Raw genomic sequence first — 56,406 nt, forward strand, 5'->3', positions numbered from 1 at the left:
ACAACCACTTGAGCCCAAGCCGCTTGGATAGCGCCACATCGGCGACATGGAGTCGATCACGCCCGAGTCGCGCCCTCGACGACCCTGGGTGAGCCCAAGGAGACGATCCAGCCCACCCTCCAGGGGCAAATAGGGCAAATCCCTCTGCGGCAGTCCAGTGCCGAGCGACCCCAACACTGAACAAGGCCACCGGGAGGCCTGATCGGGTTGCCGCATGGGGCGCGGAGGATGTGCGGCCGCGCGGCGGGTTCGGGCTGGCGGAGTCAGGCGGGGGTGGTGGTCCAGCGACGCAGTTCGCGCTTCGCGAGGGAGTTGCGGTGGACTTCGTCGGGACCGTCGGCCAGGCGGAGGGTGCGGGTCTGCGCCCAGAGGGCGGCCAGGGGGGTGTCCTGGCTGACGCCGGCGCCGCCGTACCCCTGGATGGCCTTGTCGATCACCCACTCCGCCATCGCCGGGGTGCCGATCTTGATGGCCTGGATCTCGGTGTGTGCGCCCTTGTTGCCGACGGTGTCCATCAGCCAGGCCGTCTTGAGCACCAGCAGTCGGGCCTGCTCGATTCGCACCCGGGACTCGGCGATCCACTCCCGGACCACGCCCTGCTTGGCCAGGGGTCGGCCGAACGCAATCCGCTCGTTGGCACGGCGGCAGAGCAGCTCCAGTGCTCGTTCGGCCATCCCGATCAGCCGCATGCAGTGGTGGATCCGGCCCGGACCCAGCCGGGCCTGGGCGATGGCGAAGCCGGTGCCCTCGGCGCCGATCAGATTCTCCGCGGGCACCCGGACGTCGGTGAAGTCGATCTCGGCGTGCCCGCCGTGTGAACCGTCGGTGTAGCCGAAGACGGTCATGCCCCGGCGGACGTTCACCCCGGGGGTGTCCCGGGGGACCAGCACCATGCTCTGCTGGCGGTGCCGGTCGGCGGAGGGGTCGGTCTTGCCCATCACGATGAAGATCTCGCAGCGCGGGTCCATCGCACCGGACGACCACCACTTACGCCCGTTGATGACGTACTCGTCGCCGTCCCGGGTGATCCGGGTGGCGATGTTGGTGGCGTCGGAGGACGCGACGTCCGGTTCGGTCATGCAGAACGCGGAGCGGATCTCGCCCTCCAGCAGCGGCATGAGCCAGCGTTGCCGCTGCGCGTCCGAGCCGAACTCGGCCAGCAACTCCATGTTGCCGGTGTCCGGTGCCGCACAGTTGACCGCCTCCGGCGCGAGGTGCGGGCTGCGCCCGGTCAGCTCGGCGAGCGGCGCGTACTGCAGGTTGGTCAGGCCGGCGCCGTAGCGCGGGTCGGGCAGGAACAGGTTCCACAGGCCGCGCTTGCGGGCCTCGGCCTTCAGTTCGGCCAGCACCGGGGTACGTGACCACGGGTCGCCGGCGGCGACCTGCTCGGCGTGTACGGCTTCGGCCGGGTAGACGTGCTCGGTCAGGAACCGGGTCAGCTCGTCGCGCAGCTCCTCGGTCCGGCTGTCGAATGAGAAGTCCATCACCGCTCCCTGGCGGCGGTCAGCCCGTGCGCGACCAGCGGTGCCACCATCTCGCCGATCCGGTCGAAGCCCTCGCCGAGCGTCTGCCCGAGCGTGTGGCGGTAGTGGATGCCCTCGCAGATGACCGCCAGCTTGAAACAGCCAAGCGCCACGTGCCAGTGCAGCGGCCCGACGTTGACGTCGCTGCGCCGGGCGTACCGGTCGATCAGCTCGCCGCCGGTGGGGAAGCCGGCGCGCGGGCCGAGCCCGTCGGCGACCGGGTTGCCCGCAGCGGTGTCGCTGCCGCCCAAAACGTCCCAGTACGTCAGCAGCAGCCCCAGGTCGGCGAGGGGGTCGCCGAGGGTGGCCATCTCCCAGTCGAGCACCGCGTGCACGGCCACCGGGTCGGCCGAGGCGAGGAGGTTGTCCAACCGGTAGTCGCCGTGCACGATCCGGCCGGCGTTCGCGCCCTCCGGGGCGGTCGCCGCGAGCACGTCACGCAGCTCGTCGATGCCGGGCAGCGGGCGGCTGCGCGAGCGGTCGAGCTGCCCGCCCCAGCGCCGGACCTGCCGCGCCAGGTAGCCCTCCGGGCGGCCGAAGTCGCTCAGCCCGACCGTGGACGGCTCGACGCTGTGCAGCGCGGCGAGCGTGTCCATCATCGCGAGGGCGAGGGCGCGGCGTCGCTCGTCACCCAGCGGGTCGGTCTGCGCGCGGGTGCGGAACACCTCGCCGGGCATCCGCTCCATCAGGTAGAACGGCGCACCGATCACCTCCGGATCGGTGCAGAGCAGCAGCGCGCCTGGGACCGGCACGTCGGTCGGCGCCAACGCCGAGATGACCCGGAACTCGCGGGCCATGTCGTGCGCGGTGGCCAGCACGTGCCCGAGCGGAGGGCGGCGCAGCACGACCTCCCGGTCGCCGAGGTGCAGCAGGTAGGTGAGGTTGGACTTGCCACCCGCGATCAGGTTGGCGCGTAGCGGCCCCACCGCCAGCTCGGGTCGGTGCTCGGCCAGATAGCCGGCGAGCCGGTCCAGGGAGAGCCCGGCGGGAGAGGGTGGAACGGCACCCGGCCGCAGCGCATCGACGGCCGGATCACTCATCGGACTAGTTGATGGCAGCTCGCGCACGTTGTCAAGGTCAGATTTTCCTCTCGGGACATGGCACTGCAACAGGGACGAAATGGTCAACAGCCAGGCTGGGACGCAGCCTGCCGGTCGCTCTTCGCCGGCCCCGCCAAGCGGAGGGACAGACATGTTGCTGCGAGTTCGGGTCACCCTGCCGGACCGTCCGGGCACGCTCGGCCAGGTCGCCCGCACGCTGGGCGTCTCCGGGGCGGACATCGTCCAAGTGGTGGTCCTCGAACGTCTCGGCGGGCGCGCGGTGGACGACTTCACGGTCGTCTGGCCGGGCGCGGCGCGGGTGGAGCGGCTGCTGGCTGGCCTCGCGGCGATCCCGGGCGTACGGGTGGACGGTGTGTGGCGGGCGATCGGCGCGCCCACCACCACCGGCCAGGACGCGGAGCTGTTGGCCCAGGTCGCCGCCAACCCGGCCGACGGGCTGGCCACCCTGGTCGACGCGGTGCCCGGGCTGCTGGCCGCGGACTGGGCCGTCGCCGCAGTGGTGCCGGTCGACTGGGCCTCCCGGACCGGGGGCGGCGGGGCGACCGTGGGGTACGCGAGCTGGCGTGCCCCCGTACCCCTGCGGTTGCCGGAGGTGACACCGCTGCGCGGTCGGTCGATGACCACGCCCGACGACACCCACCACGCGATCGTGCCGTTCGGCCGGGCGGGCCTGGTGTTGGTGGTGGCCCGCGAGCACAGCGAGACCCTCTCCGCCGCGGCCTTCCACAGCACCGAGGTGGACCGGCTCACCCAGCTCGTCCGGGCCAGCGCGGTGATCCTCGGTGACCGGCTCGACCTCGTCGGGACGCCCCCGGTGGTCGCCGGCCCGTGAGCGGTCCGAGGAGTTCCCGGGCCGACACCGCTGAGCAACCGGGCGGCAACAGGCGGGGGTGAGGCTCTTGGGTGGGGAAGGGAGCCAACCATGACGTTGTGGCGGATTCGAGCCACCGTGGACGACCGACCGGGTTACCTGTCGGTGCTCACGGCGAGCCTCGCGCTGCGCGGGGTCAACATCCTCACCGTGCAGGTCCAACCCACCGAGCAGGGCGCGGTGGACGACTTCCTGGTGGACGCCCCGGACACGCTCGACGAGGCGGGGCTGGTCGCCGCCGTCGAGCGTGGTCGGGGGCGGGACTGCTGGGTTGCCCGCAGCGAGGCGCGCGGCCTGGTCGACCAGCCCACCCGGGTACTCGGGCTGGCCAACCGGCTGGTGCGTGACCCGGACGCGACGGGTGAAGCGTTGCGGACCCTGCTCGGGGCCGACTCGGTCAGTTGGCGGCCCGCGTCGACCGGCGTCGAACGGGGGATCAGCGGCGTCAGCATGCTGCTGGCCGACCCGGCGGGCGGTTCGTTCTCGCTGCGCCGGGCCGCGCCGGCCTTCACCCCGGCGGAGTACGCCCGGGCGCAGGCCCTGGTCGAGTTGGCCGCCACCGTGGCGCATCGGGCCGCGGAACAGGTCACCCTGGTGCTGCCCGACGGCGCGGAGGTGGCCGTCCGGCCGTCCAGCGCGCATGACCTGTCCGGCGTTGTCGAACTGCACGAGACGTGCTCACCGCGCAGCCGGCAGCGGCGTTACCTGGGCGGGCCGGCGCTTCCGCAACCGGCCCGACTGCGTCGGCTGTTGGAGCCGAGCCGAGGGCTGACGCTGATCGCCAGCACCACCGGTGCCGACGGCACGGCGGAGTCGGTGGTCGCCATGGCGAACCTGTTCGGCGAGGGCGACGAGGCCGAGGTGGCCCTGCTGGTGCGGGACGACTGGCAGCGGCGCGGGCTCGGGTCGGCGTTGCTGCGCCGGCTGGTCCAGCACGCCGACCGGTCCGGGTACGCGGCGCTGGTGCTGCACGCCCAGGCTGAGAACGACCCGATGCTGCGTACGCTGCGCCGACTGGGCCGGCCCAGCGTCGCGGATCGCGACGGCGCGTTCCTCACCGTGACGGTCCCGCTCGCCGTCGCCGCCCTGGCGGAGCGGAAGGGCACCGCCGTGTAGCTGGCACCCTTTCGCGTACTGCGCTCCGGTGGTTCGGTAGCTCACTCACACGAGCAGAGCGACGTTGCCGCCGGCGTGTCCCGACGCCACGAGGTTCAGCGCGTCGGGAGCTTCCGCGAAGGGGAAGGTCTTCGCCATGGGCACCGTGAGGCGTCCCGCGCCGGCCAGCTCGATCAGGTGGGACCGAACCTGGTCCCGGTAGGCGGCGCTGTCGGTCTCGTGGCCGGCGATCCAGAAGCCGTCGGATTTCGCACGATAGGACGCCGCACTGGAAGCGATGCGTCGGCGGTCAGCGACCAGGGCGAGTGAGACGTCGACGGCCTCGGCCGTGCCGACCGCGTCCAGGGCGACGTCGACGCGATCGGTCAGTTCGCGTACGCGTTGCTCCAGGCCCGGTCCGTAGGCCACCGGCTCGGCGCCGAATCGTCGGAGCAGATCCCAGTTCTTCCGGCTCGCCGTACCCAGTACGCGCGCTCCGCGCAGTTTCGACTGCTGAACGGCACTGATGCCGACGGCGCCGGATGCGCCGTGGACGAGAACGACGTCGCCCGCCGCGATCTCGGTTCGGTGGACCATCTCGGCGGCGGTGGTGCCGGTGAGCAGGAGGTTGGCCGCCTCGGCCCAGCCGAGGCCCGGTGGTTTTCCGAAGACGTCCCGGGTCGCGACGGTGACCGCGGTCGCGTAGCCGCCCTTTACCCGGAACGACAGGACCTCGTCGCCGACGTCGTGACCGCCGGTATCCGGCCCGAGCGCTGCGACAGTTCCGGACACCTCGTAACCGATGTCGGGCGCTCCACCGGCCAGGTTGATCGCGTCGATACGGTTCATGCCGACGGCGCGAACGGCGATCACGACCTCTCCGGCGCCCGGGTCGGGCACCTCCAGTTGGTGCAGTGTGAGCCGCTCGGCACCGGGGCCCTCGGGTGCCCACTTCTGCGTCCTGATGCTCATGCGACTCCCGCCTCCCATCGGCGCCCCCCGTCCCGTAGCGCCTGGTGGTGACGCTAGTCGTGGCCGTGGCGACGGGGTGGCGATAGCGCGGGGTCCGGTGCCCCTTCACAAAGCGGTGACCGGCACATTACATTGTCGGTTATCCATGGGAGCGCTTCCACAGCGCTGACCCTGGTCACGCCGCCACCCCACAGTCGCCGGCGGTCGTACCGTTTCGACGCCGTCCCGCGTCGGTGCGGCCGCCGGCGGCGCCTCCGACAGGAGCCCGCCATGCGCCACCCCACCCGGTCGGTCTCCGGCCGCCCCGGTCGGTCTCCGGCCGACCAACCCTGGCCGCGGCGCTTGCTGACCGCCGGCATCGCCCTGCTCACCGGCCTGTCCCTCGTGGTCGCCGGGCCGGCGTCGTCGCCGGCGTCCGCCGCCCCGGCGACGTACAACTACGCCGAGGCGTTGCAGAAGTCGCTGTTCTTCTACGAGGCACAGCAGTCCGGCCGGCTGCCCGACTGGAACCGGGTCTCCTGGCGCGGCGACAGCGCGCTCACCGACGGCGCGGACGTCGGGTTGGACCTCACCGGCGGCTGGTACGACGCTGGCGACCACGTCAAGTTCGGCTTCCCGATGGCGTTCAGCGCCACGATGCTCGCCTGGGGCGCGGTGGAGTACCGCAGCGGCTACACCGCCTCCGGGCAACTGCCACACCTGCTCAACAACCTGCGCTTCGTCAACGACTACTTCATCAAGGCACACCCGTCGGCCAACGTCCTCTACGGCCAGGTCGGCAAGGGCGACGACGACCACAAGTGGTGGGGCCCGGCCGAGGTGATGACGATGGCGCGGCCCGCGTACAAGATCGATGCGAGCTGTGGCGGCGCGGACCTGGCGGGGGAGACGGCGGCTGCGATGGCCGCCTCCTCGATGGTGTTCCGGCCCACCGACGCGGCCTACGCGGACAAGCTGCTGGGCCACGCCCGGCAGCTCTACACATTCGCCGACACGGTGCGGAAGTCCTACCACGAGTGCATCACCGACGCGACCAGCTTCTACCGCTCCTGGAGTGGCTGGCAGGACGAGCTGGTCTGGGCCGCGATCTGGCTGCACCGGGCCACCGGCGAGGCCAGCTACCTGGCCAAGGCCGAGAGCGAGTACGACAAGCTCGGCACCGAGAACCAGTCCACCACCCGCTCCTACAAATGGACCATCGCCTGGGACAACAAGCAGTTCGGGGCGTACGTGCTGTTGGCGAACCTGACCGGCAAGCAGAAGTACGTCGACGACGCCAACCGTTGGCTGGACTACTGGACCGTCGGGGTGAACGGCCAGCGGGTGCCGTATTCACCAGGTGGCATGGCGGTGCTCGACTCCTGGGGCGCGCTGCGCTACGCCGCCAACACCTCCTTCGCCGCGCTGGTCTACAGCGACAAGACCACCGACACGACCCGTAAGGCGCGCTACCACGACTTCGCCGTCCGGCAGATCAACTACGCGCTCGGCGACAACCCGCGCAGCTCCAGCTACCTGATCGGGTTCGGGGCCAACGCGCCGAAGAACCCCCACCACCGCACCGCGCACGGCTCCTGGTGGGACAGCCAGACCGTGCCCGTCCAGACCCGGCACACCCTCTACGGCGCACTGGTCGGCGGCCCGTCCTCGGCCAACGACGCGTACAGCGACAGCCGATCGGACTACGTGATGAACGAGGTGGCCACCGACTACAACGCCGGCTTCACGTCCGCGCTGGTCCGGCTGGCCTCCGAGTACGGCGGCAGCCCACTCGCCGGCTTCCCGGTCGCCGAGACGCCGGACATCGACGAGCTGACCGTGGAGACCACGGTGATGCAGGCCGAACCCCGGGCCACCGGGCTCAAGGCGATCATCTACAACAAGTCGGCGTTCCCGGCCCGCGCGCTGACCGACGGTCGATTCCGGTACTACTTCCGGCCCGACGGCACCGGCGGAGTCCAGGTCACCGCCGGCTACACCCAGGGCTGCCCGTCCCCGACCACCGCCAAGCAGTTCAGCGGCGACATCTGGTACGTCGAGGTGGACTGCACCGGGCACACCATCGCGCCGGCCGGGCAGTCGCAGCACCGGATGGAGGTCCAGTTCAAGATCGGAGTGCCGGAGGGCGGCACCTGGGACCCCACCAACGACCCGTCGTACCAGGCCACCGCCGGGCCGAACCGGAAGGTGCCGCTCTACTCGGGCACCACCCGCGTCTGGGGCGACGAGCCGGGGCCGGCCGTACCGGACACCACCGCGCCGACCGTGCCGGGTAAGCCGGTCGCGTCCGGTCTCACGCCCCGTTCGGTCACCCTGACCTGGCCGGCCTCCACCGACAGTGGCGGCAGCGGTCTGGCCGGCTACGACGTCCGCGAGTTTCTGGTCGGTGGCGACACGGTGGCGATCCGACCGGCCACCGGCAACACGCTGACCCTCTCGACGCTGCTGCCGGAGCGGACGTACGAGTTCAGCGTCGCGGCCCGTGACGGTGCCGGCAACCTGTCGGCGGCGTCACAGGTGCTCACCGTGACCACGCCGCCGACCGGCAGCGCCGACACGACCGTGCCGAGCGTGCCCGGCACCCCGACCGCCTCGGCGGTCACCGCCACCGGTCTCAGCCTGAGCTGGGCGGCGTCCACCGACAACGTCGGCGTCACCGGTTACCGCGTCTACCGAGAGGCCGGCGCCACCGACCCGCTGGTCGGCTCGCCGACCGGCACCACCCTCGCCGTGGCCGGGCTGACCGCCTCGACGACGTACCAGTTCTACGTGGTCGCCGTCGACGCGGCCGGCAACACCTCCGCGGCGTCCGCGCCGGTCGCGGTGACCACCGCGCCTGCGCCGGTCGGCGGCACCTGCACGGTGGGGTACGCCACCACCGACTGGAGCACCGGCTTCACCGCCACGGTGACGATCACCAACACCGGCACCAGCGCGCTCAACGGCTGGACGTTGCGGTTCAGCTTCCCGGGCGGGCAGACCGTCAGCCAGGGCTGGTCGGCGACGGTCAGCCAGAGCGGCGCGGCGGTCACCGCCACGAACCTCTCCTACAACGGCACGATCGCGCCAGGATCGTCGGTGAGCTTCGGCTTCAACGGCGCCCACACCGGCACCAACCCGAAGCCAACCGCCTACACCGTCAACAACACCACCTGCACCGTCGCCTGAACCGCACCGCAATGAGATCTTGGACAGTTATCGTTCGCGCGGAACGGTAACTGTCCAAGATTCACCTCCGTTGACGAGAGTGGGGTGGTGACGGGACCCAGCCGGCCGCGGTGAGGGCTCGACGGACGGTCTCGGCGACCTCGTCGGGGCGGGCGCGGATCAGCCAGGCAGGGAAGCGCAGAATCCGGTCGCCGCTGGTCCAGACGTCGTTCTGCCGGCGCATATCGGCGGCCCACTGCCGGGCATCCATGTGGTGTGCACCGTCGATCTCCACCTGCACCCGCCACTCCCGCCAGTACGCGTCCAGCCAGCGGGTTCGGCCGGCCGCGTCGACCCGATGCTCCTGCAGGTCGGGAGTGGGCAACCGATGGCGGCGACAGAGCCGCAAGAAGTCGATCTCGGAGAGCGCCTGGGCACCACCCGCGATGTCGTTGAGAGTCTGCCGGATCAGCCGCCGCCGAGGTGCCCGGGGCAGGACGTCGAGCACCGTCCGCAACTCCTCGGGCAGCGCCCGACGCTGCTGGCAACCGGCGGCCAGCAACGCCTGCGCTTCGTCCACGCCCACCGCCCAGCCCGCCGCGTCCACCAGGGCCCGTGCGGTAATGGTTCGCGGCGGACGGGCAAGCTGGAGATGGGCCGGCGGCAGGATCGACGTACGGTGTACCACCACGGAGGGCATGTCGATCGGCAGCCGACCCAGGGAACTGCGCGCCGCGCGGCGGGCGGCCGGCACCAGGACGTGCAGTGGCTCGCGCCGCAGTCCGCGTACCCCGGCCTCGGTCGCGGCGGTGACACCGGCCAGCACCGCGCCCGGCCCGGCGGCCAGCACCGCGACCCACAGTTGCTGGTCCCGGGTGAGCCGACCGTTGCCGGTCAGCAGAATCCCTCGGCAGATCGACCGCCAGCGCCCGGAGCGGATCCGACCGCGTACCGTTCCCGGGCTCAGCAAACGGGTCGTCTGCGCGGTGGTGAGAACGCCCGCCTGCTCGAAGGCGAGCCAGTCGAGCGCGTCGGCGTCGTCGGCGGGCAGCATTCCCGGAAGTCTCGCCGCGACCCAGGTCACGGGCTAACAGATCTTGGACAGTTGTTGCTCCGCGAGAACGGCAACTGTCCAAGATCTGCGAGTGGACGTCAGCCGGTCAGGTCGTCGGCGAGCAGGTCCATCAGAAGGCCGTCGTGCCAGCGCCCGTCCGCGCCGCGCTCGTAGCGGCGCAGCACGCCCACCGGGCGGAAACCCACCTTCGCGTACGCCCGGATCGCGGCGCTGTTCGCCGCGGCCGGGTCGATGGTGAAGCGGTGGTGACCGTACTCGTCGATCAGGTGTCGGGCCAGGGTGCGGATGGCGTCACCGCCGAGGCCGGCGCCACGCACCGCCGGGTCGAGGAAGATGTCCAGGCTGGCGTGCCGGTAGTCCGGGTCCGGCTCGGCGTACCACTGGATCGCGCCGACCACCCGGCCGTCGTGCTCGATCGCGTAGACGTGCAGGTCGTCGTCGCCGAGGTCGGCGCGGACGGCCTCGGTCAGGTCGTCGCCGCCCCGCCACCACCGGTGGACCTCCGGGTCGGCCCGGATCTGCGCGAGGACCGGTACGTCCGCGGCCGTCGCCGGTCGCAGTGTCACCGCCCGCCCGCGTAGCACCGGCTCAGCCTCGCATCTCGCCGTGTTCTACGCAGAGCGCCGACCAGCCGACCGGCAGCACCTGCACCTTCATCCGGCGACGGCATTGTGGGCAGAACCGGGGCGGCTCCAACTGGCGGGCCGCCGCGCAACCCGGATGGGCGGCGCTCGCCGGCTCACCGCACCGGTCGCACCACAGCTCGGTCGTCGTCATGGTCGTCACAGTGTGGCGGAGAGCGCCTTGACCGGCATCTTCAACTCGTGCAGCAGGTCCAGGTCGGCGGTGGCCGGTCGACCCAGCGTGGTCAGGTAGTTGCCGACGATGACCGCGTTGATGCCGCCGAGCAGACCCTCGCGGGTGCCCAGGTCACCGAGGGTGATCTCCCGGCCACCCGCGTACCGCAGAATGGTGCGCGGCATGGCCAGCCGGAACGCGGCGATGGCCCGCAGCGCGTCCTTGCCCTCCACCACCGGGCGGTCGCCGAGCGGGGTGCCGGGGCGCGGGTTGAGGAAGTTGAGCGGCACCTCGTGTGGGGCCAGTTCGGCGAGCTGCGCGGCGAACTCGGCCCGCTGTTCGACGGTCTCCCCGAGGCCGAGGATGCCACCGCAGCACACCTCCATGCCGGAGTCGCGGACCATCCGCAGCGTCTCCCAGCGCTCCTCCCAGGAATGCGTGGTGACCACGTTGGGGAAGTACGACCGGCAGGTCTCCAGGTTGTGGTTGTAGCGGTGCACGCCCATGTCGACCAGGTCGTCGACCTGCTCCTGGTTGAGCATGCCCAGCGACGCGGCGACCTGGATGTCGACCTCGGCCTTGATGGCGGCGACGCCCTCGCGCATCTGCTTCATCAGGCGGGCGTCGGGGCCGCGCACGGCGGCGACGATGCAGAACTCGGTCGCACCGGTCTTGGCGGTCTGCTTCGCCGCCTCGACCAGCGACGGGATGTCCAGCCAGACCGAGCGCACCGGGGAGGTGAACAGGCCGGACTGGGAGCAGAAGTGGCAGTCCTCCGGGCAGCCGCCGGTCTTCAGCGAGACGATCCCCTCGACCTCGACCTCCGGGCCGCACCAGCGCATCCGCACGTCGTGGGCGAGCTGCAGGGCGGCGGGCAGGTGCTCGTCGGGCAGGTTGAGCACCGCGAGGATGCCGGCCTGGTCGAGGCCGACACCGTCACCCAGGACCTGGGTCCGGGCCTGGTCGAGGATCTCTGGCATGGCTCGTACCCTACAAGGCCCCCCGGACAACCGGAATGACCTGGCAGCCCGTCGACCCCTCGCACCGAGTGGATTCGTCGGGCCGATGACGACGGGTGGTAATTTCGCCCGGCAGGTGTCGGGCTGACCGGCGCGGACGGCGGTGAAGGGGTGACGGTGGCGGACTGGCTGGCGGCGCTCGACCGCCGCGCGGACCTGCGGGCGAAGGCTGGGCTGACGCGGCGACTGCAGCCGCGTCCCGCCGACGATCAGATGACCGATCTGGCCGGCAACGACTACCTCGGCCTGGCCACCCACCCGGAGGTCACCGCCGCGGCCACGGCGGCTCTGTCGGCGTACGGGCTGGGGGCGACCGGGTCGCGCCTGGTGCGCGGCTCCACCGACGCCCACCAGGCGCTGGAGGACGAGCTGGCGCAGTGGCTGGGCACCGACCGGGCCCTCGTCTTCTCCTCCGGTTACCTGGCCAATCTCGGTGCGCTGCGGGCGCTCGTCCAACCTCGGACGCTGCTCGTCTCCGACGCGCACAACCACGCGTCCCTGATCGACGGCTGCCGGATCTCCGGTGCGGAGACGGTGGTCACCCCACACGCCGACGTGTTGGCGGTCGCCGCGGCGCTGGAGGCCGCTCCGGGCCGCCCGGCGGTGGTGGTCACCGAGTCGATCTTCTCGGTCGACGGTGACCTCGCCCCGCTGACCCAACTACACGCGGTGGCGCGACGGCACGGGGCGCTCCTGCTTGTCGACGACGCGCATGCCCTCGGGGTGACCGGTCCGGCCGGCGCGGGCGCGGTCGCCGCCGCCGGGCTGGCCGGTGAACCGGACGTGGTGATCACCGCCACCCTGTCCAAGGCGCTCGGTGGAGCGGGTGGGGTCGTCGCCGGCCCGGCCGAGTTCATCCGGCACCTGGTCGAGACCGGACGCACGTTCATCTTCGACACGGCACTGCCCCCGGCGGTCGCCGCTGGTGTGCACGCCGCGCTGCGGCTGGCGCGGGTCGGCGACGACCTGCGCCTGGAGCTGTCCGACCGGGTGGGGTTGGCGGTCGGTCGACTGCGTGCGGCCGGGCTGACCGTCTCCGCACCGGACGCGGCGGTGATCTCGGTGACCGCCCCTGGGCCGGAAGCGGCGAGCGCCTGGGCCGCCGACTGCCGGGACCGGGGCGTCGCGGTGGGCTGTTTCCGGCCGCCGTCGACCCCGGACAGCCGCTCCCGTCTGCGCCTCACGGTCAGCGCCGGGGTACCCCGGGCGAATTTCGAGCGGGCCCTGGAGGTCATCGTGGACTGTGCCCCGTGAGCGGGTGGGAGGGGCCGGTTCTGGTTACCGGGACCGACACCGAGGTCGGCAAGACCGTGGCGACCGCGGCGATCGCGGCGGCCGCGCAGGCGGCGGGGCTGCGGGTGGCCGTGGTGAAACCGGGCCAGACCGGTACGGCCGGCGGTGAGCCCGGTGACGTGGACGCGGTCAATCGGCTGGCTGCCCCGCTGACCGGGCGGACCCTGGCCAGTTACCCGGACCCGCTCGCCCCGCTGGCCGCCGCCCGGGTCGCCGACCTGCCGCCGTTGGAGTTGTACGCGGCGGTGGACGCCGTCCGTGACGAAGCCGACAAGCATGACCTGGTGTTGATCGAGGGTGCGGGCGGGCTGCTGGTTCCGATGGGGCTGCGTCCGTCGGGTGAGCCGTGGACGATGGCTGACCTGGCGGTGTCGCTCGGTGCGCCGGCGGTGGTGGTCGCCCGGGCCGGGTTGGGCACGCTCAACCACACCGCGTTGACGTTGGAGGCGCTGGACCGGCGTGCGGTGCCGGCGGGTGTGGTGATCGGGGCCTGGCCGACCAGGCCGGAGTTGGTGCACTGGACCAACCTCACCGACCTGGTGCCGAATTTGCTCGGCGCGCTGCCGGACGGCGCCGGCGCGATGGACCCGGGTGTGTTCCGGCGTTCCGCGCCGGGTTGGCTCACCCCGGCCCTGCACGGCGTGCTCGACGACTGGCGGGTCTGGGCCGAGGAGAGCGGCTGAACACCTGACTTTCGTCGGTGTCCGCCCAGGTCGTGCGTGGGTAGCCTGACGGCCGTGCGGATCCCCGACTCCCCGCCGCCGGCTTGGCTGTACCGGCGGCGTCGCCTGCTGCTGGACGTGCTGCTCTTTGCGGTGGTGGCCGCCCCGGTCGGCTACGCCGAGGTCAGCCCGCCCTACACGCGGTACACGCTGCCGCTGTTGGTCGGCAAGCTGCTGCTGCTCGGTGTCGCGGTGGTGACGACTCGACGTCAGCCGTTGGTCGCCCTGGTGCTGGCGGTGCTCGGGTCGGTCGTCGATGGCAACTTCGTGTTCGCCATTCCGGTCTTCAGTTATCTCGCCGGGCGGCGCAGCGCCACGGTGGGTCCGGCGATCATGGTCTTCATGCTGATCACGGCCGGTGGCACGGCGCTCAACCTGGGGTTGCTCGGCACCGGCGCGGCCACCTGGTTCCTGCTCGCCTCGGTGCTGCTCTTCGCCGCGGTGTTCCCCTGGTTGGTGGGCCGGTACCGGCGTCAGCAGCAGGAGTTGGCCGACGCGGGTCGTCGCCACGTCGAGGCGCTGACCCGGGTGGAGCGTGGCGCCGCCGAGCGGATCCGGTTGCGGGAACGGGCTCGGATAGCCGGGGAGATGCACGACTCGCTCGGTCATGACCTCAGCCTGATCGCGTTGCGCGCCGCCGCTCTTGAGGTCGCCGCCGATCTCGACGACCGGCACCGGGCCGCGGCGGGGGAGTTGCGGGCCAGCGTCTCCGCCGCGACCGAGCGGTTACACGAGATCATCGGGGTGCTCCGCGAGGAGGGCGGCGCGTCGGTGCGTCCGAGCGGGGAGACCGTCGCCGACCTGGTCGAGGGTGCCCGGGAGGCCGGCATGGCGGTACGGCTGGACGCCGCACCGGGGGTCGCGGACCTGCCGGCGATGACCGGCCACGCCGCCCACCGGGTGGTCCGTGAGGCGCTGACCAACGCCGCCCGGTACGCGCCGGGTGCCTCGGTCGACGTGCGCCTCGCCCGGGCCGGTGACCGGGTCGAGGTGAGTGTCGTCAACGGCGCACCGCCGGCTGGGCCGTTGCCCGCGCCGACGTCGCAGGGCAGCGGGTTGCTCGCCCTCGCCGAGCGGGTCCGCCTCGCCGGTGGGAGGCTCGACGCCGGCCCGGGCGACGACGCCGGATTCGCCGTACGGGCGGAGTTGCCGGTGAGCGGTCCGCCGTTGGAGGCGGTCGACCTGGTGGGCTGTGAGCTGGGTCTGGCAGTACGACCCGGCGAGGGCCGGCCCGGTCCGGTGGAGCGGCCGGTGGATGCGGAACGGCGGCTGCACGACGCCCGCCGACGAGTCCGGCGCAGTCTCCTCGTGGCGCTCGTGGCGCCGGTCGGCTTCGCCCTGGTGCTCTCCTTCGTCTACTACCCGGTGGCGACTGCCGGGACGGTGCTGGACCGGGCCACCTTCGACCAGATGCGCGTCGGCACGGCCCGGTCGGAGTTGACCGGGCTGCCCCGGCGGCAGTTGGAACGCCCCACTGAGGCCGACCCGGCCGACTGCGAGTACTACACCGACGGCAACTTTCCCCTGGCGGAGCCGACCTGGCGGCTCTGTTTCACCGACGGCCGGCTGGTCAGCAAGGAGTGGATCGCGTAGTGAACACCGACATGGCCGGGGCGTCGCCGGTCCGGGTGGTCCTGGCCGACGACGAAGCGATGATCCGGGCGGGTGTCCGGGCCATCCTCGCCACCGATCCCGGCATCGAGGTGGTCGCCGAGGCCGGCGACGGGCACGCGGCGGTGGAGTTGGTGCGCGCGCACCGACCTCGGGTCGCGTTGCTGGACATTCGGATGCCGCGGCTGGACGGGTTGGCCGCCGCCGCCGAGATCCGCCGGGTCGTGCCGGAGACCGCGACGATCATGCTGACCACGTTCGGCGAGGACGACCATGTGGCCCGGGCGCTCGGGCACGGCGCCAACGGGTTCCTGCTCAAGGCCGGCGACCCGCGGGAGCTGATCGCGGGTGTGCACGCCGTCGCCGACGGTGGCGCGTACCTGTCACCGAAGGTGGCCCGCCGGGTGATCGAGCTGGGGGCCGGGAGGCTGGCCCGCCGGCCGGTCGCACGGGACCGTACGGCCGGGCTGACCGAGCGGGAACGGGAGGTGCTGGCCCTGGTCGGGGCGGGGCTGTCCAACGCCGAGATCGCCCGTCGGCTGCATCTCGTGGAGGGCACCGTGAAGAGTTACCTGACCAGCATCTTCACCCGGCTGGATGTGCGCAACCGGGTGCAGGCGGCGATCCTCGCGTACGAGGCGGGGTTGGTCGACGGCTGAGCGGGGACCGGTACGGTCCCCGCTCAGCCGGTGATCCGTTACGCGTCGCGGCGGCGCAGCGCGTACCGGCCCAGCAGCAGCGCGGCACCGGCCCACCCGGCCAGCAGGAGCAGCCCGACCAGGCTCGGGTACGGCTCGGTGTCGCCGGCCATGAAGTGCCCGCCAGCCACGCCGGGGAACACGTCGGCGATCCGGTTCAGCACGTCGATGTCCGGCTCCTGCAGCGACAGCGGCACGATCATCAGGGTGGCGAGGAGCACGGTGATCGTGAGCACCGCGCTGCGCAGGGCGGCGCCGAGGCCCAGGGCGAGCACGCCGACCAGCGCCAGGTAGATCGCCACCGCCACGATGTCGCCGAACGTGCCGGCGGCCGGGGCGCTGCCCCACTCGCCGAGCACCGGGCGGGCGACCAGGGCGCCGACGCCGCCGAGCAGCAGGCCGAGGACGAAGGTGACCGCCCCGGCGACGGCGGCCTTGGCCAGCAGCACGCGACCGCGGGACGGGGTGGACTGCAGCGTCGTCCGGATGGTGCCGCTGGTGAACTCGGCGGTGATGGCCAGCAGGCCGAGCGCCAGCACCACGTACTGGGTCATTTCGACCGAGTCGATCAGCACGCTGCCCACGGTGACGACTCCCCGGTCGTCGGTCGGGTCGTCGTTGGTGTTGGCGTTGGCGGCGTAGATGGCCAGTTGGCCGGCGCTCGCGGCCATCACCAGCAGCCCGGCCAGCGCCGTCCACCAGGTGCTGCGGACCGAGGACAGCTTGGTCCACTCGGCGGCGACCGCGCCCCGGAAGACGCCCGGCGCGCCGGCGGCCGGTGCGGTGGCGGGACGGCTGCCCGCGTCGGTCTGTGCGCTCATCGTTGCCCACCTTCGGTCGGGCCGCCGGCGTACTCGACGCTGTCGGCGGTCAATTCCATGAACGCCTGTTCCAGGGTCGCGGCCTGCGCGGTCAGCTCGTGCAGTCGTACGCCCAGCTCGTGTGCCAGGTCCCCGACGCGGTCGGCGGTGGTGCCGGTGACGGTCAGCTCGGTGCGGTCGGCGGCCTGCACGGTCGCGCCGGCGGCCGCGAGGCGCGCGGCGAGGGCGGCGAGGCCGTCCGGGTGCGGGCTGCGGACCCGGACCGCGACCGTACTGCCGGCGATCACGTCGTCGATCGCTGCGTCGGCGAGCAGTCGTCCCCGGCCGATCACCACGAGCTGGTCGGCGGTGAGCTGCATCTCGCTCATCAGGTGGCTGGAGACGAAGACCGTCCGTCCCTGGTCGGCCAGCGAGCGCATGAGCTGCCGCACCCAGCGCACCCCGTCCGGGTCGAGGCCGTTCACCGGCTCGTCGAACATCAGCACCGGTGGGTCGCCGAGCAGCGCCCCGGCGATGCCGAGCCGCTGGCCCATGCCGAGGGAGAGGGTCCGTCCCGGTTTCCCGGCGGCCCGTGCGTCCAGCCCGACGGTGTCCAGCACCTCGTCCACCCGGCGGGTGGGGATGCCGTTGCTGCGGGCGGTGGCCAGCAGGTGCGCCCGGCCGGAGCGGGCCGGGTGGATGGCCCGGGCGTCGAGCAGCGCACCCACCTCGTGCAGTGGCCGGCGTAACTCCCGGTACGCGCGCCCGTCGATCAGGGCCTGCCCGGCACTGGGACGGTCCAGCCCGAGGATCATCCGCATGGTGGTGGACTTGCCGGCGCCGTTGGGGCCGAGGAAGCCGGTGACGCGGCCGGGCGCGACGTCGACGGTCAGGGCGTCGACCGCGACGGTCGCCCCGAACCGTTTCGTCAACCCACGTAATGTGATCATGCGCTGACGCTAGGCGCGCGGCCCGCTGCCGCACCGCGCCCGAACGGCACCACCCGGTACTGACTTTCGTCAGGCTGGCGGCTGGCCGGTCACTGGACGTAGTCCTCCAGGAGTGCCGGCGTGAGCCCGGCCCGGTGGATCGCCTTCAGCGCCGCGAGCAGGTCGTCCATCAGGGCCGGCCGGAAGTGCATCAGCAGCACGTCGCCGGGGCGTACCACCTTCTCCGGGGTCTGGTAGCGGACCTTTCCCTCGTGGACGGTCTCGGACCAGTGGAAGACCGCCTTCGCGCCGCAGTCGTGCGCGGCCTGCAAGGTGGTGGTGTCGTGTTCGCCGAACGGGGGGCGGAACAGGGTCGGGCGCTTGCCGAACAACGCCTCCAGCTTGTCCGCCGCACCGCAGATCTCCTGCTTCTGGTGGTCGTACGACCGGCCGGGCAGCGAGGTGTGCCGGATCGTGTGGTTCTCGACGACCCCGCCCGCCACCTCGATCTGCCGGAAGTAGACGTCGTGCTCCTCGGCGGCCGGTGAGTTGAGGAACATCGTGACCGGGATGTGCGCCTGCCAGATGAAGTCGGGCACTGCGGGCGGGCGGGCCAGGCCACCGTCGTCGATGGTGATGAAGGCGACCTTCTGGTCGGTCGGCAGGCGGTGCCAGATCGGGGCCGGCCCGGTCGCCGGCAACTGCACCGGTTGCGGTGGTGGCGCCTCGGGAAAGGTCGGCACCTGGGACACGTACCACGCCAGGCTCCCGGGTGCGGGCTTCGCCGTCGGGGACGGCGAGGTCGACGGCGTCGGGGACGGGGTGGCGGGGCTCGGCTGACCCGCGGCGACCTGACGGACGTGGATCGCCTGACCGGGGCCGGCTGTGCAGCTACTCAGCGCCAGGATGGCCGGAAGCGTTACCGCCGCGAGGATGCGGCGCACGGGGGCTGATGACACGCCCGGAAACATATCGGGTCAAGGTCAGGATCGCGGCCCCTCGGTGCCGCGCGTACCGGCGGCGGCGATCACGAAGGCGTCGGGCATCCGGAAGGTGAGATTGTCCGGGCACCAGGGCGGGCGGACCACGGTCACCCCGTCCAGCAGCGGCGCGGCCTCGGCGACCACCACGGCGGCCTCCATCCGGGCCAGCACGTCACCGACGCAGCGGTGGGCGCCCGCCCCGAACGCCAGGTGTCGGCGCGATCCGCGCTGGCCCGGGCGGAACTCGTCGGGCGACTCGACGACCGCTGGGTCCCGGCCGGCGCGGCCCAGCCAGAGCACGAGGCTGCTGCCCGCCGGCACCGCCGTCGGGCCCAACGTGGTGTCCGTCGCGGCCACCCGCCGCCAGGTGACGATCGGCGGTTCCAGGCGCAGCCCCTCCTCCACGACGTCGGCCACCGCGACCTCGCCGGTGCGCAGGCCGGCGCGCACCGTGGGCTCGCCGGCCAGCCGGTGCAGCAGCAGGGTGAGGAACTGCGAGGTGGTCTCCTGCCCGGCGACCAGTAGGAAGAAGAGCGCGCCGACCACCACGTCCGGCGGGTGCCCGGCCGCGCGCAGTTCGGCGGCCAGCCCGCCGCCGGTGGCGGCGAAGTCACGCAGTACGCGGTGGAACCGGCCCACCTCGGCGGCGAGTGCCACCTGCCGGTCGGCGTCCAGCGGTGCCCAGAACAACTCCAGCGCGGCGCGGGCGAACTCCTTGACCGCGCCGACCGGGGCGTCCGGCAGCTCGACCAGCCGGGCCAGCACCAGCAGCGGCAGGTCGGCGGCGAGATCCGCGTACAGGTCGACAGGCGTGCCGGCGTCGAGGGTGGCGCCGAGCCGGGCGACCCGGTCTCGGACCAGCGTGGTGAGCCAGGGCCGCTGCGCGGCGACCCGCGCGGGGTGCAGGACGTCCGCCACGATCGCCCGGATCTTCCGGTGGCTGGCACCCGAGTTGTTCGCCAGGGTCGGCGGCAGCCGGAACCGGTGCCCGGCGAGCACCCGCAGCGCGGTCGCCGGCATCGGTGTCACCGCGTCCAGCGCGTTGTCCGGTCGGTAGGTGACCGGGTCGGCGAGGACCTGACGGACCAGCGCGTGCCGGGTGACGAGCAGGTGGGTGCCGCCGACGTGGTCCGGCACCCGGGCCACGTCCGGCCATGCGGGGTCGGTTACCCGCGCCCAACTGCGGAACAGCACCCGGCCACGCTAGCTGGAGGCCCCCGGCAGCCCGGCCCGCAGCCGCCAGACGGTGGTGCGCTTCACCCGGACACTCTCCAGCGCCTCCGGCACCGGCACGTCGTACGCCGCCAACTCGTCGAAGCGGTCCCGGGGCAGGAACGCCCGACCGGGGTCGCCGACCAGCGCCGGTGCGCCGGCCCGGGTGGCGCGGAGCAGGAACCGCAGGACCCGGCGGGCCATCGCGTCGCTGTAGAAGACGTCGCCGGCGAGCACCACCTCGGCGTCCCCGGCGTCGGAGTCGAGGATGTCGCCGAACTCGGCGTCGACGCGTACCCCGTTGGCCTCGGCGTTGAGCGCGACCGCCGCCACCGCCAGCTCGTCCACCTCGACGGCTCGCACCGACGCGGCGCCGGCCCGGGCGGCGGCGATGGCCACCAGGCCGGAGCCGGAGGCGAGGTCGAGCACCCGGCGGCCGGCGACCAGCTCCGGGTGGTCGGTCACGTAGCGGGCGAGTGCCTGCCCGCCGGCCCAGGCGAACGCCCAGAACGGCGGCGGCCGGTCGGTGGAGAACTCGCCCTCGGTCAGCTCCCACAGCCCGATCGGCTCGTCGGCCTGGTGCAGCCGCACCTCAGGGACGAAGGGGACCGGGGTCAGCCGGGCGTGCAGCCGGACGAACGCGCTGGAAAGCTCGGACACGTCGACGATTGTCCCAGCGGGCCGACTCCCGGCGTGTCGCGGGGGAGCGGTGACCGGTTCACCACCGTCGGTGAAAACCCACCCTCTCCTTGCCGTCCGGTGCGAACACACCCGTCTGGTCGGGTCGATGCCCCGCTTCTAGCGTTGCGGGTGGGGGCGACCGGAGGCGAGGACGGCGGTGGTGACGGTGTGGCGGTATGCGCTGAGGGCAGGGGTGGTACTGGCCTGCCTGAGTGGGGTGGGGTTGACCCTGGCCGCTCCGGCACAGGCGGCGTTCACCACCGAGCTGAGTGGGCTGCCGGCCCGGTTCACCGCCGGCGAGCAGGTACGCACGGTGTCCGCGGTCGTCTCCCGGACCGACCGGCGCGGCGGCTGCGTGAAGGTGCGGTGGTCGATGGTGCTCAGCGTCCAGGGCATCCGACTCGACCAGGTGAAGATGGATCGGGTGGAGGAGACCGGGGACTTCCCCCTGGACGTCCGGACCGAGGGCAACGTGGCGCGGCTGACCGACCGGCAGTTCGATCCGGGCACGCTCTGCCCGGGCCGCACCGTCACGGCACGCTACCGGGTGGCCTTCGACGAGGACGTCACCCAGGGCCGGGTCACCCTCGCCGCCGAGGCGTACGACGCCGACGCGCGTCTGCTGGCCCGGCAGACGGCCACGCGCTCCGTGGTGGGGGTGCGCGGCGTCCCGACCGCCACGCCGAAGCCGACCGCCACGCCGAAGCCGAGCGCCACTGCGCCGCAGCCCAGCGAACCGGCGAGCGCGCCGGCCGAGGAGGACACGTCCGGGGTGGAGCCGGTGGGGGACTACCCGGCCGACGCCGCGCCGCCGCCCGGCCGCCCGGTCTCGCAGTCCGGCGGGTTCGGTGCCGTGCAGGCCGCGTTCCTGCTCGGCGGGCTGCTGCTCTCGCTCGGGATGGGGTTGCTGCTGCGGCTGCGCCACCTGACCCGCGCCGCGGGCGACGACGTCGAGGACCCGCCCGAGGACCCGCCCATGGACCGGCGCTGGGAGCGACCGGCCCCGGCCGACCGTTGGCGACCGGCCCGCCGCTGACCGGGGCCGTGAGGGCCGGCGGACACCCCGCCGGCCCTCACGGTGTCACTTCGAGAACGCCTGGAACTCGGCGATCCTGACCTGGTTCCGGGCCGGGCTGGCGGTCGCGCAGTCCGTCGTCGTGGCCGGGTCGTCGTCCTGCTCGCCCGCGTACTGCGGACCGCCGGTGCACTGGCTCGCCAGCACCTCCAGCCGCAGGTGGGTGGCGAGGGTGGTGGGCACCGCGAACGTCCGGAGGTTGATGTCCCGGCTGTAGGCCCGGTACGCCCCACCGGGGAACGCGTCGCCCGCGCTGGTGTAGATCCGTTGCCAGCGCGCCGGATCCGCGCAGTCGGTGGTGGTCGCGTTGCAGGCGGACACGGCGAACGAGCGCAACGCGCTGAGCGCGTTCTGACTGCCGGTGTCGGCGTCGCCGGCGATCGCCGGGCGCAGCATCGCGCTGACGTTCACCCGTTTGACCACCTGCGCGGCGTCCCCGGGCAGCGCCACGGTGAGCTGCCGGCCGGCGACCCCGTCCAGCGAGGCCCAGTTCGTCGACTCGGTGTCGTCGACGATCCGGTCCAGGTTGACCCCGTCGCCGCTGACCGTGGCACCGGACGCGGTGGACGCGAGGTTGCGGCTCATCCGCAGGTCCACGTACCCGCTCTGGCCGGCCTTGGCGTCCACGCTGAGCCGCTGGTGCCCGAAGCCAGGGGCCACGGCGAGCAGGTCGTACGTGCCGGCCACCAGCTCCACGGTGTCCGGGATCGGCGTCGCCGGGTCGGTGTCGGCCACCGGCACGGCCCGCGCCTCGTACGCCCCGACGTACACCCGGATGGGCGCGTCGGCGCTGTCCCCGCGCGGGCGCAGGGTGAGCGTCGCGTTGCCACCGCCGGGGGAGGCGAAGCTCGGCGTCGGGTCGGTGTCACCGGCACCGACGGTGACGGCGTCCCGGCCCATTCCGGAGCGGGCGAACTCGGCCCAGATCAGGTCCTGGTTCGCGCCGCCGAAGCGGAGCAGGTCGGCGGTGAGCATGTTGTCCCGCATGTCGAGCATGCTGACCTGGCTGGCGGCCTGTAGCAGGAACGAGTCGAAGACCAGTTGCGACCAGCGCCGGTTGCCGGGGCACTTGTCGGCGGCGACCTTCCCCTGCGCGCATTCGAGCTGTCGCTGCGGGGTGCCGAGGCCGTACCGCTTGACGAGCGCGGAGCGGACCCGGAAGTTGGTGGCGCCCCAGATCTCCCCGTCGGCGTGCACGGCCGGCCCGCCGGTGTTGTAGCCGATGTCGGAGTAGTTGAGCGGGCTGCGGCTCAGGTCGTAGTTGCGGATGCCGCTGACCAGGTTGCCGGTGACGTAGCCGCCGGTGACGAAGGGCGTCTCGCCGGGCGCGCGCAACCCGTGCTGGAAGAGGTACTCGGCGGCGAGCAGGTCACCCCAGGACTCACCCATCGCCCCGCCCTGGTGGCCGCCGATCCCGCTGTCCGGGCCGGCGATCATCCGGTTGGTGATCGCGTGGGTGTACTCGTGACCGATCACCGTCATGTCGTAGTCGCCGTCCACGCACGGCGGGTACGGCCCGCCGGCCAGCGGCTGCCACAGGTACATGTTGGTGGTCGGCGGCAGCCCGTCGCGCATGGTGCCCTGGTTGGCGTTGTTCCGGTTGCCGGTCAGCGCGCCCTGCTGGGCGCGGCCCTGCTCGGCGTCACCGCCCAGTCCGTCGGGGGTGAGGTTGACCGCCTGGAGGTTCCACGCCGACTCGGTGAAGCCCAACTGGTACGACCAGTCGTGCAGCCGGTTGTGCATGGCGAAGAGGTTGGCGATCGACGCGTCCGCGTCGTTGCGCTGGGTGGAGGTGAACACCCCCGGGTTGCAGCGGGCCTGGTGCCACTGGTCGGTGAAGGGGTATTCGTAGCGGCGCTCCGGGCTGGTGGTGGCCGGCACGATCGGGGTGCCCGACCCCCAGGAGAGCACCGTGTTGGCCGAGTTGCCGCGCGAGGTGAAGGTCGGCGTGCCGGTGGCCGCGTCGACATCCCACGGTTGGCCGGTGGCCGGGTCACGGAAGGCGGCCTGGCACCCGGGCGACGGGTCGCCGCACCAGCGCACCCGGGGGTCCTGCCCGGGGCCGAGGTCGCGGGGCGGGGTGGCCGGGAAGACCGCCCAGTTCGGGTTGTCGGAGTCGAAGTCGACGAGGTCCTCCCGGACCAGCACCTGCCCGGTCCTGCCGTCCACGTAACTGGTGAACGCGGCCGGCTGTTCGGTGTCCGCACCGATCATGGTCACCTCGTAGGCGGCCCGAGGCCCGTCCAGCGGGGTGGGGACCGCCACGGCTCGCACGGTGTGGCTGGCCACCGCGTTGGTGCTCAGCTTCGCGTCGGCGAGCGCGGCGGCGTACGCCTGCTCGGCGGTGCGGGTGGCCGGTGCCGGGGCGCCCGTGTTCCGGGCCAGCGAGGAGCTGACCGAGAGCACCGTGCCGTTGGTGACCGCGATGGTGACGAGGCCGTCCGGTCCGGCGGGCAGATCGCCGAAGCGTTGCCGGAGGGTGACCACCGTCCCGCTGCCGATCGGCCGGACCAGCACCCGTTCCATGCTGGCCACCGCGGCGGCGTCCATCCCGAACAGGTCGCGGTTGGCGGTCAGGTAGGCGCGGGCCGCGGCCTCCGGGTCGGCGGACAGCCCGGTGGCCAGCGGGGTGCGGCCGGGGCCGAGCGCCTGCGGGGTGCCGAGCCGGTTCCACCGGACGTCGGGATCGGCGGCCCGGGCCAGGCCACGCTGACGGGCGTCGGGTGCCGCCGTACCGATGCGGTTGTCGACGTCGGCCGGTTCGTGCCCCTCGGCGAACGGTCCGGACCGGCGCTCGGCGGACGGCGCGCTGCCCGCGGGGGCGGCGGTGCTCGCGCTGGTGGGGAGCAGCGCGGCGACCGTCGCCGTCGTCGCCAGGACGGCGATGAGCCGGCGTCGACGCCGGCTCATCGGGGGTGACCATTGCGGTTGTGGCACAGGACCTCCTCGTGGGAGCGGGATGGCCGACGGTCGCCGGCCGCCACTGCGCGAAGACGCATGTGCATCTGTGGATATCAGTCGATCGTGATGGCGGCAAGGTCCAGGGCCGCCGATGCGGCAACAGATCGACATCTCTTGGAGAAGGGCGCGGTCGGGTGTCAGGACGCGCCGTGCACCGACTGTCCGTCGCCGTCCACGGCATCGCCATCGACGCCCCTCCCGAGCGGGAGCGAGCGCGGCGCTGGTTGTCCACGGTGGCGATGGCGCCGACCGGCTACGGGCGCTGCTGTGTCGGGCACATCCGGGGCCACCGCCGTGGTCAGTCGCTCGGCGCCCAGTTCGGGTCGCGGCCGAAGGCGGCCAACAGGTGATCCTGCTCGTCTGCGTCGTCGGACACCAGCACGCCGGGCCGGACCAGGTTGTTGCGCCGGTAGTTGTCGATCTGGCCGGTGAACCAGCCGGCGGCGGCGCGCACCACGTTCGGATCGAAACTCGGCTCCGCCCCGATCGCCACCGCCACGTCCCAGCCGTGGACGAGATGCTCGGCGAGGAGTTGCTTGAGGTATTCCGTCGCCGGGGTCTCGCCACTGGAGAGGTGCACGGTGCGGTCGATCGTGCCGGGATGGGTGGCGGCGATCTCTGCCTGCGCGGCCGCCTCCCGCGCCATCGAGATCGGGTCGGTGCCGAGCTGGTCGCCGTCGAGCCGGTCGCCGACCTCGTCGATGGTCCGGCCGGCGAGCAGCGGAACGCTCCACCGGTCCTCGGTCACCACGTGGTTGACCAGCGCCCGTACGTCCCACTCCGCGCAGGGTGTCGGGTCGGACCACTGGCCGGGCTCGATCTGATCCACCCGGTCGACGAATTCGGCCAGGCTCCGGCGGTACGCGTCCAGCAGATCCATGCTGCCGATTGTTCCGGTCCGCGCGGCGGGCCGAGCCGTTTTCCCCGGCCTGGTGGGGCGAGTTCAGTGCCGGGCCGCCCGGCTCAGTCCAGCTCGGCCTGGTCCAGGCCGAGCTCCCGGGCGGTGACCAGGCGGACCCACTCGCCGAACTGCCGGCGGGAGATCACCCGGTCGTGCACGGCGAGCTGCACGGCGAGGCCGTCCATAACCGCGCTGATCCGCCAGGCGGCGCCGTCCGGGTCGGCGCACTGGAAGGTGCCGTCGGCCACCCCGGCGGAGATCACCGCCGCCAGGTCCTGCCGCCAGCGCAGGTCGAGCCGGCGGGAGACCTTCTCCAGTTCGGGGGTACGCAGTGACTCGGACCAGCCGTCGATCCACATAGACCAGGAGGTCGCCCGCCCGGCCGGGGTGTAGAGCTTGAGGATCCGGCGGAGCTTGGTCAGCGGCGGGGCCGAGGAGCGGGTCACCACGTCCAGCCGGGCCAGATCCTGCTCGACCGCGTACGCGAAGGCCTGCGCGAGCAACCGTTCCTTGGTGGCGAAGTGGTAGAAAACCAATGCTTGACTCACTCCGGCGGCCTGCGCCACGTCCGCCGTCCGGGTGTTGGCCAGACCCCGCTCCACGATCACGTCGCAGGCGGTGCGCAGCAGGGCATCCAGGCGGATCTCGGCCGCACGTCTCGTCACGACGGTTACCGTAGCCCATTCGAGTGAACACGAACAGTTACCGCTGCCGTCCGATCCGCGCTGCGACAGTCGGAAGCCGGACACTTCCTGGGGCTGTCGTCGGTCGTTCTCTCAAGAGATGTTCGTCGAGGTCCGCCGCGAGTGGTCGGCGCGCGGAGAGGTCCGCCGGCCGGCAGCCGGGGCGGCGCTGGTGTTCATGGTGTGGCGACGGCCGAAGGTGACGGTCGGTGACCCGTCGAGGCGCCAGGCCAGCCCCCTAGGAAGCCTGTCGGTGGTGGCGCCGGTCCCGCCGATCATGGGTGGGACGCGCCGGGGGCGACCCCGAGTTGGCAGTAGTTCACCGGCTCGGCTAAAGTTCTCATCCGTCACCCGGGAACGTCCGGGGGGCGTGCGGACGTAGCGCAGCTGGTAGCGCATCACCTTGCCAAGGTGAGGGTCGCGGGTTCGAATCCCGTCGTCCGCTCGGAGCTGCCGCCACGCATGACGGGGGCAACCTCGGTGGGGTGGCCGAGAGGCGAGGCAACGGCCTGCAAAGCCGTGTACGCGGGTTCAAATCCCGTCCCCACCTCAGCAACAAGCACGGGCGATTGGCGCAGTGGGAGCGCGCTTCCTTGACACGGAAGAGGTCACTGGTTCAAACCCAGTATCGCCCACCAGTTGGACGAACAGGTCAAACGGCTCGTTACCGGAAGTTTCCGGTAACGAGCCGTTCTGGTTGGTGGTGGTAAGGAGCAAGCCGGCCAGGCTCAGTCACCTGTGCAGCGTGTCAGGACACCGCGGTCGATCGGCTGAGCTCTTCCCAGGCGGTCAGGTCGGCGAGACGCGATTCGAGCTCGGCGCGGAGCCCGTCGACGGCGTCACCACCCAGCGCGAGTCGAAGAGGCGGATTGTCGCTGTCCACCGCGGTGACGATGGCTGCGGCGGCCTTGGCGGGGTCGCCTTCCTCGGAGCCCTGCATCGCGTTGACGTAGGCGCGGAAGGCCCCGGCGGTTCCACTGTAGGCGTCGATGACCGTCGCCTCGCTCTTGTTGCTGTTGATCTGGGTGCGGAATGCTCCCGGTTCCACCATCACGACGCGCACACCGAATGGGGCAACCTCTCCCGCCAGCGTCTGAGACAGGCCTTCGAGGGCGAACTTTCCGGCATGGTAGGCCCCGAAGGCATGGAAGCTCGTCTGTCCACCCATCGAGCTCATCTGCACGATGGTTCCGCTACCCCGCTCGCGCATGCTCGGCAGTACAGCCTTCGTCGTCTGGGCGGCGCCGAAGAACAGGACCTCCATCTGCTCACGCAGTTGCTCCGTGGTGAGTTCCTCGACGGCGCCCATCATGAGGAATCCGGCGTTGTTGACGAGAACGTCGATCCGGCCGAATAGTGCCAGCGTCGCCTCTACCGCAGCCTTCACGGAGTGGGGATCGGTGACGTCCAGAGCGTAAGTGCTGACCTGCCCGTTACCGAGATCGGCGAGGTCTTGAAGAACTTCGGGACGGCGCGCTGTCGCCATCACCCGGTCACCCGCGGCCACTGCGGCGAGCACAATTTCACGGCCGAAACCGCTTGAGCACCCCGTGATAAGCCACACGCGGTCCTGGGTTTGACCTGTCATGTCTTGCTCCTGATCGGTGTCGGTTCTCTATTGACTGCTTGCGAGAACCATTCTTATTGCAGGCGCGCGACAGGGTCCAACACATGTTTCCTGGGGCAGTGACAGTCTGCTCCTGTGACGTCCCTCGGGCGCGTTCCCCAGGCCCGCGCGGCACTGGATCGCGCCGAGCAGGTCGCAACCACAGGACGAGTCGTACGTGGCGAGGTCGGCCAACCCGAAGCCCTCAGGGCGGTCTGCACGCTAACCTCACCCTCACGCGCCCTGTGTGAGGTGTCGACTTCGTGGCAGTCGGCAGCGGCTACAGGATCAAACTGTGGTCGGCACAGGAAAAGGGTGTTGGACGCGGCAGACCCGCTCTGCGGATGATTTGTCTCGTCAACCACTGGACGGTTCGGCTCGCTGGGCCGAAACGTGAACCCTCGGATATTCGCAAAGGAATAATCATGCCTTCGGAAGTTTCTCTTGAGCAGTTCGCCGACCGCTTCGCCCTGCGCGATCTGGTCGATGCCTATGCCCACCGCGCAGACGTGAGGGATTTCAAGGGACAGGCGGCGCTGTACGCGGAGAATGGTCGGGTCGCCGTCTACACCGCCGACCCCAGCACAAACGAACCCGCCCAGGTGCTGACCGGCCGGGACGAAATCGAATCCGGTATCACGGCGACGTTGCAGGACTTCGAGCAGACCTTTCACTTCAACGGCCAGAGCACGGTGCTGACGCTGAGCGGTGACCAGGCGACGGGCGAGAGCTACTGCATCGCCCACATGGTGACCAACGCGGCCGGTGAACGAACCCTGACGGCAATGACCATTCGCTACCGCGACACGTTCACACGTGTCGACGGAAGGTGGCTGTTCGCCGAACGGCTGCTCCTGATCGGTGTCACCGAGCAGCGCCCGCTGGCGGCCTGAACCTCCGCGAGAGCCCGGGGCGAGGGCTCACGTCAGGCTGAGCCGGTAACCAACCCCGCGTACGGTCTGCACACGCAGGGTGTCGTCGGCAGCGCGCAGTTTGCGGCGCAACCGCTTCACCGCCGAGTGCAGGACCGATGTGTCGCCGAGGTACGCACAGCCCCAGACCGACTCGAAGAGCCTCTCGTACGTCCAGACTCCGACCGGTTCGGTGGCGAGTTGGGTGAGCAGGTTGCGCTCAAGTCGGGTCAGGGTCAGCGGTTGCCCGCGCCACGTCACCAGGTGGTGAAGCGGATCGATCTCAAGGTCGCGCAGGCTGATCCGACCGGAGGTGGAGGCGGCGGCCGGAGCGGGCGCGGAGGTGGTGGCGGCCGGAGCGGGGCCGGCGGTGGCCGCGGGGCTGAGCAGCGGGGCCGGCCCGCCGATCAGGGGCGGACCGATCATCGCCTGCAGCTCCGCCAGGTCGGCGCAGATCACCAGGGTGCCGAGCCCGTCGAGGCGTCGGACCATCCGCTCGCGCACCGACACGTCGGCGGTTACGCAGAACACGAGGGACATGTCGTCGACCACTGCTCTCCTCCCCAGGCACCACGTGAAAGACAACGCTGTCTGACCCTCATAGTCAAGGTTTCCTCAGACGGCCGTTGCCGTGCCGGGCGGCTCAGAAGGTCAGCAGTCGGAACTCGCCCACCGGCCGGAAGCCGAGGTTGCGGTAGACCGACTCACCGATGGGCGACGAGGTGAGAGCGGCTGTGCGGGCGCCCCGCTCGGCGGCGAGTCGGAGCGCCGCGCTGGTCAGGGCCGCGCCGATGCCCCTGCGACGCTGCTCCGGTTGCGTGCCCACGAAGTAGAGCGTGACCAGACCCTGGCTGAGCCAGGCGACGGTCGTTCCGACGATCCCGCCGTCGTCGAGGCGACCGGCCAGCCGGATCACGGTGCCGTCGCCGGTGAAGGCCTTCTCCCGTTCGATCGTCGCCGCCACGCCGTCCGCCGATATTCCGGACACCCGGGCGTACGCCGCGACGAAGGCGTCCAGGTCGGTGGTCTCGGTGATGTCCAGGCCGGCTGGCGGCGGGACGTCCGCCGCCTCTCCGATCGCCAGGGTCATGATCGGCAGGCGGGCGACCTCGACGGCGCCGAGGTCGGCCAGGCCGTCCGCCGTGCCCGGGTCGCTGTCCGGGCCGACCCACCAGACCCGGGGTACGCCGTGGAGGCGCTGCCGGGCCTCGGCGAGCGCGTCCTGCGGTGTGCGCCCCGCCACCCGCAGTACGCCGTTGAGCGTGGCGTGCGGCACGCCGCTGCGATAGGTCGGGAGGTCCGGGCCCCCGGCCACGCCAATGTTCCAACCGAGCAGATACGCCCGGTGCGCCGCCAGCACCGTGTCGAGTGACTCCATGATCCCTGATCGTAACCCGGGGCTCTGGAAGCCCATTGACCAGCGAAAAGGCGATCGATGCCCGACGGCTTACCCGGTCGCGGAGAGCAGTGCCTCGGCGAGGTCGGTGCGGGCGCTGAGGAGCGATCGGCCCCGCCGGTGGGTCACCACCAGACCGGCCGCGCGCAACGCGGTGAGGTGTTGGGAGACCCCGGCGGGCGACATTCCGCTACGGCGGGCCAACTCGGTGGTGCTCACCGGCGAGGTCAGCTCGGTGAGCAGCCGTGCCCGCCCGCGTCCGAGCACGGCGGCCAGCGCTTCCGGGACGCCGGTCGAGCGTTCCCAGAGCGTACCGAGCCCACGGGCGGGATAGGCGAGCTGCGGCGCGTCCCCGGCGGAGACGCTCAGCACCGACGGCCAGACGAAGACCAACGGGATCAGCACCAGGCCCGGACCGTCCGCGACGTCCGGGGCCAGGCAGTGCTGCTGCGCGACGAGCAGGGTGTCGGCCTCCCACCGGACCTGCCGGTGCAGGTCGTTGAGGAGCGCCGCCGCGCCTTCCTCGGCCAACAGGCGGGCGCGGGCGGTGACGTCCGCGTCGAGCAGCAGCCGCAGCCGTGGCCAGTCCGGGGCCAGGGCGATCCGCCAGTACGCCTCGATCTCCTCGGTCAGCCGCCGCAGGCCGGCAGGCGGGTCGGCGTAGAGGGCGGCGAGCGCCGGAGTGCGCTCGCCCGGATACAGATCCAGGTGCGCGCGGACGGTGTCAGCCGGGGTGGCCCGCAGGGCGGCCAGCTCGGCGGCGAGATCTGGAATGAGGCCGGTGGGAGACGGGGTGAGGAAGTCGGCCAGGTAGCCGGGCGGGGCCGGCACCAGTTGCCAGAGCAGCCCGCCGTCCGGGCCGGCCAGACCCGCCTCGACCAGCGCTGGACGGACCCGGCGTACCCAGGGCAGGTGCACCGCGTGGTCCCCGGGGTCGCGCAGCACCCGGATGCTCGCGACGACCTCCCACAGGCAGGAGACGGCGAACCGGATGCGGGCGACGGCACCGGCCGACAGGCTGATGGCGACCACGGCACCCCCGGTGGATTCAGCTGGGACTGAAACATTACCGCCGAGGTCAGGGACGGCCGAGACTTGCCGGGTGAGCGAACAACACACCCGAGCCGAACTGTTCCGATCCCTGCACACCCCGGGGTCGCCGCTGGTCCTGGTCAACGCCTGGGACGCCGCGAGCGCCCGCATCGTGGCGGCCGCCGGCGGCCGCGCGGTGGCCACCACCAGCGCCGGCGTCGCCTGGAGCCTGGGTGTCCCCGACGGCGACGTCCTCGGCCGCGACGCGGCCGTCGACCTGGTCGGCCGGGTCGCCGCCGCGGTGTCGCTGCCGGTCACCGCGGACATCGAGTCCGGGTACGGTGCGACCACCGCCGAGGTCGGCGCGACTATCCGCGCGGTGATCGATGCTGGTGCCGTCGGCGTGAACATCGAGGACGCCCGGCGTGACGCCGGCTCGCCGTTGCGCGACGTGGCCGATCAGTGTGCCCGGATCGGCGCCGTACGGGGTGCGGCCGACGCGGCCGGGCTGCCGCTCTTCGTCAACGCCCGGATCGACACGTTCCTCAGCGGCGCCGGGGGCGTCGACGAGACCGTGGCCCGGGCCGTCGCCTATCTGGCCGCCGGCGCGGACGGCATCTTCGTGCCCGGGGTGGTCAACCCGGCGACCATCGGCGCGCTGGTGCAGGCGGTGCCGGCGCCGCTGAACGTGCTGGCCGGGCCGGGTGCGCCGGCGGTGGAGGAGCTGGCCCGGCTGGGGGTGGCCCGGGTGAGCCTCGGCTCGTCGGTCGCGGAGGCCGCGTACGCGGTTGCCCGACGGGCGGCGGACGAGGCGTTCGGCGCCGGCACGTACGGCGCGCTGACGGACGCCCTCGACTACGGCACGCTCAACGCGCTGATGCGCTGAGCGGGCCACGGGTGCGACGAGCCGGCCGCCTTTCCAGTCAGGCGGCCGGCCCGGAACCGAGTGATCCGCCGGGTACGCCACCGACGGACGGTGGTGGTGTCACAGCGGCGGGGCGATGTCCCGCCGCTCCTCGACCTGGCGGTATTCCACCGGCTGCTCGGTGGTGGTGACCACCTGGCGGCGGCGACCCCAGATCAGCGTGGTCATGATGAGGCCGAGTACGCCGGCCCCCATCAGGATCCAGCCGACCACGTCGAGGTTGATGCCGCCGACGCTCGCGTCCAGGGCGAAGGTGAGGATCGCGCCGAGCGCAATCAGGAAGATGCTGGTGCCGATACCCACGACAGCCTCCTTAAGGGGGTGTGGTGCGCTGTCGAGCCCTTCAGTACCCCGGTGCCGACCAGTGCAACCGCCGCCCCCCCAGGGTGCCGCGCCAAGCGATCTTGGCATCGGGTAGAGTTCACCTGTCGCCGGCGCTAGTCGGGGGCGTGCGGACGTAGCGCAGCTGGTAGCGCATCACCTTGCCAAGGTGAGGGTCGCGGGTTCGAATCCCGTCGTCCGCTCTTGATCCGCCTCGGGCGGTCACCATGGGCGATTGGCGCAGTGGGAGCGCGCTTCCCTGACACGGAAGAGGTCACTGGTTCAAACCCAGTATCGCCCACCAGTAGTCGATCATTCGCCGGCGCGGAGTACCTCGCTCAGCCGGTCGCGTCGCCGCAGCGCCGACTCGACAGGTACGACCGTGGCGGCCGCCGCCAGCAGCGCCACGCTCACCAGGCCCAGCAGCCACCACGGTAGGACCGTCGCCGGGTCGGCGGCTTGGCCGGTGAGCAGCCGCAGGTCGAGCGGGCCGAGCGTCAGGCGTGCGAGCAGGGCCCCGAGCAGCGGGCCACACACCGCGGCGACCACGACCGGCGGCAGCAGCTCTCCGGCGGCGACCCAGCGGACGTCGCGTGGCCGTAGGCCGAGGGTCCGCAGCCGGGTCAGGGTCTGCCACCGCGCCGACGCACCGGCGGCGGCGGCGAGCGTGAGGCCGAGCAACCCCAGCGCCAGCAGCACCGCGGCGGCCGTCCACGCCAGCCGTAGTAGCCCGGCGGTCAGCGGGGCCACTCGCTGCGCCCGCAGGACGTCCGCGCGCAGCACGACGTCGGCGGCGACGCCGGTGTTCGACACGGCCCGCGCCGCGCCGGAGCCGGTCACCCAGACGGTGTTCGGAACGGCGGGCAGCCCGGCGTCGGCGAGGGCCGCGGCGTCGACGATGACGACGTCGGTGGCGCCGCCGACGGAGGGAGCGGTGCCGACCGCGGTGAGACGGATCGCGGGGGCCTGGTCGTCGTCCCGGGGTAGCTGCAGCCGCGTGCCGGTCCGCAGAGCGCCGTCGCTCGACCGGACCAGCGCCGGGACGTCCCCGGGGCCGGGTGCCGTGAGCCGGGCCAGCGCCGGCGCGTCCGGCAGCGCAGTGCTGGCCAGCAGGCGCTGGAACGCGGCGGCGTCCACGACGACCAGGCGTGGGGTGAGCAGCGTCGAGTCGGCGAAGACGCGTGCCGAGTCGGTCACCTGCGCGACGACGACCTGCCCTACCCCGGGTGCGGCGGCGACGCGCTCGGCGAGTGCGGGCGTGGCCGCCTCGGCGTCGGCGCTGACGTCGAGGCGGGCGTCGGCGCCGACGGCACTCCACGCGCCGTCGGTCAGACCCCGGGTGACGGTGCTGCCGAGGATGAGCGCGAACGACGCGAGCGCCGTGGTGCTGACCAGAACCAGCAGCGGCAGCGCGCGTCCGGCCGTTGTGGCTGCCTGGGCGGCACTGAACACGGCCAGCGGGCGGCGCGAGCGCAGGGCCTGTCGGAGCGCGAACCGCGCACCGAGGGGCAGGAGCCGGAGCAGGACGAGCGCGCCGACGAGCGCGCCCAGAGTGAGGGCGCTGATCGGCAGGATCAGGTCACCGGTCAGCTCACCGGTGCCGTCGTCGGCGGCGACGGGCAGGAGCCCGCGCTGGTGCAGCGTGACGAAGGCGGCGACCGCGGCGATCAGGACAGCGGCCTCCACGGCGGCCCGGCGGAGCTGGCCGGTGGCCCGGATCCAGCGCCGAGCGGCCGGATTGGCGGGTTGACGCCGGTCGCGGCTGGCGCGGGCGGCGGCGCGGGTGCCGAGCGCCGGCCCGGCGACGGCACCGGCCAGGACCACGGGAACGGCCCAGGTCCAGGAGACGCCCGGAGCGACCGCGCGGGCGAGCGCGAGCCCGACGGCGGCGGCCGACAGGGACACCATGGTGGACTCGATGATCAGTTCCGCACCGAGGTCGGGTAGTGCCGCCCCGCGCTGCCGGGCGGCGCTCAGCACCGGGGTACGGCGGCCGACCAGCAGGTCGGCGGCGAGCAGCAGGACCAGTACCGTGGCGGCCAGCACCCCGGCGAGCAGGACGGCGGCCTGTGCGGAGGCGGCGCTGTTGCGTGCACGGGCGTCGCGCAGGACGGTGTCGAGCTGCGATTCCCACTTCAGGGCTTGGCCGCGGTCGCTCGATGAGCCGGAGGCTGCCTTGAGTTTGACCACCTGGCTGGCGAGCGCCGCGGTGGCGTCCCAGGTGAGCGCGTCGGGAGCGGGTGCGAAGTGGACGGTGCGCCGCAGTTGGTCCTCGTCGACGGCGAGCCGGGCGTCCGGTAACGACTCGCGCGACAGCAGGCCGGCGAACCGGGTGGTCCCCACGCCGTCGGCGCCGGGCACGGGGCGCAGTAGCGCCGGGGCGAGTCGCCAGGCTGGGTCGGCGCTGTCCGCGGGTCGGTAGATCCCGCTGATCCGGACGTCCTTGTCGCGGCCCTGGCCGTCCTTGACCGGGATTCGATCGCCGGGGCCGAGGTTGAGTGCGGTGGCATCCGGCTCGGACAGGCCGACCTGCACCGGCCAGGGCGGTCCGTCGTAGGGGATCTCGACGTACTCGTCGGAGACGGCGGGGCCGGGCGGGCTGCCGGCGATCCAGGCCACGTCCGGGCCGCCGAGGTCACCGGCCAGGTAGGTGAACTGGAAGGTACGCGGCACACTGCCGTCGGTGATGTTGAGGATCGGGCCGTTGACAGCGGTGACGGGCGGGAGCAGCGCGGCGTCCAGGTCGGGCCCGAGCGCGTCTGTCGCCCGGGCGCGGAAGTCGTCGAGCTCCTCGCCGAGGCGGGGCATCCGGACCCGCCCGCCGGTCGGCCCGTCGTCGCGTTCCCAGTTGGCGTGTACGAGGACGTTCGAGTCGGTGCCGGCGCGGTGGACCGTGTCCTGGACGGCGTTGTCGGCGGCGGCGCCCAGCAGCGCCGGCACGGCCCCGGCGAGGAGCGTGACGGCCCCGATGACGGTGGCGGTGAGCAGCAGAGGTCCGGCGTCGGTACGGCCACGGCCACGGATGCTGGGCCAGTGCAGTGCCGGCCACCGGCGGGTCAGCCACCGGTTCACGGCGCCACCCGCAGGTGCGCGGCGTTGGCGCGGCGGACCTGGACGGTGACCACGATGGCGACCGCCAGCACGCATCCGGCCAGCAGTACGGCGAGGAACGCGGCCTCGGCTGGCCACGGCCAGTGTGGCTGGGTGGCCGGGACGGGCGCGGCGCCGGTGTCGGAGCGCACGAGCAGGGGAGCGACGATGCGGGTGGCGAGCGCGCCGACGGCCGCGCCCGCCGCGAGCAGGGGCAGCAGAATGCCGACGTGCTGGCCGAGCAGCACGGCCCGGATGCCGCGCCGGGACATCCCCAGGCCGCGCAGCCGCGCCACCTCGACGGCGCGGACCTGTAGATCACAGGTGACGTGCAGGACGACGCCGGCGAGCAGCAGCAGGGCCGCGGCGGGGACGATGAGCCGCAGCGCGGCCGGCAGTCCGGCGCGCAGCGGGCCGCCGATGAGGCGGGCGGTCTCCGCCTCGCGGGTCGCGATGGTGCCCAGGTGCAGGGCGTTGGCCCGCTCGGCGGCACCGGGACCGGCTGGATGGCCGACCCACCAGGCGTCGACCGGGAACGTCAGGTCGCCGGTGACGGCGCGTGCGCGGGACAGCGTGTCCAGGTCGGCCAGGACGGCGACGGCGCCGGGGGCGGACGGTACGGTCGGCACCACCTCGGCGACGACGATCGGGACGGGCGTGATGCCGACCGTGACGCTGAGCTGGCTGCCGCTCTCGGCACCGATCTCGCTGGCAAAGCGGGCCGAGACGGCGACGGGCACCGGGCCGGGGTCCGGGAAGGCGGTGGCGACGAGGGTCCGGGCGGCGTCCTCGGCGCCGCCGAGGTCGACGGTCGCGGCCATCCGCAGCGCGGTTCCCGTCGGCGTGGCGGACAACCCGACGGTCAGGTCGGTCAACCTGCTCGGGACCGGCGGCGCGGACGTGACGGTCCAGTCCGATCCGTCGGTGGACCTCTCCGCCGACTCGGCGGGCGGCACGGTGAGTGTGACGGCCACGGCGACGGGTCCGCCCACCGCGTCGGTGCTGACCGGCAGGGCGACCGCGACGAGGCGTAGCCCGTCAACCGTCGCGCAGGCGGGCAGCCGAAACTCGTGGCCGTCGAGCGGTACGGCGGGACCGGTGCAGGACGTACGGAGGCCGCTGGGGTCCTGCAGCAGCAGCCGGGGCGTCACGACGAGCGGGGTGTCGCCGGTGGCGGTCCCGCTCAGGACGAGCGGGGCGCCAGTCGGAATGGCGAGGCCGGTGACCGGGGTGCGGGGCGCCAGCGTGGCGCCCACGTCCGCCCATCCGCGGTCGCCGTCCAGCCGTCCGCGTAGCAGGGCGTCGGCGCGGGTGGTGTCGACGGCGACCAGGCGCGGCGCATCGCCGGCGCCGCCGAGCCACTGACCGACGGCGGTACCACGGTCGAGGACCGGACTCACGGCCCCCGCGGTGGCCGCGCCGACGACCGCGCCCTCGCCGGCCACCGGCGCCGTGCCGAGGGTGAGTGCCAGGTCGGTGCCGACGGAGAGCGCGGCCTGGTCGCGCTGCGACTGGTGCCACGTGTTGTCGAAGGCGAGGCCGAAGGTTCCGGCCGCACAGGCCAGTCCGACGAGCAGCCCGGCGGCGACCGCTCGTGGCCGACGGGCGGTCTCCGCGACTGCCAGCGGAAGCGCCAGACCGCGGGCGCGGTACGCCAGCCGGTCGGCGCCGCGAAGGGCGGGCAGTACCACCCGGAGAGCCAGGGCGGCGCCCGCGGTGAGCAGCAACGCCGGCGCGAGCACCCGGACCGCGTCGGCGCGTGGGCTGGCGGCGGTGGACTGCGCGTGCAATTGCCACCATCCGGCCGCGGCGAACACCGCGAGCAGGACGTCGGCGCCGGATCGGGCCAGCAGTTCGCGGCGGGTGCGCTGGTCGCCGGCTGCCGGGACGGGCCGGATCGCCAGGACGGTGAGTACGGAGGCGAGCACCAGCGCCCCGCCGGCGACCGCGAGAACCTGTGCACCGGCGATGGCCGGCCGGACGGTCAGGCCGGCGCCGTCCAGCGGCGGCAGGTGGGTCAGGCCGGCGTGCAGGGCCGACGAGGCCGGTATCGCGAGCGCGGCGGCGACGGCGGCGACGAGCCCGGCCTCGAGTGTCGCGGTGGCGGCGAGTTGGCGACGGCTGGTGCCCAGGGCGGACCGCAGGGCGGTCTCGTCGGCGCGGATGCCCGTGGTCAGCCGTCCGGCGAGGACGAGTGCCGTCGCGGCCAGGACACCGCCGAGGACGGCGATGGCGAGCACGACGGCGGCGGTGACGTGCTGTTGGTCGTCGGCGGCCCGCAGGGTCGCCGGCAGGTCGGAGGAGACACGGGCGAGCCGGACGCGCTCGCCGAGGGTGCCGGCCAGCCGGCCGTCGGCATCGCGGACGGCCCCGGCCACGGTCTCCAGGTCGTGGCGGTTGGGGTGGGACAGGTCCGGATGGGCGGTGACCTCCATCCGGTCGACGGTGGCGCCGGTGGTGACCAGGTCGGCGAGGTCGACGAGGAACGGGCCGTAGGCGTTGACCGGCTGCATGAAGCGGCCGTCGCGGTAGCCGGTGGCGGAGCCGGCCGCGGCGAGCGGGTCGCGGTCCCAGCCGCGCCCCGGCAACGGGCGTACCACACCGACGACGAGCACGTCGATGGCCGGGACGGGCGCGTGGGCCAGCTCGGCGCCGAGGCGCACCCGGCGACCGGGGGTGAGGCCGAGCAGTTGTGCGGTGGACTCCAGCAGCACCGCGTCGCCAGGGTGTTGTGGCCAGCGTCCGGTGACCAGCTCGGCTCGGGACGGCAGGTCGTCCAGCCCCGACAGGTACGCCTGGGCTCCGACGGTGGTGCCCTCGGCGAGCGCGGGCGGCAGCGCCCGCAGCACTGTCGACGCCCGCGCGGTCGTCGTCACCGGGAACGGTGCGAGCGTGGAGGCCACCACGGTACGGGTGTCGGCGGCGACGGACGACGTGTCCCGGCCCTCGACGGCACCGGTGTAGACGGTCACGTCGACGGCGGCGGGGGCGGCGTGGGCCATGGCGACCTCCAGCGCCCGCTCGGCGGTGCGGGTGATCAGCAGGGTGCAGGTACCCAGCAGGGTCGCGCCGATCGTGACGACCCCGAGGAGGGTCGCCAGCAACGGCCACTGCGCGCGAGCGCGCCGACTGACCAGCCTCATCGTCGCGTCACCCGGCGTCCGGCACAGGCGCGTACGGCTGCTCGGCCGCCTGCTCGTCGAGGTGCCCGTCGTGGATGCGGATCACCCGGTCGGCCAAGGCCATCATCACGGTGTCGTGCGTCGACACCAGTACGGTGACGCCTTCGGACTCCACTATCCCGCGCAGCAGGGCCATCACCGACAGGCCGGTCTCGGCGTCCAGTTGCCCGGTGGGCTCGTCGGCGAGTAGGAGCCGGGGCGAGGCGGCCAGCGCGCGGGCGATCGCCACCCGCTGCTGCTGGCCGCCGGACAGCTCGGCCGGCCGCTGTCGAGCGTGGTCGGCCAGGCCGATCAGCTCCAGCAGCAACTCGACCCGCCGCTCGCGCTCGGTTGGGGCGACACGGGCCATCCGCAGCGGGGCCGCGACGTTCTCCGCGGCCGACAGCACCGGGATCAACCCGAAGCTCTGGAAGACGTACGACACCTTCTCGCGCCGCAGCCGGGACAGGCCGTCCTCGTCGAGCGTGGTGACGTCGGTACCGTCGACGTGCACGCTGCCGGCGTCCGGGCGGTCCAGGCCGCCGATGACGTTGAGCAGGGTGGTCTTGCCCGAGCCGGACCGGCCGACGAGCGCCACCATCGAACCGGCGGCCACGTCGAACGACACGCCGCGCAGGGCGTGTACGACGGTCGGCCCGGTGCGGAAGCGCCGGTGTACGCCGCGCACGCGCAGCAGCGGCTCGCCGCTCATTCGCCGCTTCCCGAGTCGGGGCGGATCGTGATGTGGTCGGGTTCCAGGGCCAGCCGGACCCGTCGGGTCAGCGCCAGCGCCTGGCGGAACTCGCGGGGCACCTGGACCCGCCCGGCCCGGTCCATCACTGCGTACTCCTCGGCGATCATGTGCGTGTCGCCCTCCGCGTCGGTGGTGGTGCGGCGCAGCACCTCGCTGCTGGTGCGCCCGTCCCGGATCGCGATGGTCCGTTCGACCTGGCCGCTGACCTCCGGATCGTGGGTCACCACGACAACGGTGACGCCGTAGCGCCGGTTGACGTCCCGCAGCACGCCGAAGACCTCCGCGGACGTGGCGGCGTCCAGCTCGCCGGTCGGCTCGTCGGCGAGCAGGACCCGCGGCTGGTTGGCCAGCGCCACCGCGATCGCGACCCGCATCTGCTGCCCTCCGGAGAGTTGCCCGGGGCGCCGATCGGCGCAGTCGGCGACACCGAGGCCGTCCAGCAGTTCGGCCGCGCGCTCCCGGCGCTCCTCCTTCGGGGTACGGGCCGCCGTCATCGGCAGGTCCACCATCTCCCGTGCGGTCAGGTAAGGGATCAGGTTGCTCGCCGTCTGCTGCCGTACGAACCCGACGGTGTGCCGCCGGTAGTTCACCCGGTCGGCGCGGGACATCGCCAGCAGATTCCACTCCTCGACCCGGACCCGCCCGGCGGTGGGGGCGTCGATGCCGGCCAGGATGGAAAGCAGCGTCGACTTGCCCGACCCGGAGGCACCGACGACGGCGACCAGTTCACCGCTCTGCACGGCCAGGTCCAGTCCCTGCAGTGCCTGCACCTCGATCGAACCGGTCTGGTAGATCCGCACCAGGTTCTCGCAGACGATGAGCGCGTCCTGGCCGAACTCGGGCGCCCGCGCGGATGGCTGCGGCAGGGACAGCGGTGGGCTGGTCATCGCCTTCTCCGTCCGGGTTGTGCCGACGTCGAGCCAGCCTCCAGATTGAAGCAGTTTCGCAATCGGCGGCTCAGTTGACCATGCCCTGGGCGGCATTCCTGCATTGTGGACGAGGGACCTCCACCTGCCGAGCGACGACGAGGCCGAGGGAGATGCCTGACAACGCGCTGGCGGTGCTGGTCGGACCTTGCGAGACTCTGACCTGTGCGAGAGCCGGACCGCTTCCGAGCCGCCGTGCACGGCTGGGCGGCCGGCGGTACGGACGTCGCGGCAGCCGCCACAGTGGCCCGCGAGCTGGCCGGCGAGCTGAGCACCGTCGTGCTCGTCGAGGGGTTCAGTGACCAGTGCGCGGTGGAGACCCTCGCTGAGCGGCGTGACCGTGACCTGGCCGGCGAGGGTGTGATCGTCCTGCCGATCGGCGGCGCGATGGGTGTCGCCCGGTACTTGCGGCTCTTCGGCGGGCAGGGGCTGGCGCTGACCGTACGAGGGCTCTGCGACGAGGCCGAGGAGGGCTTCTTCCGGCGCGGGCTGGAGCAGGCCGGCTTCGGCACCGACCTGAGCCGCTCGGCGATGGAGGCGCTCGGCTTCCACGTGTGCGTGGCCGACCTGGAGGACGAGCTGATCCGCGCTCTCGGCAGCGCCGGTGTCGAGCGGGTCATCGACGCCGAGGGCGATCTGGCCAGGTTCCGGGTCTTCCAGAACCAGCCCGCGCAGCGCGGGCGGACGATCGAGCGGCAACTGCGCCGCTTCCTGGGCACGATGAGCGGCCGCAAGGCGCGTTACGCTCGCGCGCTCGTCCGCGCCTGCGACCCGGGGGCCATCCCACGGCCACTGGATCGGCTGCTCACCTGACGGTTCTGCCACGAGCAGATCCGCCACCGGCGAACAGAGGTGCCATCCGCCGACCCGCGCCGGCATGGTGGAGCGCATGAGATTGCTGGTGCTGGGCGGTACGGGTTTCGTGGGCGGGGCGACGGTCACCGAGGCGGTGCGCCGTGGCTGGTCGGTGACCGTGTTCAATCGGGGGCTGCACGGCACGGTGCCGGCCGGCGTACACCGGTTGCGGGGTGACCGCACCGAGCCGGACGGTCTGGCGGCTCTGGCGGGCGGCGAGTGGGATCTGGTCGTCGACACCTGGGATGGCGCCCCGCGGGGGGTGCGGGAAGCGGCCCGCGTACTGGTCGGGTCGGTCGGGCACTACGCCTACATCTCCAGCGGCTCGGTGTACGCCCCACCGGTGCCCGCGCACGTCGGCGAGGAGGCGCCCACAGTGGATGGATCTGCCGACGCAACCGAGGGGGACTACGCGCAGTGCAAGATGGGCGGTGAGCTGGCCGCGACCGAGGTCTTCGGCGAGCGGGCGTTGCTGGTCCGCGCCGGGCTGATCCTCGGCCCGGGTGAGGACATCGGCCGGCTGCCCTGGTGGCTACAGCGGGTGGCCCGCGGTGGCGACGTGCTCGCGCCCGGCCCGGAGGACCTGCCCGTGCAGTACGTCGACGTGCGCGACCTGGCCGGGTGGACGCTCGACCGGGCGGTCGAAGGGATCGGCGGCGCGTTCAACGTCATCAGCCGTTCGGGGCACACCACGATGGGTGAGCTGCTGGCGTCGGTCGTCGCGGTGGCCGGCTCCGACGCCCGGCTGCGGTGGACCGACCCGGAGCCGATCCTGGCCGCCGGCGTGGTCCCCTGGAACGATCTGCCGATCTGGATTCCGCGCGACCACGAGTTCCGGTGGTTGCAGGAGCGCGGGGTGGAGAAGGCGTACGCGGCGGGGTTGACCTGCCGACCGGTGGCCGACACGGTCGCCGACACCTGGCAGTGGCTGCGCTCGGTCGGGTCGGTGCCGCCGCGCGCCGGCCGTCCGGCCCGGGTGACGGTGGGGCTGGACGCCGAGCGGGAGGCGGCGCTGCTCGCCTGACCGGGCGGGCCGGTGGTGCCGAGGTCAGGTCGGCACCACCGGCAGGTCCAGCACCTCGCCGATGTCAGCGTTCCCGGACCACCGCGACCGGGCAGTTGGCGTGCTGGATGAGCTGCTGGCTGACCGAGCCGAGCAGCATCCCGGCCAGCCCGCCCCGGCCCCGGCTGCCGACCACCACCAGCCGCGCGTCACGACTCACCTCGATCAGCATCGCCGCCGGGCTGGCCGGGACCAGGTCGACGGTCATGTCCAGCTCGGGGAACGTCCGTCGCCACGGTTCCAGCGCCTGCTCCACCGCGGCCCGCTCGTCGGGCACCCCGGCCGCCCCGCCAGGGCCCGGTGTCCAGGCGTGCAGGATCCGCAGCGGCACCTGCCGCTGCGCCGCCCGTTCCGCCGCGAAGCCGAGGGCCACCAGCGACGGTTGCGAGCCGTCCGCGCCGACCGCGACCGGGCCGGTCGACGCGTCGACCGGAGCGCGGTCGGCCCCGTCCCGGACCACCACGACCGGGCAGTGTGCGTGGGCGGCTACCGACACCGCCGTCGACCCGGCCAGCAGACCTCCGAATCCGCCGTGGCCGCGACTGCCGAGCACCAGCATCCCGGCCTCGGCCGAGCGTTCCTGCAACACCAGGGCAGGTGGCCCGTCGTACACCTGGCCGGTGACCGTCAGCCCGGGGTGGGTGGCGGTGGCGTCCGCCGCGGCCTTGCGGACCAGCTCCTCGACCTGCCGGCGGGCGGTCTCGTCCGGCCAGACCCCGGGCGCCACGCCCGGACCGACCCAGCCGGCCACGGTCAGCCATTCGAAGACGTACGCCAGCCGCACCGGTTGGCCGCTGTGCCGAGCCTCCTCCAGCGCCCAGTCCACGGCCACCGAGGCGTCGGTGGAGCCGTCGTAGCCGACCAGGATCTCCGCGTCACGCACGTCGTACTCCTCAGGGGTTGGTCGGGTCGGTCTCGCGGACCCAGCGCCACTCGGCGACCTGGGGGTCGTCCTCGCCGTACCGACGGGTGTAGTCGCGGGCCGACTGCCGGGCGTCGACCATCCGCTGGCGCAGGTGCGCGGCGCGGGCGGCCAGCCCGGGCACCCGGTCGATGACGTCGATGACCAGGTGGAAGCGGTCCAGGTCGTTGAGCATCACCATGTCGAACGGGGTGGTGGTGGTGCCCTCCTCCTTGTAGCCGCGCACGTGCAGGTTCTCGTGGTTGCTGCGGCGGTAGGTGAGTCGGTGGATCAGCCACGGGTAGCCGTGGTAGGCGAAGATGATCGGCCGGTCCTCGGTGAAGATGGTGTCGAACTCGTTGTCGGTGAGGCCGTGCGGATGCTCGGTGTCCGGCTGGAGCCGCATCAGGTCGACCACGTTGACCAGCCGCACCTTCAGCTCCGGGAGGTGCTGGCGCAGCAGCTCGGCGGCGGCCAACGCCTCCAGGGTGGGCACGTCCCCGCAGCAGGCGAGCACCACGTCCGGCACGCTGCCGCCGTCGTTGCTGGCCCACTCCCAGATCCCCAGGCCACGGCGGGTGTGCTGGATCGCCTCGGTCATCGTCAGCCAGTTCGGCGCCGCCTGCTTACCGGCCACCACCACGTTGATGTAGTGCCGGCTGCGGAGGCAGTGATCCATCGTGGCGAGCAGGGTGTTGGCGTCCGGCGGCAGATAGACCCGCACGACCTCGGCCTTCTTGTTGACCACGTGGTCGATGAAGCCCGGGTCCTGGTGGGAGAAGCCGTTGTGGTCCTGACGCCAGACGTGGCTGGACAGCAGGTAGTTCAGCGAGGCGATCGGCTGCCGCCACGGGATGCTCCGGGTCACCTTCAGCCACTTGGCGTGCTGGTTGAGCATCGAGTCGACGATGTGGATGAACGCCTCGTAGCTGGTGAACACGCCGTGCCGGCCGGTCAGCAGGTAACCCTCCAGCCAGCCCTGGCACAGGTGCTCGGAGAGCACCTCCATGACCCGACCATCGGGGGAGAGGTGGTCGTCGCCGGGCACGGTGGCGGCCACCCAGGTCCGGCCGGTCACCTCGAACGCGGCGCCCAACCGGTTGGACGCGATCTCGTCCGGGCCGAACAGCCGGAAGGTCTCCGGGTTGGCGCTGATGACGTCGCGGATCCACGGCCCGAGCACCCCGGTCGCGCCGGCCATCGGCTCGCCCGGTTCGGGGACCTCCACGCCGTAGTCACGGAAGTCCGGCAGGGACAGGTCGCGCAGCACCACGCCGCCGTTGGCGACCGGGTTGGCGCTCATCCGCCGGTCACCGCGTGGCGGCAGCGTCCGCAACTCGTCCACCGGCGCACCTGTCGCGTCGAACAGTTCCTCGGGCCGGTAGCTGCGCAGCCACCGCTCCAACTCGGCCAGGTGCGCCGGTTTGTCGCGGACCCCCGACAGGGGCACCTGGTGGGCGCGGTACGTGCCCTCCACCTGGGTGCCGTCGACCTCGCGCGGGCCGGTCCAGCCCTTCGGCGTACGCAGAATGATCATCGGCCAGCGGGGACGTTCGATGACACCACCGGAGCGGGCCCGTCGCTGGATCTCGGCGATCTCGTCCAGCACGCGGTCCAACGTCGCCGCGAGGGCCCGGTGCACCTGGGCGGGCTCGTCGCCGGCCACCACGTACGGCTGGTAGCCCGAACCCCGCAGGAGGTCGAGCAGGTCGGCCTCGGGGATCCGGGCCAGCACCGTCGGGTTGGCGATCTTGTAGCCGTTGAGGTGCAGGATCGGCAGCACCGCACCGTCGCGCGCCGGGTTGAGGAACACGTTGGAGAGCCAGCTCCCGGCCAGCGGCCCGGTCTCCGCCTCGCCGTCGCCGACCACGCAGGCCACCACGAGATCCGGGTGGTCGAACGCGGCGCCGTAGGCGTGGCTCAACGCGTACCCCAGCTCGCCGCCCTCGTGGATCGAACCCGGCACGTCCGACGCGACGTGGCTGGGGATGCCGCCCGGGAAGGAGAACTGGCGGAACAGCTTGGCCATCCCGACCTCGTCGCGTGCGACGTCGTGGTAGCGCTCCGACCAGGTGCCCTCCAGCCAGGTGTTGGCCACGATGGCCGGGCCGCCGTGGCCGGGGCCGGTGATCAGCATGGCGTTGAGGTCGCGCGCCACGATCACCCGGTTGAGGTGGGCGTAGATCAGGTTGAGCCCGGGGCTGGTGCCCCAGTGCCCGAGCAGCCGAGGCTTGATGTCGTCAGGGGTCAGCGGTTCCCGGAGCAGCGGGTTGTCCAGCAGGTAGATCTGCCCGACGGTGAGGTAGTTCGCCGCGCGCCAGTAGGCGTCCAGGCGGCGCAGTTCGTCGTCGGTGAGGGCGCGCTGCACGTCGAGAGCGGTGTCCATCATGCTGCCTCTCGCGGGTAGGGGTGGGGCGTCCGGCGTCCAGCTTCGCCGCTGCGAACGCCCCGGGTCAGGGCCGTTGGTCCCGCACCGGGTGGGCGTCGGGCCCGGTCAGCGGCATCTCGGCCAGGCCCCGGACGACGATCACCGGGGCGGGGGAGTGGTAGAGCAGGGATTGGGCGACCGCGCCCAGCATGGCGCGTGCCGGTTCGTCGCCGCGGGCGGCGACCAGCGCCACCTGGGCCGTACGGGACGTGTCGACCAGCACCTGACCGGGGTCCCCGCGAACCACCCGACACTCGGTGGGCACCGAACTGTTGCGGCTGGTGTGGCGGGCCAGGGCCTCGCTGAGCTGCTCGGCGACCGCGTCGACGTCCTCGTCGTACTCCACGACGCGCAGCGCCAGCAGTCGGGCGCCCCGTCGGGCGGCGCACTCCACGGCCCACTGCAGAGCGAGGTGCGAGCTGGGCGAGCCGTCCACACCGACCAGCACCGGGCCCTGCGGCGGCGGCTCGCGGCGGACCACCAGCAGCGGGCAGCCGGCCCGCGCGGCCAACTGCACGGCGAGCGTGTCGGCCGGGACGCACTGGCCGCTGCCGGCCATCCCGCTGTCGCCGACCGCCAGCAGGAAGGCACCCTCGGACCGGCGGATGAGAGTGGCGAGCGTGGCGCTCTCGACGATCTCGCCGCCCACGGTCAGCTCCGGCTCGACCTGGTGGGCGAGTTGAGCGGCTCGGGTGATCAGATCCTCGGCCTCGGCACGGGGAGCGGCGACGGTGTCCGCGGCGAAGGCCGCGTGCCAGTCGAAGGTGTGCAGCAGGTGCAGGGGTCGGCCGTGCGCGGCGGCCTCCTGCGCGGCCTGTTCGACGACCGGGAGGTCGAGATCCGAGCCGAGACCGACCAGCACCGCTGCATCGGCGGCTGCGGCCATCGACATCACCTCCCGGGCGTCGCGCCCGGCACGACCACACTGTCCCTGACCGAGGGTAGTCGGATGGTCACGTCCGCGGGGCGGTTGTGGGTTCTCGGTGCAGCTCGTCAGCTAGCGGTGGGGGAAGGTGCACGCTGACATGGCCATGTTCACAGGCGTCCACGCTGGCTAGCGTAGGGCTCGTGCAGATTGGCGTGAACGTTCCGAACTTCGGGCCGGGTACCGACCCCGACATGTTGCGACAGTGGGCGCAGACGGTCGAGGGTCTCGGCTTCGACCTGCTGATGGTCTCCGACCACATCGCGATCACCCCGGACGTGGCCGAGCAGTATCCGGCGCCCTTCTACGAGCCGTTCACCACGCTGTCCTGGCTGGCCGGGGTGACCCGCCGGGTCCGGCTGGGCACGACCGTGCTCATCGTCGGGTACCGGCACCCGCTGCTCACCGCCCGGATGGCGGCGAACCTCAACCGGCTCAGCGGTGGCCGGCTCGTCCTCGGCGTCGGAGTCGGCTGGGCCCGGCAGGAGTTCGAGGCGCTCGGCGTGCCGTTCCGGCGGCGCGGCGCGCTGACCGACGAGTACCTGCACGCCATGCGCGAGGCCTGGCGGGACACCGACGACTACGACACGGCTGCGATTCCGATCTGGGTCGGCGGCAACAGTGACGCCGGTATGCGCCGGGCGGTGCTGCTCGGTGACGCCTGGCACCCGCTGCGGTGCACGCCCGAGTGGCTGGCCGAGGCCGCCGGACGGCTGAAGGTCATCGCCGACGAACTGGATCGCCCGGTGCCCGCGTTGATGCCGCGCATCGCACTGCGGGAAACCCCTGAACCGGTCACCGCCCCGGACCGGCTGGCCGGTGTCGGCACCATCGACCAGATCGTCGCCGACCTCGACCGGATCCGTCTGCTCGGGGCGGAGACGGTGGTGCTCGATCCGTTCAACGGTGACCTGACCGAGATCCGCCAGCCCGAACGCGCCTGGCGGACACTCGCCGCCGTGGCCGCGTACCACCGATCCCAGGAGGACCGATGACCCCCGACGACGAGAAGTTCCTCCGCCGCGCCGTGGCGCTCGCCAGCCAGGCCGGGGCGTCCGGCGAACGCCCGTTCGCCTCGTTGCTTGTCGGCGCGGACGGCACTGTCCTGATCGAGGACCACAACACCGTGGTCTCCGACTCGGACATCAGCGCCCACCCCGAGTTGAAGCTGGCCCGCTGGGCCGCTCGGGAACTCGCCCCCGACGTGGCCGCCGGCACCACCATGTTCACCAGTTGCCAGCCCTGCCCGATGTGCGCGACCGCGATCGACCGGTCCGGCCTCGGCCGGGTGGTGTACGCCCTGTCCAGCGAGCAGTTCGAGGAGGTCAAACCGGCGACCCCGCCGCTGCCCCCGGTGCGCTACGAGGGGCCGGCGCTGTTCGACGAGGCCCGCCAGCCGATCGACGACTACTACTAGTTTCGAGCGGTGCTCACTGAGAACCCCCACGGATCTGGGGGTTCTCAGTGCAGGTGATCCGGGGCGGCCGGCCCACCAGGACGCCGCGTCGCGGAGGCCAGGGCGACGCTGCCGTCGGTGGCGCTCTTGTGGGGATCGCCGGCGGCGCCGGCGAACGCGCCGCCGGACCGATCGTGAGCCCGTCGGTCATCGGCTCGACGAACCCTGCCGGTCGTGGGCCGCCGCTGCCGTCTCGCGTACGGCCTCGGCGATGGCCGAGAAGTCCTTCTTGAGGATCGCGCCGTGGTTGCTGGGGACCTTCGCGCTGATTTTGATGTTCGGGTTGCGCTCAGTCACCGCATCGAGGCTGGCGCGGATCCGTTCCTGCTCATCACCTTTGCTTCCGAAGGACGTCCCCGAGGCGACCACGTAGCGCACCGGGACGGCGATGTTGTCCAGCACCGGGCCCAGTTCGCGCTCGCGGGCGAGTCTGCCGATCTCGATGTTGCTGTTCGCCATCTGTTCGGCACTCATCCGTGGGGTCAGGCCCGTGGGGCGCAGCAGCGGCATGAACAGGTTCAACCGCTTGAACGTCTTTCGGATCCGCTGCTCCATGGCCTCGTCGAGCCAGTCGAACGGCTGCGCGCCGTCGACCAGGACCGCACCCAGGGCACGTTCCGGATTCCGGCTGGCCCAGTGTGCCCCGAGGAACGCTCCGTAGGACCAGCCCACCAGCAGCGCCCGGTCCACGCCCCTGGCGGCGAGAACGGCATCGACATCCCGGACGGCGGCCTCGAAGGAATAGTCCGCCGAACGCTTCGACTTCTTGCCGCGGGCCCGCTCGTCGTAGGTGATGTGCCGGTAGTCGGGGCCGAGTTCGGCGATGACCCGCCGCCAGTACCCCTGAGTGGCGAACTGGCCGTTGAGGTAGACCACCGGGATGCCGGGGCCGCCGGTGTCGGCGACGGCCAGCGCGGTGTCGTCGACCGGAATCATGCCGGTCCAGGCCGAAGTGGCCACGTTGGCGCCGGAGATCAGGGTCTTCTTGCTCATCACTTGCTCCTGGGTGTCGTGCTCGGTTGCGATGCCCAGAACGCTACGACACTTGCCAGCGCGTTGGCAATAGTTTGCCAACAGGATTTGCCAATGAGGTTCCTTAAGTCAGGGTCTGTTGCCATGGTTGAGGCAAGCCGGCTAGGCTCGGGATGTGGTGGAGCAACCAGCCTTCGGCCGCCGGCTCAGGCAACTGCGGATCGAGCGGGGCCTGACCCAGGGCGCGCTCGCCGGCGACGGCATGTCGACTGGCTACCTGTCGCGGCTGGAGTCCGGGGCCCGGCAGCCCACCGAACGCGCGCTGGCGCACCTGGCCAGCCAGCTCGGCGTCAGCACCGACGAGCTGGAGGAGTCCACCGCCTCATCACTGGCGCGCAGCCTCACCATCGCCACCGGCCTCGGCGCTGACGAGACGGGCGAGCTGCTGTCCGGTGCGCTGGCCACCGCCGAGGGCGAGGACCCCCTGCTGCGCTGGCAGGCGTTGTGGCGGGTCGCCGGCTGGCGCCGGCACCGCAAGGAGTACGCCGAGCAGCGGGCCTGCCTGGACGAGCTGACCACCCTCAGCGACCAACTCGGACTGCCCGAGTTGCAGGCCAGGGCGCTGGCCGAGCTGGCCCGCTGCCTGCGGTCCACCAGCGAGGTCCCGGCCGCCGTCGACACCGCGCTGGCGGCTCACCGGCTGGCCAAGGACAACGCGCTGGCCCCCTATGTCATGGCGAACGTCCTGCTGGCCGTGGTGTCCGCGCTGGCTGAGGCCGGCCGGCTGCCCGAGGCCAGCCGGCACACCGACGAACTGCTCAGCCTCGTCGAGGGCCGATCAGACACGCTGTGGGCCGAGGCGCTCTGGACCGCGGCCAGCATCCGGCTCCGCCAGGGTGAGCCCGCCGCCGCGGCCGAGCTGCTCGGCGAGGCCGTGCGAGGGTTCGACGGACGGAACAATCCCACCTTGTGGACGCGCCTGCGGATCAGCGCGGCCAAACTCAACCTGGAAACCACCCCGCCGGACACCGAGGCCGCCCACCGCCGCGTGGAGGAAGTCCAGGCCAGCCTCCCCTTGGCCGGAACACCCGCCATCGAACAAGAGCTGCTGTCCCTGCGTGCGCACCTCGCCATGCAGACCGGACGCACCGCCGAAGCCCGCGCGATGCTCGACCAGCTCGACCACCTCGACCCGCTCCTGCCCTACCAGCACCGCATCGAACTCGACGTGCTGCGCAACCGGCTCCTGCTACAGGACGGCGCACGCGACGAAGCAATCGCCGGCCTGCGCGGCCTCGCCGAACAGGCCCAGGGCAACGGCAACATGGCGCTGGCCGCTGAGATCTGGCGGCTCCTCGCCGAATCCCTCGCCCACGACACCCCACGGCCGCCTCGCGCTTAGACCCAGGCACCATCCGCCCAGGCGGCAACGGGACGGGAACGCGGTTGTCGGTTCTCAGCGAAGGTGATCCAGGGCGCCCGATTGCTCCGCGTCCGGGTCGTCTCAGTGCCCCGTAGCGTAGGCGTTGATGGCGTCTGCATGCCAGGTGTACTCGATCTCGGGCAACTCGAACCCTGTGGGGAAGCGCGCCAGGCGGGCCGCTGTGGCGTGCCCGCCCGCCTTGGCGTAGAAGGCTGTCGCGCGGGTGTTGTCGCGTAGCACTTCCAGATACACAGATTGGCCAGGGCGAGTGGTAGCGGCCCAGGTCAAGGCGTGCCGTAGCAAGCAGCGTCCGATACCACCGCCGGTGTGTGCCGGATCGACGTGCAGGTTGTCGAGCAGGATCCGTCCGTCGTGGCCGGGGATGAGGTAGGCGAAGCCAAGTAGGTCCATGCCGTGCTCGGCGATCAGCAGGTGGCCGCCAGCCATGTCGCCGTCGCGCTGAGCCGTAGGCGCCAACCGGCTCTTCCACATGCCTGCCTGCTGGTCCCGCAGCGGGCCGTCCAAGTAGCTGGCCGGCATCAGGCCGGCATACGCTGCCTGCCAACTGTCGGTGTGCAGGCTGGCGACACGTAAGGTGTCCTGTGCGGTTCCGGTCCTGACCTTCAGGATCTTGATGCTCTCATGCAGGTGCACCCAAGGCGTCTATGCCACTCATGTGACCGTCCGCACATCGGCTAGGTGCGCGAGGAAGTCGCGCCGACGTACCCACATCGTCAGATGGGCGTATGGCGATGTGCGGATGCCTATGAGCGTGTGTTCTCGGGTGTGGACACCGTTGGGAGTAGCAGGATACGGCCGGTGTGAGAGCGGGCCTCGATGAGTTCGTGGGCGGTCGCGGCCTGGGTGAGTGGGAGGCGGGCGTGCACGGTGGTGCGCAGTTGGCCTGCCGCGAACAGGTCGGCGATCTCGTCCATCTCGTGGCGCGCCTGGTCCGGGTTCGCATGGCGCCAAGCGGTGAGGTTGAAGCCGGTAACGGATCGCAGCGCGAAGAGTTTGGCGACGGGGATCTGTTCCAGTTCTCCGGTCGCGGCGCCGTAGACCATGGCGCGGCCGAAGGGCGCAAGTAGGTCGAGGCTGGATTGCAGGACCGGTCCACCGACCGCGTCGAGGACGACGTCGACACCATCCGGGGCGGCTGCGCGGACCTGGTCGGGCCAGTCAGGTTGTGCGTAGTCGATGGCGACGTCGGCACCGACGGTCCGTACGAAGTCGAGCTTGCGTGATGATCGGGCAGTGCCGATGACGGTGCCGGCGCCGAGGAGCTTGGCGAGTTGAACGGCGAGGTGCCCGATGCCGCCGGCGGCGGCATGGATCAGGACGGTGTCGCCGGAGTTCAGCGGCGCGGCGCGAAGGATCCGCAGGGCGACGGGGGCGCTCATGGCAAGCATGCTGGCGTCACCGGAATCGAGGTGGTCAGGGACGGCGGCGAGCCATTGTGCTTCGGCGACGATGAAGTCCGCGTACGCGTCCTCGGCGAGCGCGGCAACCCGTCGGCCCACCAGCTGCGGGTCGACGCCGGGGCCCACCCGGGTGACCGTGCCGACGACGTCACCGGTCGGCCGGCCAGGCAGCGGGCGCTGGAAGATGCTGCCGCTGCCGGGTCCACGGCGGAACCGGGTGTCGACGAAGTTGACGCCGATCGCCTCGACTTGCAGCAGTACCTGCCCCACCTGCGGGACCGGCTGGTCGACGTCCTCGACGGTCAGTACCTCCGGCCCGCCGTACTCGTAGTACCGGACGCGTCGCATGGCCACCCCTCACTTAAAATGGACCGACAGTCAACTTCAGTTCAGAATGCTACTGGACCGCTGGTCCAGTTGTCGAGGAGCGTCATGACCGAGCCCGAACGCCTCCGCGCCGACGCGGTCCGCAACCGCACGGCCATCCTGCGCGCCACCGAGGAACTACTGACCCGGCATCACCCGCAGCAGATCTCGATGGAACAGGTGGCCGCGGCAGCCGGCGTTGGCAAGGGCACGGTGTTCCACCGCTTCGGCAGTCGGTACGGGCTCATGCGCGCACTCATGCAGGAACGCGCGCAAGACCTGGAGATCGCGATCAACACCGGCCCGCCGCCGCTGGGTCAGGGCGCCCCGCCGCGCGTACGACTCCTGGCCTTCCTCACTGCAGTGGTTGAGTTGGTCGCCCGCAACAAGGGCCTGCTCGCCGCCCTCGGCCCCGCGGCGCCCGTCACCGCCGCGCCGGAACAGGAACCGCGCGAGGCGCATCCGGTCTACCGGTCCTGGCACGGCCATATCAGCCAGCTGGTCCACCAGCAGCGGCCGGACCTCGACGCCGACATGCTCGCCCACGTCCTCCTCGCCACTCTGCACAGCGAACCGATCCTGAACGCACTGGAGCGTGGCGACGGGAACCGCCTCGACCGGACCCTGCGCGACCTGGTGACCGGCCTGATGCCTGAGTAACCCCGGACGGCGGCACGCAGCCGGGCGGATCAGATCCAGTGAGAACCGATCAACTCCGCTGGAGAACCCACAATGGTGGCGCGGTTGCAGACAAGCCGCGCGTCAACTGGGGTTGACACGAGTGGCGCTGTCAACGTATGTTGACGACATGAGTCAGGCGACGGAACTCGCGGCGGCAGCCGGCAGCACCGACCCCCGGGTCGGGCTGCGCGCCGTCCGCGCGCTGCGCCGGCTGCTCGAGCGGCTCGAGGTGGTCCAGGTGGACAACGCCCGTCGACAGGGCTGGTCCTGGCAGGAGATCGCCGACGCGCTCGAGGTCAGCCGGCAGGCCGTGCACAAGAAGCACGCTGGGCGACCGGCGGTCAAGTCATCCTGGGAGGCGTGATGTTCGAACGGTTCACCGACCGGGCGCGCGGCGTGGTGCGACGGGCGCTGGAGGAGGCTCGGGCCGAGGGCCAGCGGCCGGTCGGCACCGAGCACCTGCTGCTCGCCCTGCTCGACGACGACGCAGGCCTGGCCAGCCGGGTCCTCGCCGACGCCGGCGTGCGCGCCGACGACCTGCGCGAGCGCGTCCGCCGGCACACCGTCAGCGGTGGCGCCGGCCTCGGCGACGCGGACGCGGCGGCCCTGCGGGAGATCGGCATCGACCTGGCCGCGATCGTGGCCCGCATCGAGGAGTCCTTCGGCCCGGACGCGCTGCGCGAGGCCGTGCCGGCACCGCGTAGCCGCTGGGGCCGCAGGCGGCGGCGGTACCTCGGCGGCCCGTTCTCGCCCCGGTCCAAGAAGGCGTTGGAGTTGTCCCTGCGGGAGGCGCTGCGCCTGCACCACCGCCACATCGGCACCGAGCACATCCTGCTCGGGGTGCTCCGGGAGGGGCATGGGCTGGGCGCGCTGGTGCTCACCGAATCCGGTGTCGACCTCGACGATCTGCGCCGCCGGGTGGAGGTCGCACTGCGAGCGGCGGCCTGACGGGTGCGCTCGCGTTGAAACCTGTCTGTGGCGCTTTCGACGCGAGCACCCCGCTGGGTCGCTGAAGCCGCCCCGGTGCTGCACACTGGCGCCCGTGGATGCTGGACAGGACAGGCGACCCTCGGGTGGTGACGGTGGGCTGCGCTCCGCCGTGGTGGTCAACCCGGTGAAGGTCGACGATCTCGACGAGCTGCGCCGCACCGTGAACGAGGCCCTCGCCGCGGCCGGCTGGCCCGAGCCGCAGTGGCACGAGACCACCGTCGAGGATCCGGGCCGCGGCCAGACCGAGCGGGCCGTCAAGGCCGGCGTCGACCTGGTCTTCGCCTGCGGCGGCGACGGCACCGTGATGTCCTGCGTCAGCGCGCTGGTCGGCACCGACGTGGCCCTCGCGGTGCTGCCGCAGGGCACCGGCAACCTGCTCGCCGCCAACCTCGGGCTCTCCACCGATCTGGCCGCCGGGCTGCAGGTCGCCGTCGAGCGGGGCCGACGGCTGCTCGACGTCGGCGCCGTCGAGGACAGGTACTTCACCGTGATGGCCGGCATGGGCTTCGACGCCCAGATGCTCGCCGCCACCTCCGAGACCACGAAGGCCCGCATCGGCTGGCCGGCGTACGTCGTGGGCGCCGCCCGGCACCTGCGGGACCGGCCGATGCGGGTGCAGATCCGCATCGACGACCGCCCGCCGGTGCGCCGCCGGGCCCGTTCGGTCCTGATCGCCAACGTCGGCCGGCTGCAGGGCGGGGTGACCCTGCTGACCGAGGCCGAGCCGGACGACGGCTGGCTCGACGTCGCCGTGCTCACCCCGCGCAACCTGCGGCACTGGCTCGCGCTCGGTTGGGCGGTGATCCGCCGCAGCGGCCAGGTGCCGCAGATGGAGGTGTTCCGGGGGCGGCGCGTGGTGGTCACCAGCAACCGGGCCCAGCCCAGGGAGTTGGACGGCGACCTCATCTCCCCGGGCCGGCACCTGCGGGCGGCCATCCGGCCCCAGTCGCTCTGGCTCTGCGTTCCCCAACCCGAGGACGCCCCCGACCTGGCCGTCGACGTGCAGGGCGCCGGGGAGCGGGGCGAGCAGCTGATCGAGGAGGCACGCCGTGAGTAGCACCCGGATCGTGCCGGAGACCCGGCTGATGGCCGACGAGGAGCTGTCCGCCGACGACGCCTGGCACACACTGCGCCGTGAGGGCCGCTGGCACCTGCTGCGGGACGCCTTCATCCGGTTCCGCTACGGCGACGGTTTCAGCCACTCCCGGGCCTTCGCGCTGCAGCTCTGCCTCGCCGTGGTGCCGTTCCTGATCGCCCTCACCGGCCTGATCAGTGAACTGGGCGTCGAGGAGGGCGGCCAGGTGGTCGCCGACACCGTCCTGGCGCTCACCCCGGGGCAGAGCGCGCAGATGGTCGCCGAGCTGCTGGGCGAGGGCGAACGCGTCGAGGACGCCGGGGAGGTGGCACTCACCCTCGGTCTGCTCACCGGCCTGTTCGCGTTGACCACCACCATGGCCCAGATCGAGCGGGGCGCCAACCGGATCTACGGCGTCGAGCGGGACCGCCCCGCGCTGCGGAAATACCTCCGCGCCGCCGTGCTGGCCATCACCGCCGGCCTGCCCGCGCTCGCCGGCTTCCTGATCCTGGTCGGCGGCGGCGCGATGGGTGACTCGGTGCGGAAGCACTACGAGTGGGGCGCGGTCGCCAACGGCATCTGGGACGTGGTCCGCTTTCCCCTGAGCCTCGGGCTGACCGTCCTCGCCGTCGCCGTGCTGTTCCGGCACGCGCCGCGTCGCAACCAGCCCGGCCTGTCCTGGCTGCTGTTCGGCGCGGGCATCGCCACGGCCCTGTGGTGGCTGGCCAGCCTGCTGCTTGCCGCGTACGTGCGGTTCAGTGACGGTTTCGGGCAGACCTACGGCGCACTGACCGGCATGATGGCGCTGCTGCTCTGGGCCAACCTGACCGGGATTGCGCTCTTCGGTGGGCTGGCCTTCGCCGCCCAGTTGGAGGCCCTGCGGATCGGTGTGCAGGAGCCGGCCCAACCCGACCTGTGGGAGCCCGACAACGACCGCGCCGAGCTCGTCGACACCGGGGACATGACGGCGCTGTAGCGGCACCGGCGTGTACGACGGACGCGGATCGGGTAAAACGCCTCGCCAGGCAGACAAGGGAGGTGCGGGGTGACCGCGGTCAAAGAGGTGGCGCGACGTCCGATCGGTCATTTCGCCGAGCGGAGCGTCGCCGGTCTGGCGGCCGTCACCGGCGCCGGGGTGGGCTTCGGGCTGCTGTTGCTGCTCGTCCGGGTGCGGTGGAGTCCGTTGCAGGACGTCGACCACGCGGGCGCCGAGTGGTTCAACGGTCTCGTCGCCCCGCACCACGCGCTTGTCACCGTCCTGCAGGCGGTGACCGACCTGGGCGGCCGCCCGGTCCTCATCTGGTTGGTCAGCATCGCCGTGGTCGGGCTGCTGATTCGGAAACAACCACGGCTGGCCGTCTACCTGATCATCACCGGGGTCGGTGGTCTGATCCTCGACCCGTCGCTGAAGACGCTTGTCGGCCGGCTCCGCCCGGTCGTGGACGTGCCGATCGCGAGCGCTCCGGGTAACAGCTTCCCGAGCGGGCACGCGCTGGGCTCGTTCGTCGCGTACGGGGCTCTGCTGCTGGTGTTCCTGCCGGCCATGGCGCCCCGCTGGCGAAAGCCGGCGATCGTCGGCGTCGGCGTGCTGGTGGCGTTGGTCGGTCTGACCCGGATC

Annotated in this window: 51 protein-coding genes and 5 tRNA genes (1 of these 56 only partly in view); 26 read left to right on the plus strand and 30 right to left on the minus strand. The window is 72.3% G+C overall.

What is annotated here, in order from left to right; all coding sequences use genetic code 11:
• Positions 1-263 precede the first annotated feature (263 nt).
• Both C7C45_RS25170 and C7C45_RS25175 read right to left on the minus strand, forming a co-directional pair.
• Positions 264-1,484: an acyl-CoA dehydrogenase family protein gene (locus tag C7C45_RS25170; RefSeq protein ID WP_110566191.1), complete on the minus strand. Its 1,221-nt coding sequence runs from the start codon at positions 1,482-1,484 to the stop codon at positions 264-266.
• Complete coding sequence (locus C7C45_RS25175) at positions 1,484-2,563, minus strand: phosphotransferase family protein (RefSeq protein ID WP_110566192.1); 1,080 nt, start codon at positions 2,561-2,563, stop codon at positions 1,484-1,486. The genes C7C45_RS25170 and C7C45_RS25175 overlap by 1 nt, the downstream gene beginning before the upstream one ends.
• 151 nt (positions 2,564-2,714) lie before the next feature.
• Between C7C45_RS25175 and C7C45_RS25180 the strand changes: the two genes are divergently transcribed.
• Complete coding sequence (locus C7C45_RS25180) at positions 2,715-3,416, plus strand: ACT domain-containing protein (RefSeq protein ID WP_110566193.1); 702 nt, start codon at positions 2,715-2,717, stop codon at positions 3,414-3,416.
• Between the two features lie 90 nt (positions 3,417-3,506).
• Positions 3,507-4,571, plus strand: a complete 1,065-nt coding sequence (locus C7C45_RS25185; RefSeq protein ID WP_110566194.1) for a GNAT family N-acetyltransferase — start codon at positions 3,507-3,509, stop codon at positions 4,569-4,571.
• A gap of 45 nt (positions 4,572-4,616) precedes the next feature.
• Here the strand turns inward: C7C45_RS25185 and C7C45_RS25190 are convergent, their stop codons facing one another.
• The gene (locus C7C45_RS25190; protein WP_110566195.1) at positions 4,617-5,522 is read right to left on the minus strand and encodes a quinone oxidoreductase family protein; all 906 of its coding nucleotides are present in this window, start codon (positions 5,520-5,522) and stop codon (positions 4,617-4,619) included.
• A 270-nt stretch (positions 5,523-5,792) separates the two neighbouring features.
• Here C7C45_RS25190 and C7C45_RS25195 point away from each other — a divergent pair, with 270 nt between their 5' ends.
• Entirely contained in the window at positions 5,793-8,690 is a 2,898-nt protein-coding gene (locus tag C7C45_RS25195) for a glycoside hydrolase family 9 protein (protein WP_244200556.1), read from the plus strand.
• A 61-nt stretch (positions 8,691-8,751) separates the two neighbouring features.
• Here C7C45_RS25195 and C7C45_RS25200 read toward each other — a convergent pair whose 3' ends face one another.
• From C7C45_RS25200 to bioB, 4 genes are all read right to left on the minus strand, one after another.
• Positions 8,752-9,753 (minus strand): PDDEXK family nuclease, encoded by a 1,002-nt coding sequence (locus C7C45_RS25200; RefSeq protein WP_244200557.1) that lies wholly within the window; start codon positions 9,751-9,753, stop codon positions 8,752-8,754.
• Positions 9,754-9,821: 68 nt separating this feature from the next.
• Complete coding sequence (locus C7C45_RS25205; RefSeq protein WP_110566197.1) at positions 9,822-10,328, minus strand: GNAT family N-acetyltransferase; 507 nt, start codon at positions 10,326-10,328, stop codon at positions 9,822-9,824.
• Positions 10,329-10,332: 4 nt separating this feature from the next.
• Positions 10,333-10,521 (minus strand): biotin synthase auxiliary protein BsaP, encoded by a 189-nt coding sequence (bsaP, locus tag C7C45_RS25210; RefSeq protein WP_110566238.1) that lies wholly within the window; start codon positions 10,519-10,521, stop codon positions 10,333-10,335.
• A 5-nt stretch (positions 10,522-10,526) separates the two neighbouring features.
• Positions 10,527-11,522: a biotin synthase BioB gene (gene bioB, locus C7C45_RS25215; protein ID WP_110566198.1), complete on the minus strand. Its 996-nt coding sequence runs from the start codon at positions 11,520-11,522 to the stop codon at positions 10,527-10,529.
• 156 nt (positions 11,523-11,678) lie between these two features.
• On the opposite strand from bioB, the gene C7C45_RS25220 reads away from it, so the two are divergent.
• From C7C45_RS25220 to C7C45_RS25235, 4 genes are read left to right on the plus strand one after another with little or no spacing between them, the layout of a single operon-like run.
• Positions 11,679-12,815: an 8-amino-7-oxononanoate synthase gene (locus C7C45_RS25220; RefSeq protein WP_110566239.1), complete on the plus strand. Its 1,137-nt coding sequence runs from the start codon at positions 11,679-11,681 to the stop codon at positions 12,813-12,815.
• Positions 12,812-13,537: a dethiobiotin synthase gene (gene bioD, locus C7C45_RS25225; protein WP_184183104.1), complete on the plus strand. Its 726-nt coding sequence runs from the start codon at positions 12,812-12,814 to the stop codon at positions 13,535-13,537. Before C7C45_RS25220 ends, bioD begins: the two co-directional genes overlap by 4 nt.
• 54 nt (positions 13,538-13,591) lie before the next feature.
• Positions 13,592-15,169 carry a sensor histidine kinase gene (locus C7C45_RS25230; protein WP_244200558.1) on the plus strand — a complete coding sequence of 526 codons (1,578 nt, stop codon included), beginning with the start codon at positions 13,592-13,594 and terminating at the stop codon, positions 15,167-15,169.
• An 11-nt stretch (positions 15,170-15,180) separates the two neighbouring features.
• Positions 15,181-15,846 carry a response regulator gene (locus tag C7C45_RS25235; protein ID WP_110566240.1) on the plus strand — a complete coding sequence of 222 codons (666 nt, stop codon included), beginning with the start codon at positions 15,181-15,183 and terminating at the stop codon, positions 15,844-15,846.
• 38 nt (positions 15,847-15,884) lie between these two features.
• Here the strand turns inward: C7C45_RS25235 and C7C45_RS25240 are convergent, their stop codons facing one another.
• The 5 genes from C7C45_RS25240 to C7C45_RS25260 all read right to left on the minus strand — a co-directional run bounded on the left by C7C45_RS25240 (position 15,885) and on the right by C7C45_RS25260 (position 20,469).
• The gene (locus C7C45_RS25240) at positions 15,885-16,706 is read right to left on the minus strand and encodes an ABC transporter permease subunit (protein ID WP_110566201.1); all 822 of its coding nucleotides are present in this window, start codon (positions 16,704-16,706) and stop codon (positions 15,885-15,887) included.
• Positions 16,703-17,635: an ATP-binding cassette domain-containing protein gene (locus C7C45_RS25245; protein WP_110566202.1), complete on the minus strand. Its 933-nt coding sequence runs from the start codon at positions 17,633-17,635 to the stop codon at positions 16,703-16,705. Before C7C45_RS25245 ends, C7C45_RS25240 begins: the two co-directional genes overlap by 4 nt.
• Positions 17,636-17,724: 89 nt before the next feature.
• The gene (locus tag C7C45_RS25250; protein ID WP_244200559.1) at positions 17,725-18,573 is read right to left on the minus strand and encodes a polysaccharide deacetylase family protein; all 849 of its coding nucleotides are present in this window, start codon (positions 18,571-18,573) and stop codon (positions 17,725-17,727) included.
• Between the two features lie 24 nt (positions 18,574-18,597).
• Positions 18,598-19,791 carry a cytochrome P450 gene (locus C7C45_RS25255; RefSeq protein WP_110566204.1) on the minus strand — a complete coding sequence of 398 codons (1,194 nt, stop codon included), beginning with the start codon at positions 19,789-19,791 and terminating at the stop codon, positions 18,598-18,600.
• Between the two features lie 9 nt (positions 19,792-19,800).
• On the minus strand, positions 19,801-20,469 hold the full coding sequence (locus tag C7C45_RS25260) for a class I SAM-dependent methyltransferase (protein ID WP_110566205.1): 669 nt from the start codon (positions 20,467-20,469) through the stop codon (positions 19,801-19,803).
• 181 nt (positions 20,470-20,650) lie between these two features.
• Here C7C45_RS25260 and C7C45_RS25265 point away from each other — a divergent pair, with 181 nt between their 5' ends.
• Positions 20,651-21,526, plus strand: a complete 876-nt coding sequence (locus tag C7C45_RS25265; RefSeq protein WP_110566241.1) for a hypothetical protein — start codon at positions 20,651-20,653, stop codon at positions 21,524-21,526.
• Between the two features lie 45 nt (positions 21,527-21,571).
• Here C7C45_RS25265 and C7C45_RS25270 read toward each other — a convergent pair whose 3' ends face one another.
• The 3 genes from C7C45_RS25270 to C7C45_RS25280 form a co-directional block, all read right to left on the minus strand.
• A complete protein-coding gene (locus C7C45_RS25270) occupies positions 21,572-24,475 on the minus strand; it encodes a M36 family metallopeptidase (protein ID WP_244200560.1) in 2,904 nt (967 codons plus the stop codon).
• 349 nt (positions 24,476-24,824) lie between these two features.
• Complete coding sequence (locus C7C45_RS25275) at positions 24,825-25,406, minus strand: TIGR03086 family metal-binding protein (protein ID WP_110566207.1); 582 nt, start codon at positions 25,404-25,406, stop codon at positions 24,825-24,827.
• An 83-nt stretch (positions 25,407-25,489) separates the two neighbouring features.
• Positions 25,490-26,092 (minus strand): TetR/AcrR family transcriptional regulator, encoded by a 603-nt coding sequence (locus C7C45_RS25280; RefSeq protein ID WP_110566208.1) that lies wholly within the window; start codon positions 26,090-26,092, stop codon positions 25,490-25,492.
• 390 nt (positions 26,093-26,482) lie between these two features.
• On the opposite strand from C7C45_RS25280, the gene C7C45_RS25285 reads away from it, so the two are divergent.
• The 3 genes from C7C45_RS25285 (at position 26,483) to C7C45_RS25295 (ending at position 26,748) form a co-directional block, all read left to right on the plus strand.
• Positions 26,483-26,555: transfer RNA gene (locus C7C45_RS25285), tRNA-Gly, on the plus strand.
• Between the two features lie 34 nt (positions 26,556-26,589).
• Positions 26,590-26,660, plus strand: a tRNA-Cys gene (locus C7C45_RS25290).
• A 13-nt stretch (positions 26,661-26,673) separates the two neighbouring features.
• Positions 26,674-26,748 (plus strand) — tRNA-Val (locus C7C45_RS25295).
• A 110-nt stretch (positions 26,749-26,858) separates the two neighbouring features.
• Here C7C45_RS25295 and C7C45_RS25300 read toward each other — a convergent pair.
• Positions 26,859-27,698 (minus strand): oxidoreductase, encoded by an 840-nt coding sequence (locus tag C7C45_RS25300; protein ID WP_110566209.1) that lies wholly within the window; start codon positions 27,696-27,698, stop codon positions 26,859-26,861.
• A 281-nt stretch (positions 27,699-27,979) separates the two neighbouring features.
• Between C7C45_RS25300 and C7C45_RS25305 the strand changes: the two genes are divergently transcribed.
• A complete protein-coding gene (locus tag C7C45_RS25305; RefSeq protein WP_146247404.1) occupies positions 27,980-28,609 on the plus strand; it encodes a nuclear transport factor 2 family protein in 630 nt (209 codons plus the stop codon).
• A gap of 27 nt (positions 28,610-28,636) precedes the next feature.
• Here the strand turns inward: C7C45_RS25305 and C7C45_RS25310 are convergent, their stop codons facing one another.
• The 3 genes from C7C45_RS25310 to C7C45_RS25320 all read right to left on the minus strand — a co-directional run bounded on the left by C7C45_RS25310 (position 28,637) and on the right by C7C45_RS25320 (position 31,055).
• Complete coding sequence (locus C7C45_RS25310) at positions 28,637-29,137, minus strand: winged helix-turn-helix domain-containing protein (RefSeq protein WP_425271171.1); 501 nt, start codon at positions 29,135-29,137, stop codon at positions 28,637-28,639.
• Between the two features lie 133 nt (positions 29,138-29,270).
• A complete protein-coding gene (locus C7C45_RS34525) occupies positions 29,271-30,005 on the minus strand; it encodes a GNAT family N-acetyltransferase (protein WP_208641319.1) in 735 nt (244 codons plus the stop codon).
• A 69-nt stretch (positions 30,006-30,074) separates the two neighbouring features.
• Complete coding sequence (locus tag C7C45_RS25320; RefSeq protein WP_110566211.1) at positions 30,075-31,055, minus strand: ArsR/SmtB family transcription factor; 981 nt, start codon at positions 31,053-31,055, stop codon at positions 30,075-30,077.
• A 70-nt stretch (positions 31,056-31,125) separates the two neighbouring features.
• Between C7C45_RS25320 and C7C45_RS25325 the strand changes: the two genes are divergently transcribed.
• On the plus strand, positions 31,126-31,941 hold the full coding sequence (locus C7C45_RS25325; RefSeq protein ID WP_110566212.1) for an isocitrate lyase/PEP mutase family protein: 816 nt from the start codon (positions 31,126-31,128) through the stop codon (positions 31,939-31,941).
• Positions 31,942-32,040: 99 nt separating this feature from the next.
• Here the strand turns inward: C7C45_RS25325 and C7C45_RS25330 are convergent, their stop codons facing one another.
• Complete coding sequence (locus C7C45_RS25330) at positions 32,041-32,283, minus strand: DUF6458 family protein (RefSeq protein ID WP_091400768.1); 243 nt, start codon at positions 32,281-32,283, stop codon at positions 32,041-32,043.
• A 148-nt stretch (positions 32,284-32,431) separates the two neighbouring features.
• Here C7C45_RS25330 and C7C45_RS25335 point away from each other — a divergent pair.
• Together C7C45_RS25335 and C7C45_RS25340 are read left to right on the plus strand one after the other, a co-directional pair.
• A tRNA-Gly gene (locus C7C45_RS25335) sits at positions 32,432-32,504 on the plus strand.
• 26 nt (positions 32,505-32,530) lie between these two features.
• A tRNA-Val gene (locus C7C45_RS25340) sits at positions 32,531-32,605 on the plus strand.
• Positions 32,606-32,613: 8 nt separating this feature from the next.
• Here C7C45_RS25340 and C7C45_RS25345 read toward each other — a convergent pair.
• Genes C7C45_RS25345 through C7C45_RS25360 form a run of 4 tightly spaced genes read right to left on the minus strand, consistent with a single transcriptional unit; the run spans position 32,614 to position 40,193 of the window.
• The gene (locus tag C7C45_RS25345) at positions 32,614-35,373 is read right to left on the minus strand and encodes an FtsX-like permease family protein (protein ID WP_110566213.1); all 2,760 of its coding nucleotides are present in this window, start codon (positions 35,371-35,373) and stop codon (positions 32,614-32,616) included.
• The gene (locus C7C45_RS25350) at positions 35,370-38,534 is read right to left on the minus strand and encodes an FtsX-like permease family protein (RefSeq protein WP_110566214.1); all 3,165 of its coding nucleotides are present in this window, start codon (positions 38,532-38,534) and stop codon (positions 35,370-35,372) included. Before C7C45_RS25350 ends, C7C45_RS25345 begins: the two co-directional genes overlap by 4 nt.
• 7 nt (positions 38,535-38,541) lie before the next feature.
• On the minus strand, positions 38,542-39,264 hold the full coding sequence (locus C7C45_RS25355) for an ABC transporter ATP-binding protein (RefSeq protein ID WP_110566215.1): 723 nt from the start codon (positions 39,262-39,264) through the stop codon (positions 38,542-38,544).
• Positions 39,261-40,193, minus strand: a complete 933-nt coding sequence (locus C7C45_RS25360) for an ABC transporter ATP-binding protein (RefSeq protein ID WP_110566216.1) — start codon at positions 40,191-40,193, stop codon at positions 39,261-39,263. Before C7C45_RS25360 ends, C7C45_RS25355 begins: the two co-directional genes overlap by 4 nt.
• Positions 40,194-40,397: 204 nt before the next feature.
• Between C7C45_RS25360 and C7C45_RS25365 the strand changes: the two genes are divergently transcribed.
• Entirely contained in the window at positions 40,398-41,045 is a 648-nt protein-coding gene (locus C7C45_RS25365) for a TOPRIM nucleotidyl transferase/hydrolase domain-containing protein (protein ID WP_110566217.1), read from the plus strand.
• A 76-nt stretch (positions 41,046-41,121) separates the two neighbouring features.
• Complete coding sequence (locus C7C45_RS25370) at positions 41,122-42,111, plus strand: NAD-dependent epimerase/dehydratase family protein (protein WP_110566244.1); 990 nt, start codon at positions 41,122-41,124, stop codon at positions 42,109-42,111.
• A gap of 64 nt (positions 42,112-42,175) precedes the next feature.
• Here C7C45_RS25370 and C7C45_RS25375 read toward each other — a convergent pair whose 3' ends face one another.
• The 3 genes from C7C45_RS25375 to C7C45_RS25385 all read right to left on the minus strand — a co-directional run bounded on the left by C7C45_RS25375 (position 42,176) and on the right by C7C45_RS25385 (position 46,365).
• The gene (locus C7C45_RS25375) at positions 42,176-43,033 is read right to left on the minus strand and encodes a universal stress protein (RefSeq protein ID WP_110566218.1); all 858 of its coding nucleotides are present in this window, start codon (positions 43,031-43,033) and stop codon (positions 42,176-42,178) included.
• A gap of 10 nt (positions 43,034-43,043) precedes the next feature.
• A complete protein-coding gene (locus tag C7C45_RS25380) occupies positions 43,044-45,437 on the minus strand; it encodes a phosphoketolase family protein (RefSeq protein WP_110566245.1) in 2,394 nt (797 codons plus the stop codon).
• Between the two features lie 67 nt (positions 45,438-45,504).
• Entirely contained in the window at positions 45,505-46,365 is an 861-nt protein-coding gene (locus C7C45_RS25385) for a universal stress protein (protein ID WP_110566246.1), read from the minus strand.
• Positions 46,366-46,547: 182 nt separating this feature from the next.
• Here C7C45_RS25385 and C7C45_RS25390 point away from each other — a divergent pair, with 182 nt between their 5' ends.
• Together C7C45_RS25390 and C7C45_RS25395 are read left to right on the plus strand one after the other, a co-directional pair.
• Positions 46,548-47,399, plus strand: coding sequence for an LLM class flavin-dependent oxidoreductase (locus tag C7C45_RS25390; RefSeq protein ID WP_110566219.1), 852 nt, complete (start codon positions 46,548-46,550; stop codon positions 47,397-47,399).
• On the plus strand, positions 47,396-47,821 hold the full coding sequence (locus C7C45_RS25395; RefSeq protein ID WP_110566220.1) for a nucleoside deaminase: 426 nt from the start codon (positions 47,396-47,398) through the stop codon (positions 47,819-47,821). The genes C7C45_RS25390 and C7C45_RS25395 overlap by 4 nt, the downstream gene beginning before the upstream one ends.
• Positions 47,822-48,007: 186 nt before the next feature.
• Here the strand turns inward: C7C45_RS25395 and C7C45_RS25400 are convergent, their stop codons facing one another.
• Positions 48,008-48,853 carry an alpha/beta fold hydrolase gene (locus C7C45_RS25400; protein WP_110566221.1) on the minus strand — a complete coding sequence of 282 codons (846 nt, stop codon included), beginning with the start codon at positions 48,851-48,853 and terminating at the stop codon, positions 48,008-48,010.
• Positions 48,854-49,010: 157 nt separating this feature from the next.
• Here C7C45_RS25400 and C7C45_RS25405 point away from each other — a divergent pair, with 157 nt between their 5' ends.
• Positions 49,011-50,234: a helix-turn-helix domain-containing protein gene (locus C7C45_RS25405; protein ID WP_244200561.1), complete on the plus strand. Its 1,224-nt coding sequence runs from the start codon at positions 49,011-49,013 to the stop codon at positions 50,232-50,234.
• Between the two features lie 102 nt (positions 50,235-50,336).
• On the opposite strand, the gene C7C45_RS25410 is transcribed toward C7C45_RS25405, so the two are convergent.
• Both C7C45_RS25410 and C7C45_RS25415 read right to left on the minus strand, forming a co-directional pair.
• Positions 50,337-50,909, minus strand: a complete 573-nt coding sequence (locus C7C45_RS25410; RefSeq protein WP_208641320.1) for a GNAT family N-acetyltransferase — start codon at positions 50,907-50,909, stop codon at positions 50,337-50,339.
• Positions 50,910-51,019: 110 nt separating this feature from the next.
• A complete protein-coding gene (locus C7C45_RS25415; RefSeq protein ID WP_110566223.1) occupies positions 51,020-52,024 on the minus strand; it encodes a quinone oxidoreductase family protein in 1,005 nt (334 codons plus the stop codon).
• Between the two features lie 84 nt (positions 52,025-52,108).
• Here C7C45_RS25415 and C7C45_RS25420 point away from each other — a divergent pair, with 84 nt between their 5' ends.
• The 6 genes from C7C45_RS25420 to C7C45_RS25445 form a co-directional block, all read left to right on the plus strand.
• Complete coding sequence (locus C7C45_RS25420; RefSeq protein WP_110566224.1) at positions 52,109-52,702, plus strand: TetR/AcrR family transcriptional regulator; 594 nt, start codon at positions 52,109-52,111, stop codon at positions 52,700-52,702.
• Positions 52,703-52,850: 148 nt separating this feature from the next.
• On the plus strand, positions 52,851-53,087 hold the full coding sequence (locus C7C45_RS25425; RefSeq protein ID WP_110566225.1) for an HTH domain-containing protein: 237 nt from the start codon (positions 52,851-52,853) through the stop codon (positions 53,085-53,087).
• Positions 53,087-53,671: a Clp protease N-terminal domain-containing protein gene (locus C7C45_RS25430; RefSeq protein WP_110566226.1), complete on the plus strand. Its 585-nt coding sequence runs from the start codon at positions 53,087-53,089 to the stop codon at positions 53,669-53,671. Before C7C45_RS25425 ends, C7C45_RS25430 begins: the two co-directional genes overlap by 1 nt.
• 94 nt (positions 53,672-53,765) lie before the next feature.
• The gene (locus tag C7C45_RS25435; RefSeq protein ID WP_110566227.1) at positions 53,766-54,770 is read left to right on the plus strand and encodes a diacylglycerol/lipid kinase family protein; all 1,005 of its coding nucleotides are present in this window, start codon (positions 53,766-53,768) and stop codon (positions 54,768-54,770) included.
• Positions 54,763-55,764, plus strand: a complete 1,002-nt coding sequence (locus C7C45_RS25440) for a YihY/virulence factor BrkB family protein (protein WP_110566228.1) — start codon at positions 54,763-54,765, stop codon at positions 55,762-55,764. Before C7C45_RS25435 ends, C7C45_RS25440 begins: the two co-directional genes overlap by 8 nt.
• Before the next feature lie 69 nt (positions 55,765-55,833).
• Positions 55,834-56,406: the beginning of a phosphatase PAP2 family protein gene (locus tag C7C45_RS25445; RefSeq protein WP_110566229.1), read on the plus strand. It continues 918 nt past the right edge of the window; only the first 573 of its 1,491 coding nucleotides appear in the window; the start codon lies at positions 55,834-55,836; its stop codon lies beyond the right edge, outside the window.

Origin of the sequence: Micromonospora arborensis (genome assembly GCF_003205615.1) — a bacterium.
In the GTDB taxonomy this organism is placed as follows: Bacteria; Actinomycetota; Actinomycetes; order Mycobacteriales; family Micromonosporaceae; genus Micromonospora; species Micromonospora arborensis.

Excerpts from the sequence above, each read along its gene's own strand:
- C7C45_RS25385 (WP_110566246.1), bottom strand. The coding sequence starts at position 46,365 with ATGGCCGCAGCCGCCGATGCAGCGGTGCTGGTCGGTCTCGGCTCGGAT.
- C7C45_RS25275 (WP_110566207.1), bottom strand. The coding sequence starts at position 25,406 with ATGGATCTGCTGGACGCGTACCGCCGGAGCCTGGCCGAATTCGTCGAC.
- bsaP (WP_110566238.1), bottom strand. The coding sequence starts at position 10,521 with ATGACGACGACCGAGCTGTGGTGCGACCGGTGCGGTGAGCCGGCGAGC.
- C7C45_RS25185 (WP_110566194.1), top strand. The coding sequence starts at position 3,507 with ATGACGTTGTGGCGGATTCGAGCCACCGTGGACGACCGACCGGGTTAC.
- C7C45_RS25370 (WP_110566244.1), top strand. The coding sequence starts at position 41,122 with ATGAGATTGCTGGTGCTGGGCGGTACGGGTTTCGTGGGCGGGGCGACG.
- C7C45_RS25395 (WP_110566220.1), top strand. The coding sequence starts at position 47,396 with ATGACCCCCGACGACGAGAAGTTCCTCCGCCGCGCCGTGGCGCTCGCC.
- C7C45_RS25270 (WP_244200560.1), bottom strand. The coding sequence starts at position 24,475 with ATGAGCCGGCGTCGACGCCGGCTCATCGCCGTCCTGGCGACGACGGCG.
- C7C45_RS25420 (WP_110566224.1), top strand. The coding sequence starts at position 52,109 with ATGACCGAGCCCGAACGCCTCCGCGCCGACGCGGTCCGCAACCGCACG.
- C7C45_RS25415 (WP_110566223.1), bottom strand. The coding sequence starts at position 52,024 with ATGCGACGCGTCCGGTACTACGAGTACGGCGGGCCGGAGGTACTGACC.
- C7C45_RS25245 (WP_110566202.1), bottom strand. The coding sequence starts at position 17,635 with ATGATCACATTACGTGGGTTGACGAAACGGTTCGGGGCGACCGTCGCG.
- C7C45_RS25190 (WP_110566195.1), bottom strand. The coding sequence starts at position 5,522 with ATGAGCATCAGGACGCAGAAGTGGGCACCCGAGGGCCCCGGTGCCGAG.
- C7C45_RS25195 (WP_244200556.1), top strand. The coding sequence starts at position 5,793 with ATGCGCCACCCCACCCGGTCGGTCTCCGGCCGCCCCGGTCGGTCTCCG.
- C7C45_RS25240 (WP_110566201.1), bottom strand. The coding sequence starts at position 16,706 with ATGAGCGCACAGACCGACGCGGGCAGCCGTCCCGCCACCGCACCGGCC.
- C7C45_RS25235 (WP_110566240.1), top strand. The coding sequence starts at position 15,181 with ATGGCCGGGGCGTCGCCGGTCCGGGTGGTCCTGGCCGACGACGAAGCG.
- C7C45_RS34525 (WP_208641319.1), bottom strand. The coding sequence starts at position 30,005 with ATGGAGTCACTCGACACGGTGCTGGCGGCGCACCGGGCGTATCTGCTC.
- C7C45_RS25180 (WP_110566193.1), top strand. The coding sequence starts at position 2,715 with ATGTTGCTGCGAGTTCGGGTCACCCTGCCGGACCGTCCGGGCACGCTC.
- C7C45_RS25170 (WP_110566191.1), bottom strand. The coding sequence starts at position 1,484 with ATGGACTTCTCATTCGACAGCCGGACCGAGGAGCTGCGCGACGAGCTG.
- C7C45_RS25430 (WP_110566226.1), top strand. The coding sequence starts at position 53,087 with ATGTTCGAACGGTTCACCGACCGGGCGCGCGGCGTGGTGCGACGGGCG.
- C7C45_RS25360 (WP_110566216.1), bottom strand. The coding sequence starts at position 40,193 with ATGACCAGCCCACCGCTGTCCCTGCCGCAGCCATCCGCGCGGGCGCCC.
- C7C45_RS25425 (WP_110566225.1), top strand. The coding sequence starts at position 52,851 with ATGAGTCAGGCGACGGAACTCGCGGCGGCAGCCGGCAGCACCGACCCC.
- C7C45_RS25380 (WP_110566245.1), bottom strand. The coding sequence starts at position 45,437 with ATGGACACCGCTCTCGACGTGCAGCGCGCCCTCACCGACGACGAACTG.
- C7C45_RS25355 (WP_110566215.1), bottom strand. The coding sequence starts at position 39,264 with ATGAGCGGCGAGCCGCTGCTGCGCGTGCGCGGCGTACACCGGCGCTTC.
- C7C45_RS25400 (WP_110566221.1), bottom strand. The coding sequence starts at position 48,853 with ATGAGCAAGAAGACCCTGATCTCCGGCGCCAACGTGGCCACTTCGGCC.
- bioB (WP_110566198.1), bottom strand. The coding sequence starts at position 11,522 with ATGCCAGAGATCCTCGACCAGGCCCGGACCCAGGTCCTGGGTGACGGT.
- C7C45_RS25350 (WP_110566214.1), bottom strand. The coding sequence starts at position 38,534 with ATGAGGCTGGTCAGTCGGCGCGCTCGCGCGCAGTGGCCGTTGCTGGCG.
- C7C45_RS25300 (WP_110566209.1), bottom strand. The coding sequence starts at position 27,698 with ATGACAGGTCAAACCCAGGACCGCGTGTGGCTTATCACGGGGTGCTCA.
- C7C45_RS25175 (WP_110566192.1), bottom strand. The coding sequence starts at position 2,563 with ATGAGTGATCCGGCCGTCGATGCGCTGCGGCCGGGTGCCGTTCCACCC.